The organism is Streptomyces sp. NPDC029159 (assembly GCF_055564055.1).
This window is the reverse complement of record NZ_JBVHWT010000008.1, coordinates 57672-115125: the sequence shown is the minus strand read 5'-3', so window position 1 is coordinate 115125 and position 57454 is coordinate 57672. Positions and strand designations below refer to the sequence as shown.

Here is a 57454-nt window from a genome sequence, read left to right as displayed (position 1 = left end):
CCCTGCTCACGGGAGCGGCCACGGCAGTGGAACGCCAGCTCACAGGCGGCCAGGCACTCGGGGGCGTACGCCGCGTCGACCGCCTCGACGGCGTCGGCCAGCTCCGCCGCGGGGCGGGTCGCCGTCCGGCCGTCGTCGGCGAGGCGCAGGTCGAAGGTGGTCTCCGGGGGCAGCGCGGCGGCGATCTCCTCGACCCGGGTGAGGCGGGCCAGCTGCCGCCGGGTGGTGGCGAGCTGCTTGCGGATGTCGACGGCGGCGGCCGTGGGGAGGTTGGAGAAGTCCTGCGGGCAGACCAGCAGCACCCGCTCGCCGACCCGGGCCGGACGCTCCCCGTGGGCGGTGACCTGCGCGGCGACGGTCTCCAGGGCGTGGACGTAGACCGCCGCCTGCCGGGCCGCCGCGCCCACCTTTGCGGCGTCCGCCGCGCCGTCGATCATCGGGAAGGACTTGATCTCCACGACCGTCCAGACGCCGTCCGGGCGGACCACCACCGCGTCCGGCTCCACATAGGCGGGCGAACCGGCGACCTCGACCGCGAGCAGCGGATGGTCCAGCAGCGTCCAGCCGCCGGCCGCCGTGGCCTCCCGCAGCGCCAGCGCCGTACGGGCCGACCGGCCCTCGGGGCCGGCGGCCGTCAGATCCGGCGCGGCGACCTCGCCCTCCTCGGGCGCGGGGGTGCCGGACGGCAGCCGGGCGTGCAGCAGCCGCAGCAGCTCGGCGCCGCCGTCCGCCTTGACGCGGGCCTCGAAGCTGTTGCCCCGGGCGAGGGCGAACCGGGACTGGCCGTGCCCGGCGGGGGAGCCGAGGGCCTGGGCCAGGGCGGCCTTGTCGACGCCCGCGCCGTCCAGCAGCGCGCGGCGGCGGCAGCCCGGGTTGGCGGCCAGCGCGGCGAGCGCCCGGGCGTCGAGCGCGCGGGGGCGTATGCCCGGCCCGCGCAGCTCAGTGAGGCGCTGCCGCAGGCTCGGGGACGGCGTCGGCCGGGCGCTCGGCGCGGCGTCCGCCGCGGGTGGGCTGTCGCGGAAAACGTTCACCCGGCGAAGTCTCGCATCCGGCACCGACAACGCCCCCGGCCGTCCCGCGCCGCGCGGCGGCGCCACGGCGCTCGCGTACGGCGTCGACGAGCCGGAGCAGCGGGCCGGTGAGCCAGGCGCCCACGCCCATGACGGCCACGCCCGCCACCACGTCCAGCAGGTAGTGGTTGGCGGTGCCCATCACCACCAGGGCGATGGCCACCGGGTAGGCCACGGCGAGCGCCCGCACCACCCGGGAGGAGGCCAGCCGCCACCCGACCACCCCGCACCACAGCGCCCAGCCCACATGGAGGCTCGGCATCGCCGCGTACTGGTTCGTCAGCCCGCCCAGACCGCGCGGCGCGCTCGCCTCGGCGCCCCACCAGCCGTAACCGGCGTAGTGGGCCATACCGTCCACGAAGCCCTGCCCGGCGTCGAGCAGCCGGGGCGGTGCGGTCGGGAAGAGAGTGAAACCGATCAGTCCTATGAGGGTGGCGGTCAGCAGCCGGCTGCGGGCCACCCGGTAGTGCGCGGGCCGCCGTCGCCACAGCCACACCAGGACCGCCGGGGTGACGACGTAGTGCAGCGCCGCATAGGCGTACGCGGCGGGCACGCCGACCACCGGGACCTGGGTGAAGAGCCGGTTCAGCGCCGGTTCCGGGGTGAGATGGAGGGCCCGTTCGACCCGTAGGAGGGCGGTGCCGTGCCCGGCGGCGGTGGTCACGTCGCCCCGGGCCAGCAGGCGGCCCGCGGAGTACGCGGCGTAGACCGCTGCCAGGAGCGGGAGTTCGGTCCACCACCGGGGGCGGCCGGGCCGGGCCGCCGTGCGGGGCGCTGCGCTCACCATCGCGCACCTTCTTCGTCGTGCTTCTCGGGTGCGGTGGCCACCGCACTGCCCCGCCGGTGGATCCGGCGACCGTCCACCATACGCTGTATGGCTTGGGGTTCCGCACCGGTCCCGCCCGGGGTGGCCCGGCCCCCGACGGACCGGTACGCGATGATGGAATGTCCGCGGGGCGCGCGGGCCCGGTGCCGTGCCCGCGCCCGCCCGTACGGCGACGACGCCGCGGCGCACCCCGCACCACCTGCACCACCTGCAACGACAGCCGAGAGATCGGCGAGAGGTACGGCCCCCATGGCAGCGCGCATCCTCCTGGCCCGGCACGGACAGACCGAGTGGTCCCTCTCCGGCAGGCACACCGGCCGCACCGACATCCCGCTCCTGGCGGAGGGGCGCACGGGCGCGAAGCTCCTGGGCGAGCGGCTGCACCGCGCGCCCTGGGACGGGCTGCCCGGCGTCGAGGTGCGCACCAGCCCGCTGCGGCGCGCCAAGGAGACCTGTGAGCTGGCCGGTTTCGGCGACCGCGCCGAGGAGTGGGACGCCCTCATGGAGGTCGACTACGGCGCGTACGAAGGGCTGACGCCCGCGCAGATCCAGGAGCGGCAGCCCGGCTGGCTCCTGTGGCGCGACGGCGTCCCCGAGGGCGAGACGCTCGCCGAGGTCGCCGCGCGGGCCGACCGCGTCATCGAGTGGGTGCGCGCAGCCGACCGCGAGGTGCTGGTCTTCGCGCACGGCCACATCCTGCGCTCCCTGGGCGCCCGCTGGCTCGGTCTGGACGTCGCGTTCGGCGCCCGTATCCGCCTCGACCCGACGTCCCTGTCGGTCCTGGGGTGGGCCTACGGCGAGCCCGCCATCGAGCGCTGGAACGACACCGGGCACCTGGGCTGACGGCGCCCGGACCCGTGGCGGGTCAGCAGATCCGGCGGGGCGCCGGGAGCGCCGCGTGCCGCTCCAGGAAGGCGGCGACCTCCTTGACGGAGCGGTGCGGCCGCAGCGTGCGGGCGGTGGAGTCGAGCATCGCGCGGATCCGCGAGGACTTCACCTGCCCCAGCAGCCGCAGCGCCCGGCTCCCGGTGGCGCCCGCCTCCTCGGGGGACCCGTCGGCCGCCAGATCGGCCGCCAACTCCGTGGTGAACAGCGCGATGTTCCGGGTGAAGTGCGGCTTCTGGAGCGCCACCGCCCGGCGTGCGTGCCTCACCGCGCGCCCCCCGTCGCCCAGTGCCGTCCAGCACTGCGCCTCCAGGCCCTCCAGCTCGGCCTCCCCGTAGAAGCTCATCCACTCCGGGTCGTGGTCGCAGGGCCCGCTCCCGAAGAACCGCCGGGCCCGGGAGAGCGCGCGCTCGCAGCCGGAGCGGTCGGCGAGCAGCGCCAGCCCGCCCGCCTCCCGCAGTGCCAGCAGCGACTGGAGCCGGGGCGAGGCGAGGCGCCGCGCGGCCCGCTGGGCGGCCTGTGCCGCGCGGACCGCCTCGCGCGGGCGCCCGGCGTCCCGGGCGAGGAAGGCGGAGTTGCAGAACGCGTGCGCCTCCAGCGCCGCGTCGCCGCAGACCCGGGCGGTGGCCAGCGCCTCGGCGTAGTGCGAGCGGGCGACCTCGAAGCGGCCCGAGTCGTGCGCCAGCCAGCCGACGGAGAGGGCCAGCTCCCCGCCGCCGCGGTGCAGCCGGTCGGCGACCGTACGCCGCTCCGCGCCCGCGTCCAGCAGCGCGTAGGCGGAGTGCAGCGGCGCCGTCGCGCGGTGGTAGATCTCGTCCGCGCCGTACCGGTCGTCGAGCAGCCGGATCTGCCGGACCGCGTCCTCCAGGGCGGTGGCCTCGGCGGCGCCGGGACGGCCGCCGGGGGCCGGCCGGGGCGCGGGGACGGCGAAGGCGGGTGGGGCGGCGATGCCCAGGGCGGCCGCCGGGCCGCCGGTGATGAACACGCGACGCAGCACGTCGCTCTCCTCGCAGCTCTGGATACAGGTATCGCGGTGGTCGGGTTCGGGTGCCAGGGGCGCGGCGCTCACCGCCGCCGTACGCGCCCCCCGTCCGCGTACCGCCTCGCGCGCCGCGAACCCCATGTCGGACAGCGACAGTCCGGGGAACATGTGCCGGAACACGCGCTCGTACGCGTAGTTCGGGCAGCGGATCTCCCCGGACTCGACGCGGCCCACGTAGCGGGCGTCGCACGAGACCTGCTCGCCGATTTCACGGGCGGACCGTCGGACCGCCGCCGCGAACTCGCCCGGCGACAGCTTGCCGCGCAGCTGCCGGAAGGCGGTGTTCGGACGGGCGGGGACGGTGCGGGACGACGCTGAACGCGCTGCTGGCGACGTCATGGCGGACCTCTCCGTGCCCTCTCCGTGCCCTCTCTGCGGCGAGGCCGCTTCCTGGCGGAGCGGCGGCACGACCGTACCGGCTGTGACGGCGGCGATACGGAGGGTATGGCTACAAAACGGATATCTCGCCCACGATCCGCCATGAACTGCCATCCTTTGCGGCGGTCCGGCGCCGTAGCTGTTGACGGGTCACGCCGTTGGACACGGTGTCGATACCCAGCAGTTCAGAAGGAGGGGTTTTCCGTGCGGAAGTCCGGTGTGGGCGAAGGCGGCACGAGGTGCGCCGAGGCGGGGGAGCCACCTGATCGCGCTCCGTTCTGCGACCTCGTCACGGTGCCCGCCCGGCAGGGGCTCGAAGCCGTCGACATCCTGCGGCTGCGCGACGGCGTCGGCCCGGTCCTGCACGACGGCCCCTGCCAGACCCTCGGCTTCCTGGTGCCCGCCGGGACCGCCGAACGCTGGGACCTGCCCGGCAGCGCCTGCACCCGGACGTTCGGCCGCGGAGCCGACCGGGCCGTCGGCCGCGACGCGCCGGAGCCGCCGGTGACCGGCACCGGCTGGCTGGTGCCGCCCGAGGGCGCGTACGGCGACGCCACCGACCCGGTCGTGCTGCGCGCCGCCCTGGGCGAGGCGGCCCGCACCATCGAGGCCGTCGACCGGTGCCGCTGACACCCGGTCGGGGCAGCGGAAACGCCCCGGCGCCGCCCGGCGTACGGGGGCGGCGCCAGGGCGCGCAGAATCGGTCGTGCGCCGTCAGCCGGCGGGCTGCGCCGCCTCGTCGGCGTACGCCGCACCGCACGGCGTCCGCTCCAGGGGCGGTGCGGCGGGCGCGGTCCGGCCCGGCGCCGGACGCGGGATGGCCAGGCTGCCCGGCCCCCGGCCCAGCCGCCGCCGCACCCCGCGCAGCAGCCGCCCCGCGGTGAACGCCGTGCCGTAGACGGAGCGCATCGCCGGGCCGAACGACGCCGCGGCCAGCGGGCCCGCGAAGAACAGCCCCGGCCAGGACGATTCGAAGAGCCCGCTCAGCTCGGGCGCCCGGCCGGGCCGTACGGTCCGCAGCCCCTCGCGCACCCGCGGATCGAGCAGCCGCAGCCGCCGCAGGTCCGGGACGAACCCGGTCGCCGCGATCACATGCTCGGTCTCCACCACCGTGGACCGGCCGTCGGCGGCGGCCAGTTCGAGGCGGACGGCGCCGTCCCCGGGGACCGCGGCGCGCACCCGGTGGCCGGTCAGCACCGGCACGGCGGTCTCGAACCGGTCCCGCAGCCACCAGGCCCCGGCCGGCCGCGGCGGCTGCGCCGCGCCCCGGCCCCGGGCCCCCGCCGGCAGCCACCGCACCGCCCAGGGCAGTTCGGCCCGCAGCCAGTGCGTCCACCCGGTGCCCAGTCCGCTGTGCGGGGCGCGCAGCGCGGCCGGGAACGGACGGTCCAGGGACGGCGGCGCGTCCTCCCAGTGGATCCGCCCGGCCCGCGCCACGACCCGGGCCCGCGCGCCCAGTTCGGCCAGCAGCACCGCCGTCTCCAGCGCCGACTGACCGCACCCGACGACCGTCACGTCCCGCCCGGCGAACCCGGACAGATCGCGGTGGTCGCTGCTGTGCGAGGCGAGCGCGGCGGGCAGCCCGTACAGCGGCTCCGGGCGGCGCGCGAACGGCACCGCGCCCACCGCCAGCGCGACGGTACGGGCCCGGATCCGCTCCCCGTCCGCGCACTCCACCAGGAAGCCGCCGCCGTCCGGCCGCACCGCGGTGACCGCCCGCTCCTCCACCTCCGACGTCACCGCCCGCTCGCCGAACCACCGGCCGTACGCGGTGAACACGGTGCCCGGCAGCGGCACGCCCTCCCGCACCGGGATGCCCGCCTGCGCGCAGTACGTGGCCAGGGTGTACGTGCCCGCCGGGTCGGACAGGTCCGACGACCAGGGCGCGGAGGTGAGATACATACCGCCGGGCATGTGGTCCCGCCACGCGGCCATCGGCCGGCCCAGGACCCGCGGGCGCAGCCCGGCCGCCGCCGCGTGCGCGGCGATCGAGAGTCCGTAGGGGCCGGCGCCCACCACCACGAGGTCGTCCATGGAAGATCCTGCTCCTTCTCGTCGTGCGGTTCTCGTCGGTGCGGCGCCGTACGGGCCGCGGCGTCGGGGTGGGGTGCCCGGTGCGTCAGCCCGTCAGCGACGGGTCCGACGCGGCCGTCTCCGGGGGCGCGGCGGGCTGCGGCACCCCGGCGCCCGCGGCCGGTGCCCGGTACCCGGCGGCCCGCTCGTGGAGCGCGGCCAGCGCCCGTGCGGCGCGGTCCGCCCCGTAGTGCGCCACCACGGGCGGCGGGGGCAGCCGCCGCGGCGCCACGAGCCGCTCCTCGCGCAACACGGCGGCCAGCTGATGCGACCGGGCGCCGGTGCGCCGGGCCCCGGGCGCCATCTCCCCGGCCGGCCCGTCGAGGGCCGGGCACCCGGTGTGGATCACCGGCAGCCCCGCGGCCAGCGCCTCCACCACGGCCGTGCCGAACGCCTGCGCGGGCGCCGGTGCGACGAGGACGTCGAGCGCCGAGAAGAGCGCGGGCAGCCCCGGGTCGCCGTCCGCACCGCCGCCCCCGTGCCAGGCGCCCGGCAGCAGGACGCGGTTGCCCACGCCGAACTGATCGGCGGCCCGCCGCAGCGCCGCCCGCTCCGGCCCGTCCCCGGCCAGCACCAGCCGGGCGCCGGGCACCTGCGCCACCGCGCGGATCAGCACGTCGAAGCGCTTGCCGGGCACCAGCCGCCCGGCGCCCCCGACCACGAACGCGTCGGCCGCGAGCCCCAGCCGGGCGCGGACCGCCGCGCGGGCGGCCGGGTCGTACCGGAAGGCGTCCGCGTCGACCCCCGGGGCGAGCGTCTCGATGCGCTCCCCGGGGACGCCCAGGCGGCGCAGCCGGTCGGCGACGGGCGCCGAGACCGCCACCGTCGCCGTGCCCAGCCGCTCGGTGCGCCGGTAGCGGGCGCGGGCACGGCGGGTCAGCGGACGGCCGTCCATCTCCGTCGCGCCCAGGGTGTGGGCGGTGGCGACGACGCCCCGGACACCGGCCAGCCGGGCGGCGATCCGGCCCGTGACACAGGCGCGGTAGCGGTGGGTGTGGACCACGTCGTAGCCGCCGCGGCGGATCAGCCGGACGAGCCGGGGCAGGCCGGGCGGCCCGTCCAGGGCGAGGACGGATCCGCCGTCGGCGCGGATGCCGTCCCCGACCGGCCCGTCGCCGCTCAGGCTGACGACGTCGCAGCGGTACGGCAGCCGGGGCAGCATCAGCCGCAGCTGCTGCTCGGCGCCGCCCACCTCCAGTCCGGTGACGAGGTGCAGGACTTTCACCGGTTACCTCCTTACGGGCCCGGGGGCCTCTGGGCGGGTCTCATGGGCGGCGGGCGGTGACCACGGCGCACCGTGCTTTTCCGGTGCGGGCTTCTTCTTTCGTTCCCGTCATTCCCCTCGGACCGTGCGGAGGGGAATCCGGAGCCATTCGGCGGCGAGTGGCGGTGTGTGCCGCCGAATGGCTCCGGCCGTGCGCTTCCCGTGTGGCGGCAGCGGTGGGAAGCGCACCGTTCTCCAGGGAAACGGAAAAGGCGCAGGACGCCGACGTACCGGAGACGCATCCGGCGCCGCGGTGGGTCCGGCGGGCGGAATTCCGGGGAATCGCGGTGCATACGCCGCCGCGCGGTCTCCCCGGAATTCCCGGGCCCCGCGAATCGGACTGCGGGGCATCACGTCCTCCTGACCGGCAGCTGCCGAACAGGAATGCACTCTGGCAGAGAGTGCCCTGCCGCACCGGGCGGCACGCCGGACGACGGGCGCGGATACGGCACCGGGGCGATCCCCGCAACCCCCGGGGCGGGGTGCTGTCTTCCATAAGACTGAACGTTTCTCCCTGACGGTGGAATGCCCGCATCCCCGCGCGATCCCGGTCGTTGGGCGCGTTGTCCCATTCGTCAAAAGGAAAGGAAACGGGCGATGAAGCGGATCGTCACGTCGGCCGTTCTGGCCACCGCCAGCTGCGCATTCGTGATCGGTGGCGCGGGGATTTCCTCCGCCACCGACGGCGGTCACGAAGGCGGCCACGGCGGCGCCACCGCCGTCGGCGTCGCCACGCACTCGCCGGGTGTGCTGAGCGGAGACAACATCGAGGTGCCGATCGACATCCCGGTGAACGTCTGCGGTAACAGCATCGACCTGGTGGGGCTGCTCAACCCGGCTTTCGGGAACACCTGCGCCAGCAAGTGACCCGGCCGCCGGATCCGTCAGGCGTCCGGCCGGGACCGTAGGGGTGAGGGCGGGCCGTCGCGACTCAGGTCGCGGCGGCCCGTTCGCGGTGCGGGGCCCGTCCGCGGGGGCGTGCGCCCGCGGACCACGCGCCGGGCCGCGGCGCCCCTGTGTCCCGTCCGCCCCGCCCTGACCTGCGCGGACGCCGCCGTCCCCGGCCGTCACGCCCCGGTGGACCGGCCGCCATACTGAGGGCATGGCGAAGAGCAGACGCGGGCGCGGTGGCGCGGAATCCGTGGTGGAGACGGTGGACGGCGGCGTCGCCGAGCTGCGGCCCGACCGCGACCGGCCCCGGGCCCGGACCCTGCTGATCGACGGCGCCCCGCAGTCCTTCGTCGACCTCGACGCCCCCGATCACCTCGACTTCTCCTACCAGCGGCGCCTGGGCCACGCCGCCGACCTGGTGGCACCCCCGGGCAAGCCGCTGCACGCCGTCCACCTCGGCGGCGGCGCCCTCACGCTCGCCCGGTACGTCGCGGCGACCCGGCCCCGCTCCACCCAGCAGGTCGTGGAGATCGACGCGCCGCTGGTCCAACTGGTGCGCCGGGAACTGCCGTTGGAGAGCGGCTGGCGCATCCGGGTGCGCGGCGGCGACGCCCGGGAACAACTGGCCAAGGTCCCCGACGGCTGGGCCGACCTGATCATCGCCGACGTCTTCCGCGGCGCCCGTACGCCCGCCCATCTGACCAGCACCGAGTTCGTCACCGAGGTCCGGCGGGCGCTGGCGGACGGCGGCTGGTACGCGGCGAACATCGCCGACGGGCCGCCGCTGCGGTTCCTGCGCGGTCAGATCGCCACCGCGGGCGCCGTCTTCCCCGAGCTGGCGCTCACCGCCGACCCGGCCGTCCTGCGCGGCAAGCGGTTCGGCAACGCCGTGCTGCTCGCCGCCGCCCACCCGCTGCCGGTCGCCGAGCTGACCCGCCGCGCGGCGAGCGACCCGCAGACCGGCCGCGTCGAACACGGCCGCGCACTACGGGACTTCACCGGCGGCGCGGCCCCCGTCACCGACGCCACGGCCGTCGCCTCCCCGCAGCCGCCGCCGGACGTGTTCGCTTGACGGGAACGGGCGGCCCGGCCCCGCGCCGGGCCCGGAGGCCGGGGGGCGTCCTCACTCCACCCGGCTGCTGCTCCGCCGACTGCTCTCGCTGATCTGCACCATCGGCGGATGGCCGTCCCAGGTGCACAGGACCGTGGCGTGGCGGTCGCCGCCGCTGCCGGTGAACTCCACCCGGATCAGGGCGTCCTGCTTCCACACCTGCATCTCCCAGCCCGCCTCCGGCGTCGCCGACACCAGCTGCGCCGAGTCGGGCCGCAGATCCAGCACCACCCGGCCGCCGGACGTCGTGAAGCTCTTGACGGTGCCGCCGCTGTCCACCGGTACGGCGGTCCGCTGCGGGGAGGGCCGGTCGCTGGGCGCCGCGTTCCCGGTGGGGGCGGGCGGCGCGGGCGGCGACGGCGTCGGCGACGGCGAGGCGGTGGTCGCCGTGGGGGAGGGCTTGGGGCGGTGCGTGGAGGACGACTGCGGGGCGGCCGTCTCCGCCGAGGGCGCGGCCGCCGCCGAGAGCGGCACCGCACGCGGCGGGTCGTACGCCGAACCGGACAGCACCGCGTGCACCCCGAACCACGAGAGCGCGACCGCACCGCCGGTCGCCAGCGTCCACGCCCCCGTATGCATCAGCCCGCGCCGCATCCGGCTCATTCCCGCACCACCCGCCACCCCGCGCCCGGTCCCGTCCGCCCGGCCCGCGGCACCACCGGGCAGGCGTCAACTCCGCGCCGGACGATACCCCCGGATGGCGTACGGTGCCGCCCATGGCAAGTGTGCTCGTCGTCGAGGACGACCCGTTCGTCCGCTCGGCCCTCATCCGGCATCTGACCGAGGCGTCCCACACCGTACGGAGCGTGGGCACCGCCCTGGAGGCGCTGCGGGAGGTGGCACACATCGGCTTCGACGTGGTCGTCCTCGATCTCGGACTGCCCGATCTGGACGGCGCCGAGGCCCTGAAGATGCTGCGCGGTGTCACCGACGTCCCCGTGATCATCGCCACCGCCCGGGACGACGAGGCCGAGATCGTCCGGCTGCTGAACGACGGCGCCGACGACTACCTGACGAAACCCTTCTCGGTCGAGCACCTCTCGGCCCGGATGGCGGCCGTGCTGCGCCGCTCGCGCGCGGGCGGCACGGCGGAGGCACCGTCGCGGCAGGTACGGGTCGGCGGCCTCTGCGTCGACCCGCTGCGCCGCGAGGCCACGCTCGACGGCGCCGTACTCGACCTGACCCGCCGCGAGTTCGACCTGCTGGCCTTCCTCGCCGAACGCCCCGGCGTCGTCGTCCCCCGTAAGGAACTCCTCGCCGAGGTCTGGCAGCAGTCCTACGGCGACGACCAGACCATCGACGTCCACCTCTCCTGGCTGCGGCGGAAGCTGGGGGAGACCGCCGCCCGGCCCCGCTATCTGCACACCCTGCGCGGGGTGGGCGTGAAGCTGGAGCCGCCGCGGTGAGATGGGCCTTGGTCAAGGTGGCGCTGGCGGTCACCGCGATGGTGGTGGTCGCCTTCGCCGTCCCGCTGGGCCTGGTCGTCAAGGAGATGGCACGTGACCGGGCGTTCTCCAACGCCGAACGGCAGGCCGCCACCATCGGCCCCGTCCTCGCCATCACCACCGACCGCACCCAGCTCGAACGCGCCCTCGCCAGCGCCGAGACCGGTCCCGGCGGCCGGATCGGCGTCCACGTCCCCGGCGACGGCAAGGGCGCCAAGCCGGTCGGCATCGGCTTCCGCCGCGCCTCGGACCGCGACGTCGCCTCCGTCGTCGCCCTCGGCCGCGCCTCCATCGCCCCCGTCCGCGGCGGCTCCTCGCTGCTCCAGCCGACCGCGGTGGCGACCGGCGTCGCCGTCGTCGAGGTGTACGTCCCGGACGCCGCGCTCGGCAACGGCGTCGCCACGTCCTGGCTGGTCCTCTCCGGCGTCGGCCTGGCACTGATCATCGGCTCGGTCGCGGTCGCCGACCGGCTCGGCACCCGTATGGTGCGCGCCGCGAAACGGCTGGCCGGGGCCGCGCACCGGCTGGGCACCGGCGAACTCGGCGTCCGCGTACCGGAGGAGGGCCCCAAGGAGCTGCGGTCGGCCGCCACCGCCTTCAACTCCATGGCCGACCAGGTCGTCCAGCTCCTCGCCAACGAACGCGAACTCGCCGCCGACCTCTCCCACCGGCTGCGCACCCCGCTCACCGTCCTCCGGCTCAACGCCGCCTCGCTCGGGGACGGTCCGGCCGCCGAGCACACCCGGGCCGCCGTCGAGCAGCTGGAGCGCGAGGTCGACCAGATCATCCGCACCGCCCGGGAGCAGACGTCGCACCATCAGAAGGCGGCGGCCACCGCGGGGTGCGACGCGGCCGAGGTGATCCGGGAGCGGATGGCGTTCTGGTCGGCGCTGGCCGAGGACGAGGGCCGCACCGTCCGGGTGGCGGGCGCCCATCGCCCGCTGCGCGTCCCGGTGGCCCGCCCCGATCTGGCCGCCGCGCTCGACGCGATGCTCGGCAACGTCTTCCGGCACACCCCCGAGGGCACCGCCTTCGCCGTCGACGTGCACCACGCCGGTCCGGCCGGGAACGCCGTCATCGTGCTGGTCTCGGACGCCGGTCCCGGTATCGACGACCCGGACGCCGCACTGCGCCGCGGCCACTCCGGCGGCGGCGACGGCTCCACCGGCCTGGGCCTGGACATCGTCCGCCGGCTCGCCGAGTCGACCGGCGGCGACATCCGCATCGGCCACTCCGTCCTGGGCGGCACCGAGATCCGCGTCTGGCTCGCCCTCGACGGCCACGGCCCGCCCGGCACCCCCCACCACAGCGGTACGCACCGCCTCCGCCGCCGCCTCCCGCTCCGGGGACGCCGTAAGGGGAAGACGGGCTGAGGGACGGCCAGGGGGCGCACCCGCCGTGCGCCGGGGAGCGTCCCGCGCTGCCACCCGCGCCTCCTTCAGCCACCTCTTTCCCCGCCCGCGCACCGGGCATGACCCCTTCAACTCCCGTACCGTTCCCCTCGTTTGCCCGGTCCGCCCCGACGTTCCGCACCCGCGACGACAGGCAGGTGTACGCCATGAGCCCCCCGGCCCCGCGCCGCCGTACGAGCCGCTCGGCCAAGCTGTTCTCGGCCGGTGCGGCCGTGGCGGCCACCGCCGGTGCCGCGTTCGCCGCCGTCGTACCCGCCCCGCCCCACCACGCCCCGCGCCCCGCCGCCTCCAGGCCGACCGAGGAGGCCGCCGCCCCCGGGGCGACCCCCACGCCCGCCGGACCCGCCCGCCGGACCGCCGCCTTCTCCCCGTACCTCGACACCTCGCTCGGCCCCGCCCCCGACCTCCTCGGCGCGGCGCGCCGGACCGGTGTCGACCACTTCACCCTCGCCTTCCTCACCTCCGACGGCGGCTGCAACCCGGCCTGGGGCGGCGACGGCGACCTCGCCGACGACCCCGTCGCGCGGCAGATCGACGGTCTGCGGGCGGCCGGCGGCGACGTCCGGGTCTCCTTCGGCGGCGCCGACGGCTCCGAACTCGCCCTGGCCTGCCCCTCGGCCGACGCCCTCGCCGCCGCCTACGCCAAGGCCGTCGACCACTACCGGCTCACCGCCGTCGACCTCGACATCGAAGGCGGCGCCCTGGCCGACACCGCGGCCAACACCCGCCGCGCCCGCGCCCTCGCCCGGCTCCAGCGTAGCCACCCCGGTCTGGACGTCTCCCTCACCCTGCCGGTCATGCCCGACGGCCTCACCGAGGACGGCGTACGCCTCGTGGCAGGCGCGCGGCGCCACGGCGTCACCGTCTCCACCGTCAACGTCATGGCGATGGACTACGGCGCCTCCTACGACGGCGACATGGGCCGCTACGCGATCCGCGCGGCCACCGCCACCCAGGCCCAGCTGAAAGACGCCCTCGGGCTCGACGACGCGGCCGCCTGGCGGGCCGTCGCCGTCACCCCGATGGTCGGCGTCAACGATGTCCGCACCGAGACCTTCACCCCCGACGACGCCGCCGAACTGGTGGCCTTCGCCCGCCGCAGACACCTCGGCGGCCTGTCCATGTGGTCCGCCGCCCGCGACCGCCCCTGCCCCGGCGGCCCCCGCCGCTCCGCGTCACCCACCTGTAGCTCCGTCGACCAGCGCCCGCTCGACTTCACCAGGGCGTTCGCCCCGTACACCGGCTGACGCACCGGACCGCGGCGCGCCCTACCCGGTGACCGCCGCCCCGCCCCGTACCGCCTCCCGGAACGCGGTCGGGGTGGTACCGGCGTGCCGCTGGAAGAACTTGGTGAAGTTGGCGGCGTCGGCGAAGCCCAACCGGCCGGCGATGGCCGTGGCCGAGCCGTCGCCGTGCGCCAGCAGCCGCTTCGCCTCCAGCACCACCCGCCGGTCGATGAACTCCTTCGCCCCGATCCCGGCCGTCGCCTCCGCCGCGCGCGACAGCGTCCGCGGCGCGTACCCGAGCGCCCGCGCGTAGTCCGCCACCCGGCGGCTGTGCGCGAAATCCCGCTCCACCGCGTCCCGGAACCGCAGGAACGTCGCCCCCGCCGCGCACTCCGCGTCCGCCGCGGGCACCTCCGGATGCGCCACCCGCAGCACCAGTACGGCCAGCAGATGCCGCAGCACGTCCAGATGGGCCGCCCACGGCAGCCCGGCCCGCTCCCCGAACTCCGCGTGCAGCTGGTGCAGCGCCGCCGCCGCCCGCTCCGCCGCCGCGCCCTCGGGGTGCCGGACGGCCGGGCCGTACCAGTCCTCGATCCGGGCCGCGGCCGCCGTCGCCGGATCCAGGAACCCGGGCTCGAACAGCACCAGCAGCCCCTCCGCCCGCGCCAGGTCACCGAAGTGCTGCACCTGCCCGGGCCGCGACCACAGCCAGTCGCCGGGGCCGACGGTGTGCTCCCGGAAGTCGACGGTGTGGTGCAGCCGGCCGCGTTCGACGGTGAGCAGATGGTGGAAGCCGGGCCGGTGCGGGGTGGCCAGCCGGCAGGCGTCGGCCCGCTCGCGCAGCTCGGCGAGGGTCAGCACCTCGACCCCGGACGGCCGCCCGGCCGGCGCGGAGAACGCCACCTCCGGAATCTCCCGCCCGGCTGCGGCTTCCCGATCCTGTCGCATTTTTACCACCACACGTCCCATGTCCACCGCGATCCACACACCTGACGGCCCTAGCGTAGAAGACGTCGGCCCCGCCGATGACGGAAAACGGAAGCCCGCCCCGGATGCGGCAGACCCCAGGAGAGACCATGTCCACGCTCGCGATCTTCGGCGCCAACGGCACCATCGGCAGCCGCATCGTCCAGGAGGCCCTCCGCCGCGGCCACCAGGTCACCGCGGTCGTCCGCGACCCCGCGAAGCTCACCCTCACCGACCCGAACCTCACCGTCACCACCGGCGACGTCCTCGACCCGGCGTCCGTCGCGCAGGCCGCCGCCGGACAGGACGCGGTGATCAGCGCGGTCGGCGGCGGCGACGGCCCCGGCCACATCGCCACCATCAAGCCTGCCGCGGAGGCGCTCGTCGCAGGTCTGCGCACCCTCGGCGACGCGGCCCCCCGGCTGCTGACCGTCGGCGGCGCCGGCTCCCTCCGCAAGCCGGACGGCACCCAGGTCTGGGACGCCGAGGGCCTGCCCGAGTTCCTGCTCCAGATCATGCACGCGCACGGCGACGCGCTGGACTTCTACCGCACCGTCTCCGACGTCCGCTGGACCAACCTCAGCCCCGCCGCGCTCATCGAGCCCGGCGAGCGCACCGGCAGCTACCGCACCGCCACCGACGACCTCGTCGTCGCGGCGGACGGCAGCAGCCGCATCTCCGCCGAGGACTACGCGGTCGCCCTCCTCGACGAGATCGAGCAGCCCCGCCACACCGGCGAGCGCTTCACCGTCGGCTACTGAGCCGCGCGCACACGACGGGAGGGGGAGACCGGTGCCCGGTCTCCCCCTCCCGTTTCCGCAGGTCAGCGCAGGCCCATGGCCTCCCGCAGGGTGCTGAACAGGTCCGTCTGGTTGGTGACGCCCAGAACCCGGTACGCCTTCGGCCCCTGCGCCGCGATCCGCACCTGGGTGCCGGTGTGCTCCTGGGACTCACCCGGCGGGTTGGTCCCGTAGTTGACCTTCAGCTGCTGCCCCTCGTCGGTGACGAGCGTGGAGGTCAGCCCGGGCGGGGCCGCCTCCAGCGGGACGATCTGGCTGGAGTGGCCGTGGTCGGCGGTGGTCACCACGAGCGTGTCGGGGTGCTTGGCCGCGTAGTCACGGGCGACCTTGACGGCGCGGTCGAACGCGGCGGTCTCACCGATCTGCCCGCACGGGTCGGCCGCGTGGTCCTGCTTGTCGATCGAGGCGCCCTCGATCTGCAGGAAGAAGCCCTTATTGGCGTGCTTCTGCTTCGCCTCCAGAAGCTGGATCGCCTTGCTCGCGGAGTCGGCGAGGCTCGGCGTGGCGCCGGGGCGGCCCGGGTTGGAGGTCACACAGCGCTGCGGGTCGGCGCCGCCCTTGGCCGCCGGCTTGCCGGTCCACTCGGTGGGCACATTGCCCGGCGCGAAGAGCCCGAGCACCGGCTTGCCCGGCTTCGCCGCCTTCATCGAGGCGTCGTCCGTGACGACCTGGTAGCCCAGCTGCTGCGCCTGCCCGGTCACCGTCAGCCCCTTGTACCGGCCGTCGGTCACCTTCTGGTCGAACCGCTGCTTACCGCCGCCGAAGAGGACGTCGACCTTGTGGTTCACGGACTGCTCGGCGACCGAACCGGGCCCGCCGCCCGCCACCGCGTCGGTCGGGCACTTGGCCATGTCGGCCGGTCCCTGGCAGGAGCGGTCGGTGACGTGCGAGGCGAGCACCGCGGGCGTGGCGTCGGTGAGTTCGGCAGTGGTGACGGAGCCCGTCGCGTAGCCGCCCTTCTGCGCCAGCTCCAGAATCGTCGGCACCGCCTTGTCGGTGTCCGGCGTCTTGGAGATCCGCCCGTTCACCGTCTTGCGCCCGGTCGCCCACCCCGAACCGCTCGCCGCCGAGTCGGTCACGTAGTCCGGCGTCCCGTCCTTGTGCACGGCGTACGTGGTGTACGCACCGGTGAGCGGGAAGCGGTCCATGTTCAGTCGGCCGTCCGCGCCGACCGTGTAGTCGCGGGCGAGCGTGATCTCCGAGTCGCCCATGCCGTCGCCGATCAGCAGGATGACGTTCTTCGCCTTACCGCCCTTGATGGCCTGCTGGGCCTGCTGCTTGGTGTCGGAGGCACCGGCGGCGGTGGTGACGGCCACGGTGGCGGTGGTCGCGGCCACCAGGGCGGCACCGATCATGAGGTGGCGACGGGCGGGTCTGGGCATGGAACGGCTCCTCGGAAGCTTCATGGGGCGGGTGACGACGAGACGTACACCACCAGCCGTCGGTGAAGCTCCGATGACGCTCCGGCGATCTCGCTGCATCCGGGACATGACACACGAGTGCCGGGCCGGGGGAGCGGTCTGCGAAGAAGCGGCCCGCGCTCGGGAAACCCGCGCTCGGAAAGAAGCGGGAAACGGCGAAGGGCCCGATCCGCTTTCGCAGACCGGGCCCTTCGCCGTACTGGGGTGAGTAACGGGACTCGAACCCGCGACATCCTGGACCACAACCAGGTGCTCTACCAGCTGAGCTATACCCACCATGGCCGGTGCTTGTGTGGTTCCTTTTCCCCACCGGCTGAGAAAAAGTGTACAGGGTCCGAAGGAGTGCTCGCTCCCGGCTTTCGCGGTGCCGGGAGCGAGCTACGTCACTACGGCGTGGCCGGGGCCACGGGCGGCACCACGTGCTTGGCCGCGAGGGCCTTCGCGGTGTCGGAGTCCGGGCCGGGCTGCGGCACGAAGACCGCCTCCCGGTAGTAGCGCAACTCCGCGATGGATTCACGGATGTCGGCCAGCGCCCGGTGGTTGCCGCTCTTGTCCGGACTGTTGAAGTACGCCCGCGGATACCAGCGCCGGGCCAGCTCCTTCACCGACGACACATCGACGATCCGGTAGTGCAGATAGTTCTCCAGCGTCGGCATGTCGCGGTGGAGGAAGCCCCGGTCGGTGCCGACGGAGTTGCCGCACAGCGGCGCCTTGCCGGCCTCCGGCACGTGCTGACGGATGTACGCCAGCACCTGCTCCTGGGCGTCCTCCAGCGTCGTGCCGCCGTCCAGCTCGTCCAGCAGCCCGGAGGCGGTGTGCATCTCGCGCACCACCTCCGGCATGGTGGCCAGCGCCTCGGCGGGCGGCCGGATCACCACATCCACGCCGTCGCCGAGTACGTTCAGCTCCGAGTCGGTGACCAGGGCGGCCACCTCGATGAGCGCGTCGGTCGCCAGCGAGAGACCGGTCATCTCGCAGTCGATCCACACCATGCGATCGTTCATACGACTCACCCTACGGGGCGCTCACGCTGGCTGGGCAGCACGGGGCGTCCGGCACCCCGCCCGACCGGCTGCTCCGGAAGGCGTGCCGCATAGGCGTCCGACTGCGGTTTCCCGGCCTCCGGGTCGGCGGTGGCCAGCGCCGCGGCCGGATTGGCCAGCGCCGCGAACCGGTCGCCCACCGTGGCCGCCGCCCGCTCGCTCCGCTCCGCTCGCAGCCCGCCCTCGGGCGCACCGCCCTGCGGCCGCCGGGCCCGGTACGCCGCGCGGTACGCCGCGGGCGAGGCACCCAGCTGTCGCCGGAAGTGGCCGCGCAGGGCGACCGGCGAACGGAAACCGCAGCGCCCCGCGACCTCGTCGACCGAGTAGTCGGAGGTCTCCAGCAGCCGCTGGGCCTGGAGGACCCGCTGCGTGATCAACCACTGGAGAGGGGCACTCCCGGTCAGGGAGCGGAACCGCCGGTCGAAGGTGCGACGGCTCATATAGGCGCGGGCCGCCAGCGTCTCCACGTCGAACTGCTCGTGGAGATGCTCCAGCGCCCAGGCGACGACCTCGGCGAGCGGGTCCGCACCGATCTCTTCTGGTAAAGACCTGTCCAGGTAGCGCTGGTGCCCGAGGTCGGCCGCGGTGCGGCGGGGCGGGACGACCAGCCGGCGGGCCAGTGCGTTCGCCGCGTCCGCGCCGTGGTCGCTGCGCACGATGTGCAGGCACAGGTCGATACCGGCCGCCGTCCCCGCGGAGGTGAGCACATCGCCGTCGTCGACGAAGAGTTCACGCGGGTCCACATGGACGGACGGGTAACGCTTGGCGAGCGTCGGTGCGTACATCCAGTGGGTGGTGGCCGGGCGGCCGTCGAGCAGTCCGGCCGCGGCGAGGACGAACGCCCCCGTGCACAGCCCGACGATCCGGGCCCCCTCCTCGTGCGCGCGGCGCAGCGCGTCGAGTGCCGCGGGCGGCGGGGCCTGGGTGATGGAGCGCCAGGCCGGTACGACGACCGTCCCGGCCCGGGCGATGGCTTCCAGCCCGTAGGGGGCGGACAGCTCCAGCCCCCCGGTGGTGCGCAAAGGCGCTTCTTCGCCCGCGCACACAAGCAATCGGTATCGGGGAACGCCCGCGTCCTGGCGGTCGATTCCGAAGACCGAGAGCGGTATGGAGCTCTCGAAAATGGGGCCGCCGCTGAAGAGGAGCACCGCGACTATTTCGCGGCGTCGTCGGGCAGCGAGCTTGCGTGCGGGATCTGGTACGGCAGCGGAGTCCTGGCTCATGGCACTTAAGCCCCCCTCGGTCGTCTCGCCCTCTCGGTACTGCACAGCTCCCCCGCCATAACTACCAAGATCGAATCTACTGTGTCCCGTGAGGATGGCGTGCCAAGTTCACCACCCGCTGGTATGTCGATATGGCAACTTGGCGCGAAGCATTCGATCACGAAGCGTTCCACTCCTCGGGCCTGCAGGGAAAGTGCGCGTCTCGGCTCTGCCCGTTCGCAGTAGGGCACAACCATGCCGAGCGGTCCTTTCCGCCCTGCTCACGCCGGGGTTGGGGGGTGGTCGGACCAAGGTGGTGATCCGGACCCCAAGTTGGCTGAAAACGGTTGGGTCGGTGGTTGTGCGCTCCCTCTTCGAGCCCTGCGTACGTGTCGGAACACCCCCCGCTTCCATGCGCCCCCGTCCGCTTACGTCCTGCTCTGTCCTGATGTGCGGCGGCCGTCACGGCAGCCCCAGGGGTTACGGCGGGGATGTGGTCCCGGCGCCCGCCGGGCCGCGCGGACCAGGGGGTCCCGCCGGGCGCCCGGCGATGGCGGAGGGGCCCGCTCCGGGCGGCGGTCCGGGGCCCCGCGGGCGGCGCGGATGGCCGGAGAACGCCACACGCGTCCCAGGGGGTACGTACGGGGGCAGGCCGGGGCATTGCCAACCGGGCCCGGCTCCGGCATGCTCCGGGGGACCGTTCGAGGGGGAACCCCGCCCCGTGCGGGCGCTCTGGTGCCTCCGCGGCCTTCTGGGCAGCGGAGGAGTGGCGCCGTACTCTTGGGGTAAAGCCTTGGGAAGATGATTCCCGGTCGTATCGTTCTTCGTTGAACTAAGACGTCGGCCCCTCGATCGGGTCAGCTCAGTCAACTGCCGGATCAAGTCACACGCCGTCCCCCGTTCGCCCCTCCGCAAGAGGACGTCCTCGCCGAGACATCAATGGCCGGTCACGAATTTCCCGAACCCGCGCACCGCAAGCAGGTGGCCGACCCGCTGGCCGACCTCCGGGCGGCGGAAGAGGCGCACCATCCCTGTGATCCCGCGTTCCGGCACGGCGTCGTCGTCGGCTTCGACGGATCCATGTCGAGCGAACGGGCGTTGGCGTATGCAATCGGTATGGCGCGGCGCCTCGGCTCCGGCCTGATCATCGTGCATGTCGCCAACAGACTGCCGACGACCGTGTGGGCGGGGTGCGAACCGCCCGTCTTCGTGGACGTCCCCGACCACCGCACCGAGGTGCTGGGCCTGGAGCTGGCCTGCGCCGACCATCTCTCCGAAGTGCCCTGGATCCTCGTCGAGCGCGGCGGGGACATCTGCCACGAATTGGAGGAGGTCGGCCGGGAGTACGAGGCCGACGGCATCGTGGTGGGCTCCACCCACGGGATCGTGGGGCGGATCTTCGGCTCCGTCGCCGGCCGCCTGGCGCGCCGCGCACAGCGCCCGGTCATCGTCGTCCCCTGAGCACCGAGGGCCCGCCCGCAGCGGGCCCTTCCGTGCCGCCCCGGCGCGCCCGTACGGCGTTCGCCGTGCCCTGTGTCGCCCGCGCCGCGCCGACGTCCTCGTGTGCCCGCGTACGGCTCCCCGGTACGCGTCCGGATCTCCCCGGAGTATGCACAGTTGCGGGGGAGACATGGGGATTGCGGGCAGTCGTGAGATCAACTGCCGTACCGAGGTGGATTGTGACGGTGTGACGGGTAGATACCGGTCGGGCGCGACGGCCGTCCGGGCAGGTCCCGGGCGTGTCAGGAGCGTGCCGCCGGCCGGGAGATGACGGTTGACCGGTGTGGCGGCATCCGCCGGCGTATGGGCGACGCCGGCAGCAGGGGAGGCGGCGGCTCCGTGCGGCGTGGTGGCACGCACGGAGCCGTCGGCCGCCCCGTCGGACTACTCCACGGTCACGGACTTGGCGAGGTTGCGCGGCTTGTCGATGTCGCGGCCGAGCGCCAGCGCCGTGTGGTGGGCGAGGAGCTGGAGCGGGATGCCCATCAGGATCGGGTCCAGCTCCGGCTCGTTCTTCGGCACCACGATCGTGTGGTCGGCCTTCTCCTGCTCCTGGTGGGCGACGGCGAGGATGCGGCCGCTGCGGGCCTTGATCTCCTCCAGCGCGGCGCGGTTCTTCTCCAGCAGGTCGTCGTCGGGCACGATCGCCACCGTCGGCATCGCCGGCTCGATGAGCGCCAGCGGGCCGTGCTTCAGCTCCGAGGCCGGGTACGCCTCGGCGTGGATGTACGAGACCTCCTTGAGCTTCAGGGACGCCTCGCGGGCCACCGGGTAGCCGCGCACCCGGCCGATGAACATCATCGACCTGGCGTCGGCGTAGAGCGCCGAGAGCCTCTTGATGTCCTCCTCGCCCTTGAGGATCTCGTCGATCTGGCCGGGCAGCTTCCGCAGCCCCTCGATGATCCGCTTGCCGTCCGCGACCGACAGGTCCCGGATCCGGCCCAGGTGCAGGGCGAGGAGGGCGAAGGAGACCACCATGTTGGTGAAGCACTTGGTGGAGACCACGCAGACCTCCGGGCCCGCGTGCACGTAGATGCCGCCGTCGGTCTCCCGGGCGATGGCCGAGCCGACGACGTTGACCAGGCCCAGCACCCGGGCGCCCTTGCGCTTCAGCTCCTGGACGGCGGCGAGCACGTCGTAGGTCTCACCGGACTGGGAGACGGCGACGTAGAGGGTGTCGGGGTCCACGACCGGGTTGCGGTAGCGGAACTCGGAGGCCGGTTCGGCGTCCGAGGGGATGCGGGCCAGCTCCTCGATCATCTGGGCGCCGATCTGACCGGCGTGGTACGAGGTGCCGCAGCCCAGGATCTTCACCCGGCGCACCGCGCGCGCCTCGCGGGCGTCGAGGTTGAGGCCGCCGAGGTGGACGGTGGCGAAGCGGTCGTCGATCCGGCCGCGCAGCGCCCGGTCCACCGCCTCCGCCTGCTCGGAGATCTCCTTGTGCATGTACGTGTCGTGACCGCCCAGGTCGTACGACTCGGCCGCGTACTCGACGGTCTCCGGCGTGGCCGTCGTGCGCGAGCCCTCGGTGGTGTACGTGCGGTAGTCGTCGGCCTTGAGGGTGGCCATCTCGCCGTCGTCGAGGGTGACGACCTGACGGGTGTGCGAGACGAGGGCGGCGACGTCGGAGGAGACGAACATCTCGTGCTCGCCGATGCCGAGGACGACCGGGGAGCCGTTGCGGGCGACGACGATGCGGTCGGGGAAGGCGGCGTGCAGCACCGCGATGCCGTAGGTGCCCTCGATGTGCCGCAGCGCCTCGCGGACCTTCCCCTCCAGCGTCTCGGCGGTGGAGCGGCCGACGAGGTGGGCGAGGACCTCGGTGTCGGTCTCGGAGACGAATTCCACGCCGTCGGCGGTGAGCTTGGCGCGCAGGTCGGAGGCGTTGTCGATGATGCCGTTGTGGACGACGGCGACCTCGCCGGTGGCGTCCGTGTGCGGGTGGGCGTTCTCGTCGGTCGGCGCGCCGTGGGTGGCCCAGCGGGTGTGGGCGATGCCCGTGGTGCCCTGGAAGCGCTTGGGCAGCCGGGACTCCAGCTCCCGCACCCGGCCCTTGGCCTTGGCGGTCTTCAGGCCGCCGGCGGACTTGCCGGACGCCTTGGCGTGGATGGCGATGCCCGCCGAGTCGTAGCCGCGGTACTCCAGTCGCTGCAGCCCTTCCAGCAGCAGCGGCGCGACATCGCGCTTACCGATGTATCCGACGATTCCGCACATGGGGTGAGCCTCCTGGGTGACGTGGGGACGGGCCGCGCGGCGCGCGCCGCGGGCGGTGCCGGTGCGCGACGGCCGCGCGGGTGATGACGTAGGAGCGGACAAACGGAACGGAAAGGTGGTGGGGCATGGGCGGCGGGGTGGCGCCGGTGGCCCGGCGGGTGTCTCCGACGGGTGCGGCGCGGTCAGCCGTAGACCATGCGGCGGAGCTGGCGGGCCGTGAGATCCGGTGGGGTCACGGCGCGGTGCGGCAGCTCCTGCCGGATGTGCTCGAAGATCGCGTCGTTGCGCAGCCCCTGGTGTTGCAGCTCGCGGTGGCGGCGGCGGACGAACGCCTCCGTCGTCTCGTCGAAGTACGCGAGCACGTCCAGCACCACCCGGGTGGCCTCACCGCGCTGCAGCGGTGTGCTGCGCACCAGGTGGTCCACCAGGTCGTCGTGGGGGGCGGGACGGGTGTCCACGCCGCGGGCAGGGGGTTCGAGCACGGGTCGATACTGCGGGGGAGCGGAGAGTTTCGCAAGGAACCTGCCCGATATCGGGCAAGGTCGTGGCGAAAGTGCCGGAGATTGGCCCATACCTTGACCTGGAAGGGGGCTCGCGGTACGCATGGTGACCGTTCGGTCGCTCCATGCCATGTTCGACATGCCATGCACGATGCTCGCCGAAGGGATCGTCGATGAGACGACGCAGACTCCTGAGTTCCCTGCTGCTGGTGACGGCCGCCGGAACGGTCACCGCAGCCGCCCCGCCGCCGGCCGCCCCGGCATCCGCCGCCACCCCGCTCGACCGGGTCGTCCCCGCCCCCGCCGCGGTGCACCCCGGCGGGGACCCGTACACGCTCGGCGACCGGACCACGATCCGGGTGCCGGGCGGGGGCGCCGAGGCCCGGCAGGTCGCCGGGTACCTCGCCGGGCTGCTCCGCCCCGCCACCGGCTTCGCGCTGCCCGTCACCACCCGCTCCGGGGCGGACGGCATCGTCCTGAAGCTCGGCGGGCGGGACACCGGCAAGCTCGGCGCCGAGGGATACCGGCTGGAGTCCGGGCCCCGCTCCGTCACCGTCCGCGCGGCCCGTCCCGCCGGGCTCTTCCACGGCGTCCAGACGCTGCGTCAGCTGCTGCCGCCGTCCGTCGAGCGCCGCACCGAGCAGCCCGGCGCCTGGCGGATCGCCGGCGGCACCGTCACCGACACCCCGCGCTACGGCTACCGCGCCGCCATGCTCGACGTCTCCCGGCACTTCTTCGGCGTCCAGCAGGTCAAGCGGTACATCGACCAGCTCGCCCTCTACAAGCTCAACACCCTCCATCTGCACCTCTCCGACGACCAGGGCTGGCGGATCGCCGTCGACTCCTGGCCCAAGCTCACCTCGCACGGCGGCAGCACCCAGGTCGGCGGCGGGCGCGGCGGCTTCTACACCAAGGCGGACTACCGCGAGATCGTGAAGTACGCCGCGAGCCGCTATCTGACCGTCGTCCCGGAGATCGACATGCCGGGCCACACCAACGCCGCGCTCTCCTCGTACGCCGAGCTGAACTGCGACGGCAAGGCGCCGCCGCTCTACACCGGCACCGACGTCGGCTTCAGCTCGCTGTGTGTGCCGAAGAAGGAGACGTACGACTTCGTCGACGACGTCGTGCGGGAGCTGGCCGCGATGACACCGGGCCGCTACCTCCACATCGGCGGCGACGAGGCGCACTCCACCAGCCATGACGACTACGTCGCCTTCATGGACAAGGTGCAGCCGGTCGTCGCGAAGTACGGCAAGACCGCCATCGGCTGGCACCAGCTGGCCGGAGCGCACCCGGCGAAGGGCGCCGTCGCGCAGTACTGGGGCTACGACGCGACCTCCGCCGGCGAGCGCAAGGAGGTCACCGACGCCGCCGCGCACGGCACCAAGCTGATCATCTCGCCCGCCGACCGCTCGTACCTCGACATGAAGTACGACAAGAACACCCCGCTGGGCCTGGCCTGGGCCGGATACGTCAGCGTGCAGCGCTCCTACGACTGGGACCCGGCCACCTATCTGCCGGGCGTACCCAAGGGCGGGGTGCTGGGGGTGGAGGCGCCGCTGTGGACGGAGACGCTGTCGACGCCCGCGCACCTGGAGTACATGGCCTTCCCCCGGCTGCCCGGCATCGCCGAACTGGGCTGGTCCCCGGCGGCCGGCCACGACTGGGCGCGCTACCGCACCCGGCTCGCCGCCCAGGGCCCGCGCTGGGACGCCATGGGCATCGGCTACTACCGCTCACCGGAGGTGCCCTGGCCGGGGCGGTCGTGAGGTGAGCTGAGGCAGGGGAGCGGGGGGGGGGGGGGGGGGGGGGGACCCCCCCCCCCCCCCCCCCCCCCCCCCCCGCTTCGCGTAGGCCGTCAGCCGACGCCCAGCTCCCGGGCGATCAGCATCCGCTGGACCTCGCTGGTCCCTTCGCCGATCTCCAGGATCTTGGAGTCCCGCCACATCCGCGCGACCGGGTACTCGTTCATGAAGCCGTAGCCGCCGTGGATCTGGGTGGCCTCGCGGGCGTTGGTGACCGCGATCTCCGAGGAGTACAGCTTCGCCAGCGCCGCCTCCTTCTTGAACCGCTCGCCGCGCACCATCCGGGAGGCCGCGTCCCGCCACGCCAGCCGGGCGGTGTACGCCCGCATCTCCATGTCGGCGAGCTTGAACTGGATCGCCTGGTTGCTGCCGATCGGCTTGCCGAACGCATGCCGCTCGCGGGCGTACTTCACCGACTCGTCGACACAGCCCTGCGCCAGGCCGGTGGCGAGCGCGGCGATGGCGATCCGGCCCTCGTCGAGGATGCGCAGGAACTGCGCGTAGCCGCGGCCCTCCTCGCCGACCAGGTTGGCCAGCGGCACCCGGACGTCGGTGAAGGACAGCTCGCGGGTGTCCGAGGCGTTCCAGCCGACCTTGGAGTACGGGGCGGCGACGGTGAAGCCGGGGGTGCCCGACGGGACGATGATCGAGGAGATCTCCGGGCGGCCGTCCGGCTTGCGGCCGGTGACGGCGGTGACGGTGACCAGACCGGTGATGTCCGTACCGGAGTTGGTGATGAAGCACTTGGAGCCGTTGATCACCCAGGAGTCGCCGTCGCGGACCGCGGTGGTGCGGGTGCCGCCCGCGTCGGAGCCGCCGTCCGGCTCGGTCAGCCCGAACGCGCCGAGCATCTCACCGGTGCACAGCTTGGGCAGCCACTGCTGCTTCTGCTCCTCCGTACCGAAGAGGTACAGCGGCATCGCGCCCAGCGACACCCCGGCCTCCAGGGTGATCGCCACCGAGGAGTCGACCCGCGCCAGCTCCTCCAGTGCGATGCCCAGCGCGAGGTAGTCGCCGCCCATCCCGCCGTACTCCTCGGGGAACGGCAGCCCGAACAGCCCCATCCGGCCCATCTCGCGGACTATCGGGTACGGGAAGGCGTGCTGCTCGTAGAACTCGCCGATCTGCGGGGCGACGACGTCGTGTGCGAACGCCTCGACCGTACGCCGGAGTTCTTCCAGCTCGTCGGGGAGACGGTGGTCCAGAGACATGAGGGTCACTCCTTGTGGGAGAGGGCGCGGACGGTGCGGGACGGGCTCGGCCGTCCGAGAGCTTCGGCCATCCACACGCTGGTGGCGGTGAGGGCGGTGAGGTCGACGCCGGTGTCGATGCCGAGGCCGTGCAGCATCCACACGAGGTCCTCGGTGGCGAGGTTGCCGGTGGCGGACTTCGCGTACGGGCAGCCGCCGAGGCCGCCCGCCGAGGCGTCCACGGTGGTGACGCCGTGCTCCAGCGCCGCCAGGGTGTTGGCCAGCGCCTGTCCGTAGGTGTCGTGGAAGTGCACACCGATCCGGTCGGTCGCCACGTCCGCGTCGTTCAGGGCGGTCAGCAGCGCCCGGACGTGGCCGGGGGTGGCGACGCCGATGGTGTCGCCCAGGCTGAGTTCGTCGCACCCCATGTCGAGCAGCGCCCGGCAGACCCGCACCACCTGCGGAAGCGGCACCGGGCCCTCCCACGGGTCCCCGAAGCACATCGACAGATAGCCGCGGACCCGCGCCCCGGCCTCCTTCGACCGCGCCACGACCGGCGCGAACATCGCCAGCGCTCCGTCGACGGTGCGGTTGAGATTGGCCTTGGCGAACGACTCGGTGGCGCTGGCGAAGACCGCGACCGACCGGGCCCCGAGCGCCAGCGCCCGGTCGAGCCCGCGGTCGTTGGGGACCAGCACCGGCAGCATCGCCGCGTCCAGGTCGCCGAGCCTGCCGAACAGCTCCTCGGCGTCGGCGAGCTGCGGCACCCAGCGCGGGTGGACGAAGCTGGTCGCCTCGACGACGGGCAGTCCGGCGTCGGCCAGGCGGTGCACGAACTCCGCCTTGACCTCGGTCGGTACCACCGTCTTCTCGTTCTGCAGGCCGTCGCGGGCGCCGACCTCGTGGATGCGTACGCGCGCGGGCAGCCCCTGCGCGGGCACGGTCATGGGCAGTCCGGGTGCGGTCATGACGCCTGCTCCTCCTCGCTGCCGGCCGGGGTCTCGTGCGGGTCGACCACGGCCAGCACCTGGTCCATGGCGACGGTCGCGCCGGGCGCGGCGTCCAGCGCGGTGACGGTCCCGGCGTGCGGGGCGGCGATGACGTGCTCCATCTTCATCGCCTCCACCACCAGCAGCCCCTGGCCCGCCTGCACCTCCTCGCCGACGGCGACCTTGACGACGGTGACGGTGCCGGGCATCGGGGCGGTCAGCGCATCGGCGCCGTGCCCGCCGGCCGCGCCGAGCAGCGCCGCCGCCACCGGGTCGTGGTCGGTGACGTGCCAGGAGTCGCCGTCGCGGCCCAGCCAGTCGCCCGCGCGGTGGAAGGTGTGCACCACACCGTCGACGGTGACCCGCACGGTGTCCGCCGTCACCTCGGCGCCGCCCGTGCCGGGCGCCACGTCCCGGGCGACCGGCTCAAGACCGGGCAGCTTGAGCCAGTGCCGCACCGGCGCCGCCTCGCCGCCCAGCCGGAAGCCGCTCGGTACGCCGAACGGGTCGCACCAGCCGCCGTCCGCCGCCGGCTCCAGCGCCGCCTGCCGGACCGCCGCGGCCGCCGCGTACACCTCGTCCGGCACCCCGTCCGGCAGCAGCGCGGCGGCCTCCCGCTCGACCAGCCCGGTGTCCAGCTCGCCGGACACCACGTCCGGGTGGGCCAGCAGCCGCCGCAGGAACCCGGCGTTGGTGGTCACGCCCAGGGTGACGGTCTCCGCGAGCGCGGCCCGCAGGGTGCGCAGCGCCGCCGCCCGGTCCGGGCCGTACGCGATGACCTTGGAGAGCATCGGGTCGTACCGGCTGCCGACCTCCGCGTCCTGGAGGAGGCCGGAGTCGGTGCGGACCGCGCCGCCCTGGGGTTCGCGCAGCAGGTGGACGGTGCCGCCGGTGGGCAGGAAGTCGCGGGCCGGGTCCTCGGCGCAGATCCGGGCCTCGACGGCGTGCCCGGTGAAGCCGATGTCGTCCTGGGTGAAGGGGAATTCCTCGCCCGCGGCGATGCGCAGCTGCCAGGCGACGAGGTCGAGGCCGCGCTCTCCGCGGATGCTCACGGTCAGCTCGGTGACCGGGTGCTCGACCTGGAGGCGGGTGTTCATCTCCATGAAGTAGTGGGCCGAGGGGTCCTTGCCGGGGACGATGAACTCGACGGTCCCGGCGCCGCGGTAGCCGCAGGAGCGGGCCGCGCGGACCGCCGCCTCGCCCATCGCGGCGCGGGTCGCCTCGTCCAGCAGCACCGACGGCGCCTCCTCGATCACCTTCTGGTGGCGCCGCTGGAGGGAGCACTCGCGCTCGCCGAGGTGGACGACGTTGCCGTGGCCGTCGGCGAGGATCTGGATCTCGATGTGCCGGGGCCGGTCGATCCACCGCTCGACGAGGAGCGTGTCGTCCCCGAAGGAGCTGCGGGCCTCGCGGCGGGCGGCGGCGATCTCCTCGTCGAGCAGCGCGGCGTCCCGCACCAGCCGCATGCCCTTGCCGCCGCCGCCCGCCGACGGCTTGAGCAGGACGGGCATGCCGATCTCGCGGGCGGCGGCGGCCAGTTCGGTGTCGGTCAGACCGCTGCCGGAGGAGCCGGGGACGACCGGCACCCCGGCCGCGCGGACCGTCTCCTTGGCGCGGATCTTGTCGCCCATCAGCTCGATGGCGGCGGCGGACGGGCCGAGGAAGACCAGCCCGGCGTCCGCGCAGGCGGCGGCGAACGCGGCGTTCTCGGCGAGGAAGCCGTAGCCGGGGTGGACGGCCTGCGCGCCGGTGCGGGCCGCCGCGTCCAGCAGCCGCTTGGCCGACAGGTAGCTCTCGGCGGCGGGCGCGGGCCCGATCCGTACGGCGGTGTCGGCCTCCCGCACGTGCCGGGCGCCGGCGTCCGCGTCGCTGAAGACGGCGACGGAGCGGATGCCGAGGGCGCGCAGGGTGCGGATGACGCGGACCGCGATCTCGCCGCGGTTGGCGACCAGCACGGTGTCGAACATGGTGGTGGGCATGGCCTTCGAAGTCCCTCTCGTGTGCGGCACGTCGCTCACATCCGGAAGACGCCGTAGCCGGGCGCCGCGGCGTCCCGGGCGGGCAGCGGGGCGTTGGCGCAGGCGGTCAGCGCCAGGCCCAGCACCTGGCGGGTCTCCAGCGGGTCGATGACGCCGTCGTCCCACAGCCGGGCGCTCGCGTAGTAGGCGTTGCCCTGGGTCTCGTACTGCGCGCGGATCGGGTCCTTGAAGGCGTCCTCGGCCTCGGCGCTCCACTCCTCGCCGCGCGCCTCCAGCTGATCGCGCTTGACGGTCGCGAGGACGGAGGCGGCCTGCTCGCCGCCCATCACCGAGATCTTGGCGTTCGGCCACATCCACAGGAAGCGCGGCGAGTACGCCCGCCCGCACATCGAGTAGTTCCCGGCGCCGTACGAGCCGCCGATGACGACGGTCAGCTTGGGCACCCGGGTGCAGGCGACGGCGGTGACCATCTTGGCGCCGTGCTTGGCGATGCCCCCGGCCTCGTACTGCCGCCCGACCATGAAGCCGGAGATGTTCTGGAGGAAGACCAGCGGGATGCCGCGCTGGTCGCACAGCTCGATGAAGTGGGCGCCCTTCTGGGCGGACTCGGAGAACAGGATGCCGTTGTTGGCGACGATCCCGACCGGGTGCCCGTGCAGCCGCGCGAAGCCGGTGACCAGCGTCTGGCCGTACTCCGCCTTGAACTCCGCGAACCGCGAACCGTCGACGAGCCGGGCGATGACCTCGCGCACGTCGTAGGGCGTCCGGGAGTCGGTGGGCACCATGCCGTACAGCCCGGCCGGGTCGGCCTTCGGCTCCTCGACCGGCCGTACCTGCCAGGGCAGCGGCGGGCGCTCGCCGAGCGTGCCGACGAGGGTGCGGACGATCCGCAGCGCGTGCGCGTCGTCCTCGGCGAGATGGTCGGTGACGCCGGAGGTCTTGGCGTGCACCTCGCCGCCGCCCAGCTCCTCGGCGGTGACCACCTCACCGGTGGCGGCCTTCACCAGCGGCGGGCCGCCGAGGAAGATCGTGCCCTGGTTCCGCACGATCACCGCCTCGTCGCTCATCGCCGGGACGTAGGCGCCGCCGGCGGTGCAGGAGCCGAGGACCGCGGCGATCTGCGGGATCCCGGCGCCGGACATCCGCGCCTGGTTGTAGAAGATCCGCCCGAAGTGCTCGCGGTCGGGGAAGACCTCGTCCTGCATCGGCAGGAACGCGCCGCCGGAGTCGACGAGGTACAGGCACGGCAGCCGGTTCTCCAGCGCGATCTCCTGCGCCCGCAGATGCTTCTTGACCGTCATCGGGTAGTACGTGCCGCCCTTGACGGTGGCGTCGTTGGCGACGATCAGTGTCTCGCGGCCGGAGACCCGGCCGATCCCGGCGATCACCCCGGCGGCCGGTGCGGCGCCGTCGTACATCCCGTCGGCGGCCAGCGGTGCGATCTCCAGGAACGGCGAGCCCGCATCCAGCAGGGCGTCGACCCGCTCCCGGGGCAGCAGCTTGCCGCGGGCGGTGTGCCGGGCCCGGGCGCGCTCGCCGCCGCCCAGCCGGGCCGCCGCCAGCTTCTCCCGCAGCTCGGCGGTGAGGGCGCGGTGCGCGGCCTCGTTGGCCCGCCAGGAGTCGGACGCCGGGTCGGCGGCGCTCCCCAGCACCGGTGCCTGCTCCATCAGTACGCGCTCCCTTGCTCGGTCGCCGCGGACCGTCCGCCGGGGCGGAGGCGCGGTTAATAGCCGTTAACGTCGCTCCGTTCAGGTTAACGACCACTAACCCTCACTGTCTACAATTGCGTCCATGAGCAACGCGCCCGCCCCCGCCCCGACCAGCCGCCGCGAGCAGATCCTCAAGGAGGCGGCCCGGCTCTTCGCCGAGCGCGGCTTCCACGGCGTCGGCGTCGACGAGATAGGGGCCGCGGTCGGCATCTCCGGTCCCGGGCTCTACCGCCACTTCGCGGGCAAGGACGCGATGCTCGCCGAACTGCTGGTCGGCATCAGCGAGCGGCTGCTCGACGGCGGCCGGATGCGGATCGCCGAGGGCGGCGAGAGCCCCGAGGCGGTGCTGGACGCGCTGATCGACGGCCATATCGACTTCGCGCTGGACGACCGCCCGCTGATCACCGTCCACGACCGGGAGCTGGACCGGCTGCGCGAGGCCGACCGCAAGCGGGTGCGGCGCCTCCAGCGCGAGTACGTCGAACTGTGGGTGACGGTCGTCCGCGAGGTGCACCCGGAGCCGTCCGAGGCGGAGGCGCGCGCCGCCGTGCACGCGGTCTTCGGCCTCCTCAACTCCACCCCGCACCTGGGCCGCCCCGGCGCGCTGCCGGGCCGCACCGAGATGGCCGGATTGCTGCGGCGGCTGGCGCTCGGGGCGTTCGGCGCGATGGCGGACGGCGCCCGCCCCGCCGGGGCCCCGTCCGCCGGGTGAGCGGTCCCTGGACAGGGTGTGGACCGGCCGGTAGCTTTCGCTGAGCAAGCGCTTAGGTAGCGATCCGGAGGAGGCGGCCGTGCGTCGCACAGTGTTCAACGAGGACCACGAGGCGTTCCGCGAGACCATCCGCGCCTTCATCGAGGCCGAGGTCGTACCGGTCTACGACGAGTGGATCGAGGCCGGAGCCGCCCCCCGCGACTTCTACCGCAAGCTGGGTGAGCTGGGCGTCTTCGGGATCGAGGTGCCCGAGGAGTACGGCGGCGCCGGGGAGACCAGCTTCAAGTTCCACGCCGTGATCACCGAGGAGTGCGCCCGCGCCGGCGTCAGCTTCGGCGGCTCCAGCGTTCACACCGCGCTCTGCCTGCCCTACCTCCTCGCGTACGCCACCGAGGAGCAGAAGCAGCGCTGGCTGCCGCCGTTCGTCTCCGGCGACATGATGACGGCCATCGCCATGACCGAGCCCGGCACCGGCTCCGATCTCGCCGGGATGAAGACCACCGCCAAGCTCTCCGCCGACGGCAGCCACTACGTCCTCAACGGCGCCAAGACCTTCATCACCGGCGGCGTCCTCGCCGACCGCGTCATCGTCTGCGCCCGCACCGCGCCCCCGTCGCCCGAGGACCGCCGCGCCGGGATCACCCTCCTCGTCGTCGACACCACCTCCGAGGGCTACGCCGTCGGCCGCAAGCTCGACAAGCTCGGCCTGAAGACCTCCGACACCGCCGAACTCTCCTTCACCGACGTCAAGGTGCCCGTCACCGACCGCCTCGGCGAGGAGGGCAAAGCCTTCTCCTACCTCGGCCAGAACCTCCCGCAGGAGCGCCTGGGCATCGCCGTCGGCGCCTACGCCCAGGCCGCGGCGGCGGTGCGGTTCGCCAAGGAGTACGTGCAGCAGCGCGAGGTCTTCGGCAAGTCCGTCGCCTCCTTCCAGAACACCAAGTTCGTCCTCGCCGACTGCAAGTCCGAGGTCGACGCGATGGAGGCGGTCGTCGACCGCGCCCTCGACGCGCACGACGCCGGGGAGCTGACCGCCGCCGACGCCGCCTCCGCCAAGCTCTTCACCACCGAGCGCGCCGCCGTCGTCATCGACAAGTGCCTCCAGCTGCACGGCGGTTACGGCTACATGCAGGAGTACCCGATCTCCCGCCTCTACGCCGACACCCGCGTCAGCCGCATCTACGGCGGCACCAGCGAGGTCATGCGCTCCATCATCGCCAAGTCGATGGGCCTGTGACCGCGGCACCTCCTCCGCACCGCTGAGACGGCGTACGGACCCGGCGCCCGGCCCCCCGGGTACCGGGTCCGTACGCCGTACCGCACCCGACCGAAAGCGCCGTATGCCGTGACCGACGCCCTCAAGGATCTGCTCGTCCTGCTCGACCTGGAGCGGATCGAGCAGGACATCTTCCGTGGCGCCAGCCGGGATTCGCTGGTCCCCCGCGTCTTCGGCGGGCAGGTCGCCGCCCAGGCGCTGGTCGCGGCGGGCCGCACCGTCCCCGCCGACCGGCCTCCGCACTCCCTGCACGCCTACTTCCTGCGGCCCGGCGACCCCGGCGCACCGATCGTCTACACCGTCGACCGGATCCGCGACGGCCGCTCCTTCACCACCCGCCGGGTCGTCGCCGTCCAGCACGGCCGGCCGATCTTCCACCTCACGGCCTCCTTCCAGGCGTACGAGGAGGGCCTGGAGCACCAGGAGCCGATGCCGAAGGCGCCCGACCCGCTGTCGCTGCCGACCGCTGCCGAGACGCTGCCCCGCCACGCCGGGCACTTCGCCGACCCGGACGTCACCCGGCGGCTGCTGCGCGCCCGCGCCGCCATCGACCTGCGCTACGTCGACGCGCCCCCGTACGCGACACCGGGGGAGCCGCGCGAACCCCGCTCCCAGGTGTGGTTCCGCACCAACGGATCGCTGGACCAGCTGCCGGTCGCCACCGGCTCCGCCGCCCCCGCCGACGACGCCCCGACGGCCCGCCCGCTGCTCGACATCTGCCTGGTCACCTATGTCTCCGACATGACCCTGCTGGACTCGGTGCTGCTCGCGCACGGCCGGGGCGGCTGGGCGGTCGGCGACGTGGTCGGCGCCAGCCTGGACCACGCCATGTGGTTCCACCGCCCGCCACGCGCCGACGACTGGCTCCTCTACGACCAGGAGTCGCCCACCGCCCAGGGCGGCCGCGGCCTGGGCCGGGGCCGGATCTTCACCGCCGACGGACAGCTGGTGGTCTCCGTCGTCCAGGAGGGCGTGATCCGGGCACCCCGCGGATGACGGTTGCCCGGGCCGGTGTCGCCGCCCGCCCCGGCGCTGCTCAGAGCAGTCCGGCGGCCTTGAGGAGGTAGGCGGTCAGCGGGTCGTAATGGCGCGGGCTGCGCACATGGTCGTCCAGCGGGACGGTGACCCGCAGCGTGCCCTCGGCCTCGGCGAGGAAGAGCGCCGGATCGTTGCAGTCGGCGAAGCCCACCGCGTCGATCCCGCGCTGCGCGGCGCATCCGGCCCAGCCGTGGTCGGCCATCACCAGATCGGGCAGCGGGCGGCCGGCCCGCTCCAGCCCGTCCAGGACCGCGGCCATCGGCGCGGGGGAGTGGGTGTGCCAGAGCGTCGCCCCGCGCTCCAACATCGCCACCTCGCCGAACTGGAACACCATGCCGTCGTCGGCCTGGAGCCCGTCCGGCACCACGACGATCTCGCAGCCCTTGGCCCGCAGCGCCTCCGCGGTGGCCCGGTGCACGTCCAGCAGCCCGCCCGGGTGCCCGGTGGCGAACAGCACCCGCTGCCGGCCCGCGGCCGCCTTGTGCAGCAGCGCCGCCGCACGGTCCAGCGCGTCCACCGTCAGCTCGGGGTCGATGGTGTCCTGCCCGCTGCGGTGGTGCGGATCGTCGCTCACCCCGCACCGCTCCGCCATCACGGCGAGTACGTCCTGCTCATCCGTCCACCGGTCGCCCAGCTCCAGGCCGAACCAGTAGTGGCGGTCTCCGTTGGCGAGGCGGCGGTAGTGGGAGAGGTTGTTCTCCCGGGGCGTGGCGACGTCACCGGCGATCCGGGTCCGTACGAGATGGTCGACGAGCTCGGCACGGGTGAGGACGGCGTCCACGGTGGGTATCGGCATGGCGCCATTGTGCCCGCCGCGGCCGGCCCGGGCGGGGAGTCCGGGGTTCCGGGGCCCGCGGGGGCGCGTCAGGCGGTGTGCTCCGTGACGAAGCCGGCGATGGCGTCCTGCATCTGCGTCAGGCCCGGCTCTTCGAGCGGGTAGTGACCGGCCCCGTCGAGCAGGACGGTGTCGACCGGGACCCGTGTGATGCGGGACAGCAGCGGCGTGCTCAGGTGGAGCGGGCTCCAGCGGTCCTCGGCGGGCTGGGTCAGCAGCACCGGGCAGGCGTCGAACCGCTCCGGCTCGACGGCGGGGGCGTGGTGCAGATAGCGGTCGAGGAAGCGGACGCTGACCCGGTTCGCGGCCGAGGTGCGGTCCTTCATGAAGACCTTCATCGCCGCCGGATCGTTGGCCAGCGCCGACATCTTCCCGGCCAGGCTCATCGGGTACCGCACCGCGGCGGCCGGGGTCCTCGCGAGCAGGCCCATGAGCGGACCGCCCATCCGCGCGGTCAGCGGATCGTGCGCGGTCTCGTCGCGTACCCGCTGGTCACGCTGGTCGAGGAAGGTCATCCCGACGATGCCGCGCAGCGTGCCGCGGGGCGCCTTCGCGGCGACGTGGTAGGTGAGCATGCCGCCCGCGCTCAGCCCGTAGAGCACGATCGGACGGTCGTCCCGGGACTGCTCGAAGGCGAGGAAGTCCACGACGAGATCGACCCAGTCGTCGTACGACGGCGTGGACCTGGGCCGCACCCGGGTGAGGCCGTATCCGAGGTTGTCCAGGGCGACGGTCTCGAAGCCACGGGCGGCGAGCGGGGCGCCGAGGATCAGCGACATCTGGCGGCCGTTGGTGCCCACCCCGTGGTGCAGCACGACCTTGGCCTTCGCGGCGGGGTTGCGGTAGCGGTCGAGGTGGACGCGGTGCCCGTGCCAGTCCCAGAACTCCTCCTCGGGCGCGGTCGCATCGGTCAGCCGCAGCCGCTCGGGCAGGAACTGCTGGAGGTCGCGCCAGGCCCGCTGGTCGCGGTAGGTGGCGGGGAGGGGGTGGCTCATGCGGGTGCCTTTCGCGGGTGGCCTGGCGGTGCTCAGGCCGGGGAGGGGGAGGGGGCACCGAGCGCCCCGCGGGTGATCAGCCGTACGCCGGTGTGCAGTTCACGGCGGACGGCGTCGGGGTCGCGCAGGTCGTCCTCCAGCCCCCGGGTGAAGGTGAGCAGCACGGTGGCCGCCTGTTCCAGCGCGCCCCGGACGACCTTGACGGTCGCCTCCTCCTTGCTCCCGACGTACTTGTAGACCGTCGGGCGCGACATCTGCGCCTCTCCGACGATGTCGGAGACCGAGGTGCGCCGGTATCCGTTGCGGCAGAAGCAGCGGTAGGCGGCGTCCAGGACGAGCTGGGAGGAGGGAACCTTTGGCATGGCTACGCATTTAACAGCGGGGTGGAAACGTGTAAAGCGGTGTGGGCAGGAGCGTGGTGGCGTGCGTGGGGGCGTGTTCGGCGCGGCTGCCTTGTGCGGCGTGTGGCTCGGTCCGGTTTGCCTCGTGCGGCGCGTGGCTCGGTCCGCTGTCCTGGTGGGGTACGTGGCCCGGTCCGGCCGTCCGGTGCGGGTTTCCCGGGTGCCCCGGCGCTCGCGGTCCGGCCCGCTGTCAGGCGGCCGGCGGTCGGCGGCTGGCGGCTGGCCGTTCCGTCGAACGCTCTCCGGCCGACTCACGCAAATGTCCATCCCCAGGGGCTGCGGCGCTCCCTACCCTCACCCTCATGACCACCGCATCCGCCGCCCCGTCCGGCCCCGTCGGCCCCACCGACTCCTCCCGCGTCCCGCGCTACGCCGGGCCCGCGACCTTCGCCCGTCTGCCCCGCCTCGACCAGGTCTCCGCCGCCGATGTCGCGGTGGTCGGGGTGCCCTTCGACACCGGCGTCTCGTACCGGCCCGGCGCCCGCTTCGGCGGCAACGCGATCCGGGAGGCGTCGCGGCTGCTGCGCCCGTACAACCCGGCGCAGGACGCCTCCCCCTTCGCGCTGGCGCAGGTCGCGGACGCCGGTGACATCGCCGCCAACCCGTTCCACATCAACGAGGCGGTCGAGACGATCGAGGCGGGCGCCGACGATCTGCTCTCCACCGGAGCCCGTCTGATGACGCTCGGCGGCGACCACACCATCGCCCTGCCGCTGCTCCGCTCCGTCGCGAAGAAGCACGGCCCGGTCGCGCTGCTCCACTTCGACGCGCACCTCGACACCTGGGACACCTACTTCGGCGCCGAGTACACCCACGGCACGCCGTTCCGCCGTGCCGTCGAGGAGGGCATCCTCGACACCTCCGCCCTCTCCCACGTCGGCACCCGCGGCCCGCTCTACGGCAAGCAGGACCTCACCGACGACGAGAAGATGGGCTTCGGCATCGTCACCTCCGCCGACGTGATGCGGCGCGGCGTCGACGAGATCGCCGACCAGCTCCGCCAGCGCATCGGCGACCGCCCGCTCTACATCTCCATCGACATCGACGTCCTGGACCCGGCGCACGCCCCGGGCACCGGCACCCCCGAGGCCGGCGGCCTCACCAGCCGCGAACTCCTGGAGATCCTGCGCGGCCTGGCCTCCTGCCATCTCGTCTCCGCCGACCTGGTCGAGGTCGCCCCGGCCTACGACCACGCGGAGATCACGTCGGTGGCCGCCTCCCACACGGCGTACGAACTCACCACGATCATGGCCCGGCAGATCGCGGCGTCCCGCGGCTGACACGGCGGCGACAGAGCCGGCGGGCGGCGACCTTCGGGGGTCGCCGCCCGCTTCCGTGTGTCCGCGGCGGCGCGCCCCGTGCCTGGTGGGCCCGTGCGTGGTGGGCCCCGGCCCGTGCGGCGGCCGCCTGCGGCTCGGCTTTCGGCGCTCTCGAACCGGCGGTTCCGCAGACCGCGTTCGGCCGCCGCGGGGCTGCCCCCCCGGGCCTTACGCCGAGGTGGGGCGCCCGGTGGTACGCGGTGACCGCGACCGGCGGGCCGGGCGGGATATCCGGGGCGCGGGGGCCGGGGGAGCCGGGGCCGGTGCCGGGGCGGCCGTGCCGCCGATGCGGCCCTGGAGCAGCCGGGACAGCGAGGCATGGACGTCGTCGACCGTGCGGTGGGGCTGGAAGGACTGCCAGTCGAGGGCGGCCACCAGGACCATGCCGATCAGGGCGGACGAGGTGAGCGGGACGTCGATCTCCTCGCTCAGCTCACCGGCGTCGACCGCCTCCCGCAGGACGGATTCGACGACGGCCATCGCCCGGCCGCGCACCGACCGCAGGGTGGCGCGCCAGCTGCGATTGGTGCGCCACAGCTCGGCGACGTACAGCTGGGTGAGCGAGGGGGCGCCGGCGATGAACTCCAGCCCGGCGCGGATCATCGCGTCCACGGCGTCGATATGGGTGCCGCCGCGCGCCGTCACCTCGTCGGCGGCCCGGCGAAGGGAGACGGCGAGCAGCTCGATGCCGTCCCGCAGCAACTCCTCGAAGAGGACGTTCTTGCTGGTGAAGTTGTAATAGACGGTGCCCTTCGCGACACCGGCGCGCTCGGCGATCTCGTCCACCGTGGTGGCGGAGAAACCCTGCTCGGCGATGAGCGTGACGGCGGCTTCGAAGAGCTTGCGGCGGGTGCTCTCCCGCCGGGCGGCCCGGGAACCCGCCGCGGGGGCGGTGCCGTCGACGGCACCGCCCCTACGGCCTGTGGAGGGGATGGTCACAGGCTGAGTTCCGGATGGAGGTCCTTCATCCGGACGACCTGCCGGCCCCGCGCGGTCAGCGCGGTCAGCGCCAGCGAGGCGACGGTGAAGACCGCCAGCACGATGCTGCCCTGCGTGACGATCGAGAGGTCGCCGCCGGTGATCAGACGACGCAGACCGTCGACGACGTAGCTCATCGGCAGGAACGGGTGGATCGCCGCGAAGAAACCGGGGCTGGTCTGCACCGGGTAGGTGCCGCCCGCCGAGGTCAGCTGGAGCATCAGGATGACCAGGGTGAGCACCCGTCCCGCCGGTCCGAAGACCGCGCTCAGCAGCTGGATCAGGGCGGTGAAGCACGCCGTCGCCAGCAGCAGATAACCGATCGTGGCGGTCGCCCGGGCCATCTCCAGGCCGAGGCCCCAGTGGAGCACGGCCATCAGCGCCAGCACCTGGACCACGCCGATGGCGAAGGCCGGGAGCCAGGCGCCGAGGGCTATCCGCCAGCCCGGCGCACCGGCGGCGAGCGCCCGCTTGCCCAGCGGCTGGAGCAGCATGAAGGCGACCATCGCGCCGACCCACAGGGACAGCGGGATGAAGTACGGGGCGAGGCCCGTGCCGTAGTTGGGCGCCTTGTGCATCGACTTGGCGGCCAGCTCGACCGGGTCGGCCATGACCTCGGTCCGCGTGTCGCGCTCGTTCTTGTCGTAGTCCGGGATCTTGGCGACGCCGCTGTTCAGGCCGCTGGCCAGCTGGTTGGAGCCGTCCTTCAGCTTGTAGAGGCCGCCGTTGAGCGAGATCGCGCCGTCCTTGAGCTTGCCCAGGCCGCCCGCCAGCTGGTCGGTGCCGTTCTTGGCGTCACCGATGCCGTTGTGGACCTGGCCCGCGCCGTCGGCGAGGTCGCCCGCGCCGTTGGCCAGCTTGCCGCTGCCGTCGGCGATCTTGGCGCTGCCGTCGGAGAGCGCGCCCAGTCCGGTGGCGAACCGGTCGGCACCGTCGGCCACCTTGTGCGCACCGGCGTTCAGCTTGTTGATCTGCGCGAGCTGGCCGTCGGCGTTCTTCGCGATCTCCGGCACCTGCTCGGCGACCATCACCGCGCCCTGGTGGATCTCACGCAGCTTGGCGCGCTGGGCACCGAGGTCGAGGCTGGAGAGGCCCCCGTTGACCTTCTCTGCCGAGTCCGCCGTGGCGGCGGTCTTGGAAGCGACATCCTTGAGGTCTGCGCACGCCGCGCCGGAGGTCCCGGAGGTGCACTGCTCGCGGTAGACCGAGTCCGCCTTGTCGGCCGACTCCCGCGCCTCGGTCACGTTGGTCTCGGCCGCCCCCAGGACGCGGTCGAGCTTCTCGGTGAGGTCGGCGACGAACTGCGCCCCCCTGGCGATCTCCTCGCTGTGCTTCTTGAGGTAGGGGAGGTCCTTCTTGGCGAGCCCGTTGAACTTCGTGGCGAGCTGCTCGGTGCCGTCGGCGACCTGACCGGCGCCCTTGCTCAGCTCCTGGGCCTTGGTCTGCGCCTGGCCGATGCCGGAGTGCAGGTCCGAGGCGCCCTTGCCGAGCTGCCCGGCCTTGTCGTGCAGGGTGTCCGCGCCGTCGCTGACCTTGCCCGCGCCCTCGTTGAGCTGGCCGAGGCCGCCCGACAGCTTGCCGGTGTTCTCCTCGGCGCTGCCGAGCCCGTCGGCAAGCTTGCCCGCGCCCTCCTTGGCGTCGTGCAGACCGTCGTCCAGCTTCCCGGCGCCGTCGGCGGCCTTCTGCGTCTGGTCGTGGAGGTCGGAGAAGGAGACGAAGATCTTGTCGAGGAACTGCCGCGACGACTTCGCCGACGTCTTCGCCCGGATCTCCGAGAACACCGTCTTGGAGATCGAGCCGACGATGTAGTTGTTGGCGTCGTTCGTACGGACCTGGAGCGCGCCGGTCTGCGGGGAGTCGCCGCCGCTGGACGCGATCCGCTCGCTGAAGTTCGAGGGGATGGTCAGCGACAGGTAGTACCTGCCGTCCTCCAGACCCTTCGCCGCCTCACCGGAGCCGACTTCCTGCCAGTCGAACGTGTCGCTGTCGCGGACGCTCTTGACGAGCTGGGAGCCGGCGTCGAGGTGCTTGCCGTCGGCCGTGGCGCCCTTGTCGTCGTTGACGAGAGCGACCGGGATCTTGTCCAGCCGGCTGTAGGGGTCCCAGAAGGAACAGAGGTAGAGCGCTCCGTAGAGCAGGGGGATCAGCGTGAGGGCGATGATGCCGAGCCGGGGGAGCTTGCCCCGGCCGAAGCGCCTCAGCTCAAGCGCGGCCAGTTTCGGCGAACGCATGCGCTGTTTCCTCCTCGTGGGTGTCGGCCGGGCCCTGCGGGCCGGCGGTGGTCGTGGCATCGGTGGTGCGCGGCGCGGCCGCGGCACCGGAGTCCGTACGGACTATCAGCGCGTCCTCGGGGGCGTCGCCGGCGACCGCCACGACGGTGGTGCCCGCCGCCGACAGCTCGCGCAACAGCCCCCAGATCTGTTCCCGTTCCTCCGCGGAGAGCTTGAGGTCGACGTCGTCGACGGCGAGCAGATGCGGGGCGTGCAGCATGCCGAGCGCCAGGGACAGCCGCAGCGCCTCCAGGCGTTCGAGGTCGCGGACGGCGGTGTTCAGTCCCTTCGGCAGGGTCTCGGGGTCCAGGCCCACGGCCGCCAGCGCGGCCTCGATCCGGGCCCGGCGCTCTTCCCGGTGACGGCGGCCCCAGGAGAGCCCGCCGAGCGGGGAGCCCTTCAGGCGGCGGATCAACAGGGCCTGTTCCTTGAGGTGTTCGCCGACGGTGAGGGCCGGCTCCAGGTCGGCGATGCCCGGTACGTGGGCGACCGCCGTCCGGCCGCGCACCGCGCCCATCCGCTTCGGCAGCGGGAAGCCCGCGACCGTGGCCTGGCCCTCGGTGAGCCGCATCCGGCCGGTGAGGGCGAGCAGGAGGCAGGTACGGCCGGAGCCCGAGGGGCCCTGCAGCGCGATCAGTGCGCCCGGCTCCGCGGAGATGTCGACACCTCTGAAGGCCCATCCGCGCGGTCCTTTGACGCCGATCCCCTTGGCGATGACCGCCGCCCCTTGACGGGTGGTGTCCACTGCCCCTCCTTTGATCTGACTGGTCAGTCTAAAAGTTTGCCGCATCGATCGCCGCTTGACCAATCGGCGCACTGCCAAATGCCCGATTTCGGTGCGCTCGGCGGCGCTACGTGCTTAAGGTCACCCCTGACGTCGCAAGGACGCCGCGATTTCCCCCAGGAAGCGGCCCGCGCCGGGCAGTTGCGGATCCGGGCCGCACACGGACGACGGAGAGCGATGAATCAGACGGCACGGCATCCGGCGTATCCACCATCTCCCGAGCGCCACCGGACGGCCCGCCCGGCCGCCCGCCCCCGCAGGCTGCTCGCACCGCTCGTCGCGGCGGCCCTCCTCGCGGGCTCGGCCCCCGCCTCGGCCGCGGCCCAGCCCCTCGCCGCCGCCCCCTCGGCCCCCGCCCCCGACCGGGGCGGCCCGTGCGGCAACGGCTCCGGCTGGACGGCGACTTCGACCCGTATCGACCCCGAGGACAGCCACCACGCCTACGTCGGCAACGGCTACCTCGGCCAGCGCATCCCGCCCCACGGCACCGGATATGCCGCCCCCGGCGGCACCACCGGCTGGCCGCTGAAGACCCCGGCCTACGACGGCTCGTTCGTCTCCGGGCTCTACGCCAAGGGTCCCGCGAACGTCGAGGGACGCCAGGCCATCGCGGCGATCCCGACCTGGACGACGCTCGACGTGACCGCCGGCCAACCGGGCGCCGAGACCTACTCCTCCGCCACCCCAGCCGCCCGTATCTCCCACTACCGCCAGACCCTCGACCTGCGCTGCGGCTTCGTCCGCACCTCCTTGACCTGGACCGCCGCCGACGGCCGCGCCACCGACCTCGTCTACGACGTCCTCGCCGACCGGACCGACGCCCACATCGGCGCCGTACGCCTGCGGATGACGCCGCACTGGAGCGGCGCGGCGACCGTCACCGATGTGCTCGACGGGCGTGGCGCCCGCCGGATGAAGGCCACCGGGGGCGCCTCCGCCGACGGCACCATGGACGTCGCCTTCCGCACCGACGGCACGGACACCGACGGCGCCGTCGCCTCGACGCTGCGCCCCGGACCGGGGATCCACGGTCGGCCGGAACGGCGCCCCGCCCGCGCCTCCGGGCTGACCAACCGGCAGCACGTCACCTTCCCCGTCCGCAGCGGCCACGGCTACGAGCTGACCAAATATCTCGGCGTCGACACCGCCCTGACCTCCCGTTCGCCCCGCGCCGCCGCCCGCGCCGCCTCGCTGCGGGCCGCCGGGCGCGGCTGGCCGTCGCTCTTCGCCCGGCACACCGCCGCCTGGCGCTCCCTGTGGCGCAGCGACATCGAGGTGGCCGGGCGGCCCGAGCTGCAGTCCTGGATCCGCTCGGCGCAGTACGGACTGCTCTCCGCCACTCGCGCCGGGAACCGCAACAGCATCGGCCCCACCGGCCTGACCAGCGACAACTACGCGGGCGAGGTCTTCTGGGACGCCGAGACCTGGATGTACCCGGGCCTGCTGGCGAGCCACCCCGCGCTCGCCAGATCGATCGTCGACTACCGCTACCGGACCCGTGCGGGAGCCCGCGCCAACGCCCGCAAGCTCGGCTACGACGGGCTGTTCTACTCCTGGACCAGCGGCAGCAAGGGCGACCTGTGGACCGAATGCCACAGCTGGGACCCGCCGCACTGCCGCACCCAGAACCACCTCATGGGCGACATCTCCCTCGCCACCTGGCAGTACTACCTCGCCACCAAGGACACCGCCTGGCTGCGCTCGCGCGGCTGGCCCGTGCTCAAGGGCATCGCGGAGTTCTGGGCCTCCCGCGCCACCCGCAACGCCGACGGCCGCTACTCCGTCAAGAACGTCGCCGGGCCCGACGAGTACAGCAACGGCGTCGACGACGGCGTCTTCACCAACGCGGGCGCCGCCACCGCACTGCGGCACGCCCTGCGCGTCGCCGCCGTCCTCGGCGAACCGGCCCCCGCCGCCTGGCGGACCGTCGCCGACAAGCTGCGCATCCCCTACGACACGGAGAACAAGGTCTTCGCGCAGTACGCCGGATACCGGGGCACCACCATCAAGCAGGCCGACACGGTGCTGCTGATGTACCCCCTGGAATGGCCGATGACGACGGAACAGGCGGCGGACACGCTCGACTACTACGCGGCCCGCACCGACCCGGACGGCCCGGCGATGACCGACTCCGTCCACGCCATCGACGCCGCCGCCCTCGGCGAACCCGGCTGCGCCGCCTACACCTACCTCCTGCGCTCCATCAAACCGTTCGTCCGCGGGCCGTTCGCGCAGTTCTCCGAGGCACGCGGCGACAAGGCGGGGGCCGAGGACCCGCTCGCCGGACAGCCCGCCCAGGACTTCCTCACCGGCAAGGGCGGCTTCCTGCAGACCTTCACCCACGGCCTGACCGGCCTGCGGCTGCGGGAGAACGCCGTGCACCTCGACCCGACGCTGCCGCCGCAGCTCTCCCGCGGCGTCACCCTGCGCGGTCTGCGCTGGCAGGGCCGGACGTACGACGTGGAGATCGGCGCGCACCGCACCCGCGTCCGGCTGACCGCGGGTACGCCCCTGCCGGTCGAGACCCCGCAGGGCGTCGAGACGGCCCGCACGGGCCGGCCCGTCGTCCTCACCACCCGGCGCCCCGACCTCACCCCCACGGACAACGCCGCGCGCTGCACCCCCGCGAAGGCGACGTCCGAGGAGCCCGGGATGTACGCGGGAGCCGCCGTGGACGGCAACGCCACCACCGCGTGGGTGCCCGACGCCGCCGACGGCACGCTCACCGTCGACCTCGGCCGCACCGTGACCGTCGGGCAGATCACCCCGCACTGGAACGCGACGAAGCCGGTCTCCTACGTCGTGCAGGTCTCGCGGGACGGCCGCCACTGGACCGGCACCGGATACGCGGGCCGCACCCCGGCGCGGTACGTCCGCGTCACGGTCCACGGAGATCCGCGGCCCAACCCCGACGGCACGCCGAAGAAGCGCCCGGGGATCGCCGAACTGACGGTGGACGGAGCCACCGGCACGGGCGGCGCCGGGAACTGATCCGCACCGCCACCGATGCACCCTGCGGCGGCCGGGCCGCACCCCTGCGCCCGGCCGCCGCCGCACGCCGTCCCTGACACGGTCGGCCGGATATCGTGCCCTCCGCGCGGCCGGCCGTGCCCCCGCCGCGCCCGTGCACACAGCGGAAGACGCCGAGGAGAAGTCCGAAGGGCGTGATGCCGCACCGCACCGGCGGAGCGGACGAGGGGCTGGAAGGGCCGAGTACGCGAATCTGTGTTCTCATGTCACTCAGCGTGACGGACGCCCGGCTCGGGCACCATCGGGGATCTCCCGGAGATCGTCCCTGACGCCCCGATCCCCTTTCTCCGGGAAAACCCGGATTTCCGGCCGGTCGCCCGCGCGGAGTGTGACGGCGGGATGAAATCCGACGGTGGGGATGTTGGCAATTTCCGTCAAGGACGAGGCGCGGGAGGCACCGGGTGGCGGGGACGGACACGGCAGGACAGAGCTGGGCGCGGAGGCTGGTCCGCGACTGCTGGCAGTACCGGACGGATGTACTGCTCTCGCTCGGCTCCTCGCTGGGCGGTATGGCGGTCATGGCGCTGGTGCCGCTCATCCCGAAGCTGATCATCGACGACGTGATCGTCCGCCACGACCGCACGCTCGCCCCCTGGGCCTCTCTCATGATCGTCGCCGCGGTCGTCGTCTACGCCCTCACCTATGCCCGCCGCTACTACGGCGGACGGCTCGCCCTCGACGTCCAGCACAGCCTCCGCACCCGTATGTACGGCTCGATCGCCCGGCTCGACGGCCGGCGTCAGGACGAGCTGAGCACCGGGCAGGTCGTCGGCCGCGCCACCAGCGACCTCCAGCTCATCCAGAGCCTCCTGTTCATGACGCCCATGATGATCGGGAACGTCCTGCTCTTCCTGGTCTCGCTGGTCGTGATGCTGACGCTCTCCCCGCTGCTCACGGTCATCGCGCTGGCCGTCGCCCCGGCCCTGTGGTTCGTCGCCAAACGCAGCCGCACACGCCTCTACCCCGCCACCTGGTACGCCCAGAGCCAGGCCGCAGCGGTCGCGGGCGTCGTGGACGGCGCGGTGTCCGGAGTCCGGGTCGTCAAGGGCTTCGGGCAGGAGCAGCAGGAGACCGGCAAGCTCCGGGAGGTGGGCCGCAAGCTGTTCGCCGGACGGCTGCGCACGGTGCGCCTCAACGCCGTCTACAACCCCGCCCTTCAGGCCGTCCCGGCCCTCGGCCAGGTCGCGATGCTGGCCCTCGGCGGCTGGATGGCCACCCGCGGCGAGGTCACCCTCGGCACCTTCGTCGCCTTCTCCACCTATCTCGCCCAGCTCGTCGGCCCGGTCCGGATGCTGGCCGTGGTGCTGACCGTCGGCCAGCAGGCACGGGCCGGCGTCGAGCGGGTCTACGAACTGATCGACACCGACCCGGTCGTCGAGGAGCGCCCCGACGCCCACGCACTCCCCGCCGACGCCCCCGCCACCGTCGAGTTCGACGCCGTCACCTTCGCCTACGGCGAGGCCGCTGCCGGACCCGACCGTGACGCGGAGACCGCCGAGGCCGCGGCCACCGGCGCCGCCGGGAAGCCCGCCCCGGCCGGCGCCCCCGCACCCCGCCCCGTACTGGACGGCTTCTCGCTGCGCATCGCCCCGGGCGAGACCGTCGCCGTCGTCGGCCGGTCCGGCAGCGGCAAGTCCACCGTCTCGCTGCTGCTGCCCCGCTTCTACGACGCCACCGCCGGCCGCGTCCTGATCGGCGGCCACGACGTCCGCGACCTCACCCTGGAGTCGCTGCGCTCCGTCATCGGCCTGGTGCCCGAGAGCAGCTTCCTCTTCTCCGACTCGGTGCGCGACAACATCGCCTACGGCCACCCGGAGGCCACCGACGAGCAGATCCGCACGGCCGCCCGCATCGCGCAGGCCGACGGCTTCATCGGCGAGCTGCCCGAGGGGTACGACACCGAGGTCGGCGAGCAGGGCCTGACGCTCTCCGGAGGCCAGCGGCAGCGCATAGCTCTGGCCCGCGCCATCCTCACCGACCCCCGGCTGCTGGTGCTGGACGATGCGACGTCCGCCGTCGACGCCCGGGTCGAGCACGAGATACACGAGGCGCTGCGCGGGGTGATGGCCGGCCGCACGACGCTGCTCATCGCCCACCGCGCCTCCACCCTGGCCCTCGCCGACCGCATCGCCGTGCTCGACGGCGGCCGCCTCGTCGACATCGGCACCCAGGACGAACTCACCGCCCGCTGTCCCCTCTACCGCAGCCTGCTGACCGACCCGGACGAGCTGGGCGGCGTCCCGCACGATCCGGCCGGTGCGGTGGCGGGCGCCTTCGACGGCGAATCCGCCGCGACCGGCCTGCTGGAACCGCTCCCCGTGGCCCACCCCGACGGCGCGCACCCGAACGGCGCACGCCCCGGCGCCACCGACTCCGCCGCCTCGGACGGCGCCCCCGGCCCGCACGGCATCACCCCCGAGCTGTGGGTCCGCCGCGACACCGACGGTGCCCCGGAAGGGCCGACCGGACCGGCCGCCACCCCCGAACTCCTCGAACAGGTCGCCGCGCTCCCGCCGGCCATCGACACCCCGGACATCGACGAGGAGCGGGCCGCCGCGGCCGAGGGCTCGTACGGTCTGCGGCAGCTGCTGCGCGGCTTCCGCGGGCCGCTGCTGATCGCCCTCGCTCTGGTGGCCGTGGACGCCCTCGGCGGTCTCGTCGTCCCGATCCTCATCCGGCAGGGCATCGACGAAGGCGTCCGCCGCGGGGTGCTCGCCGGGGTGTGGACGGCCGCACTCCTCGCCCTGGTGACGGTGCTCGTCCAGTGGGCCGCGCAGATCGGCGGCAACAGGATGACCGGCCGCACGGGCGAGCGGGTCCTGTACTCCCTCCGCGTCAAGATCTTCGCCCAGCTCCAGCGCCTCGGCCTCGACTACTACGAGCGCGAACTCACCGGCAAGATCATGACGCGGATGACCACGGACGTCGACGCGCTGTCGACGTTCCTGCAGACCGGCCTGGTCACCGCCGTCGTCTCGGTGCTGACCTTCGGCGGCATCCTCGTGGCGCTGCTCGTCATCGACGTCCAGCTGGCCCTGGTCGTCTTCGCCACCCTCCCGCCGCTGATCCTCGGCACGTACTTCTTCCGCAAGCAGAGCGTCAAGGCGTACGAGCTGGCCCGGGAGCGGATCAGCGTCGTCAACGGCGACCTCCAGGAGAGCGTCGCCGGGCTGCGGATAGTCCAGGCGTTCCGGCGCGAGGGCATGGGCGCCGCGCGGTTCGCCGATCGCAGCCACGCCTACCGCCAGGCCCGGATCCGCGGCCAGTTCCTGATATCCGTGTACTTCCCGTTCGTCCAGCTGCTGTCGTCGGTCGCCGCCGCCCTGGTGCTGATCGTCGGCGCCGGACGGGTCGGCGCGGGCACCCTGACGGCCGGTGCGCTCGTCGCCTACCTCCTCTACATCGACCTGTTCTTCGCCCCCGTCCAGCAGCTCTCCCAGGTCTTCGACGGCTACCAGCAGGCGTCCGTCTCGCTCGGCCGCATCCAGGAGCTGCTGCGCGAGCCGACCACCACCCCCGCCGCCGCGGACCCCCGCCCGGTGCCGCAGCTGCGCGGCGAGATCACCTTCGACGGGGTGGACTTCCACTACGGCGCGGAGTCCGACGGAGCCGAACAGGCGCTGTCCGGCATCGATCTGACGATCCCCGCCGGGCAGACCGTCGCGTTCGTCGGCGAGACCGGCGCCGGAAAGTCCACCCTCGTCAAGCTGGTCGCCCGCTTCTACGACCCGACCGGCGGGGCGGTCCGCGCCGACGGCACCGACCTGCGGGAGCTGGACCTCACCGGCTACCGCCACCGCCTCGGCATCGTCCCCCAGGAGTCGTACCTCTTCGCCGGTACGGTCCGCGACGCCATCGCCTACGGGCGGCCGGACGCCACCGACGCCGAGGTGGAGGCCGCGGCCCGTGCGGTCGGCGCCCACGCGATGATCGCCACCCTCGACGGCGGCTACCTCCACGAGGTCGCCGAGCGCGGCCGCAACCTCTCCGCAGGTCAGCGCCAGTTGCTGGCCCTGGCCCGCGCCGAGCTGGTCGACCCCGACATCCTGCTGCTCGACGAGGCCACCGCCGCCCTCGACCTCGCCTCCGAAGCCGTCGTCAACCAGGCCACCGACCGGCTCTCCGGACGCCGCACCACCCTCGTCGTCGCCCACCGCCTGACGACCGCGGCGCGTGCCGACCGGGTCGTGGTGATGGACCGCGGCCGGGTCGCCGAGGACGGCACCCACGCCGAACTCCTCGCCCGCAACGGCCGGTACGCCGCCCTGTGGCGCGCCTTCGCCGGAGAGGAGACGACGGCGCGGGTCTGACCGCACACCGGCCGGGGCCGCCACCCCCGGCCGGCCAGGCGTTACGCATCGGTGCTGGTGGGCCCCTGTTCCCCCGGGTAGGTTCGGCGCGAATTCCGCGACCCCTGGGGAGAGATCATGCGAAGAACGTTCAGCTGGCTGGTGCCGGTCGCCGTCCTGATCGGCACGGCGGGCGCCACCACCGCCCCGGCCACGGCGGCCACCACCGCGCCGCAGCCGCAGGACATCAAGGAGCGCCTGCTCGCGATACCCGGCATGCACCTGGTGGAGGAGAAGCCGGTCGACGGCTACCGCTACTTCGTGCTCACGTACACCCAGCCGGTCGACCACCGCCACCCCGACCGGGGCACGTTCGAGCAGCGGCTGACCGTGCTGCACAAGTCGGTCGACCGCCCGACCGTCTTCTACACCTCGGGCTACAACGTCAGCACCACCCCGTCCCGCAGCGAGCCCACGCAGATCATCGACGGCAACCAGGTCTCCCTGGAATACCGCTACTTCACGCCCTCCCGGCCGCAGCCCGCCGACTGGAAGAAGCTGGACATCCGGCAGGCCGCCGACGACCAGCACCGCATCTACCAGGCGCTGCACCGCGTCTACGGGAAGAACTGGATCGCCACCGGCGGCAGCAAGGGCGGTATGACGGCGACGTACTACCGCCGCTTCCACCCCGACGACATGAACGGCACCGTCGCCTACGTCGCGCCCAACGACGTCGACAACGACGAGGACTCCGCCTACGACCGGTTCTTCCGCACCGTCGGCACCCCGGAGTGCCGCACGGCGCTGCACAAGATCACCCGCGAGGCGCTCAACCGCCGCGACGAGATGGATGAGCGGTTCGCCCGGTGGGCCGAGAAGGAGAAGAAGACCTTCCGCCTCTTCGGTTCCGTCGACCGCGCCTACGAAGTGCTCGTCACGGACCTGGAGTTCGGCTTCTGGCAGTACCAGCCCGCCGCCACCGCCTGCAAGGACGTGCCCTCCCCGGAGGTGTCCACCGATGCGCTGTGGACGTGGATGGACGAGGTCGGCGGCTTCGAGAGCTACACCGACCAGGGCGTGGAGTCGTACACGCCGTACTACTACCAGGCCGGCACCCAGCTCGGTGAGCCCGGATACGGCTACCCGCACCTCAAGGGCCTGCTGAAGTACCCCGGCATCAACAACTCCCGCACCTTCGTGCCGCGGGAGATCCCCATGAAGTTCGACAAGCGCGCCATGCCGGACGTGGACCGCTGGGTACGCCACCACGCGCAGCGGATGATGTTCGTCAACGGCCAGTGGGACCCGTGGAGTTCGGAACACTTCGAGCTGGGCAAGGGCGCCCGGGACTCCGCCGTCTACACCGTGCCCGGCGGCAACCACGGCTCCAACATCGCCAAGCTCAAGGACGCCGACCGCACCAAGGCCACCGCCTCCCTCCTGAAGTGGGCGGGCGTCGACGCCCACGGCAAGGCCACCGCGCAGGCCCCCTACGACCGGAAGCTGGACCGCCAGGAGCTGCACCGCACCGCGCCGCTCCGCCCCTGATCCCGGCCCCGGCCCGGTCACGGCTGACGGAACGTTACGGCGGGCCCCTCCACCCGGGAGGGGCGCGCCCCGTGCCGCCGCGTCAGTACGTCAGCCCGTGGCCGACCGGGTACAGCTCCTCCTCCGGCGCGTCGGCCCGCATCACCGGCACCGGCAGCCGCCCCCGCGGCGCCCGCCGCCCGGCGATCACCCGCGCCGCCGCCCGCACCTCGACATCGGTCCACCCGTAACTCGCCAGCGCCGCCCGCACCCCGCCGAGCTGCGCGATGTCGTACGGATTGCGGACCGCGAGCTGCACCACGGGCTTCCCGGTGGCGAGCAGCGCCTCGACGAGCGCGCACTGCGGCGATCCTGGCGTGATGTCGTACGTCACGACGACCGCCGCGTCCTGGTCGCCGAGCGCCGCCACCGCGTTGCCGATCACCGTCCGGTCCGGTTTCAGGCCCGTGGACAGCGCGGTCGCGGCGAAGCCGAGCCCGGTCAGCTCCCGGGCCAGCACCCCGGTGGGCGGCCCGCCCGTCCCGGACGGCGCGGCCGTGTCCACCCCCGCCACCAGCAGCCGGTGCTCCCGGCGGCGGGAGAGCGGCAGCACCCCGCCGGTGTTGCGCAGCAGCGTCGTCGTCCGGTCGGCGAGCGCGTCCGCCGTCTCCAGATGGCGGCGGACGCCCACCACCCGGTCGACCTCGGCCCGTGAGGTGTACGGGTCGGCGAACAGACCGCGGCGCTCCTTGAGCAGCAGGATGCGCAGCAGCTTGGCGTCGATCTCGGCCTCGGACAGCTCGCCCTCCTTCAGGGCGCGGACGACGGCGGTGTGTGCGACGGCGAGGTCCGGAGGGTTGAGCAGCTGGTCGGCGCCGGCCTTGAGCGCCAGCACCGGCACCCGGTCGTCGCCGTACTTCTCGCGGACGCCCTGCATGCCCAGCGAGTCGGTGATCACCACACCGTCGTAGCCGAGCCGTTCGCGCAGCAGCCCGGTGAGGATCGGGTGCGAGAGGGTCGCCGGGTCCCCGCTGGGATCGAAGGCGGGGACGATGATGTGCGCCGACATGATCACGTCGATCCCGGCGGCCACCGCGGCCCGGAACGGCGGCTCGTCCAGCCGCTCCCACTCCTCGGCGGTGTGGTGGATGGTCGGCAGCCCGACGTGGCTGTCGACGTCGGTGTCACCGTGCCCGGGGAAGTGCTTGGCGCAGGCGGCCACCCCCGCACCCTGATAGCCGCGCACCTGGGCGGTGACCATCCGCGCCACGGCCCGTGGATCGGAGCCGAAGGAACGGACGCCGATGATCGGGTTGGCGGGGTTGACGTTGACGTCGGCGTCCGGGGCGAAGTCCTGCCGGACGCCCATCGCGTACAGCTCGGCGCCGCTGATCCGGGCCGCGGTCGTGGCGTCGGCGCGCGAGCCCCCGGCGCCGAGCGCCATCGCGCCGGGCAGCAGCGTGGCGGGCGCGCCGATCCGCGTGACGATGCCGTGCTCCTGGTCGGTGGAGATCAGCAGCGGGACGGGCAGCCGCTGTGCGGCGCCCGCCTTCTGGATGCCGTTGGACAGCTCCGCGATCTGGTGCGGATCGCGGGTGTTGTGCGCCCAGCTGAAGTAGATGATGCCGCCGACGTGGTACTTCGCGATGAGTTCGGCCGCGTTCGCGACGCCGATCTCCTTGCGGTTGGCGTCCACGTCGGCCTGGTCGGGGTCGGTGGCGGAGTGCCCGTAGACCCGCATGACGAAGAGCTGACCGGCCTTCTCCTCCGGTGTCATACGGGCGATCAGGCGCCGCATCCGCTCCCGCGCGGCGGCGGTGGGACGGGCGGCGGCAGGGCCCGCGGCGGCCGCGGGAACGGTGCCCGCGGCGCAAGCGGCGGCAGCCGCGGCGGCGGTGGTCAGGACGGCACGTCTGGAGTGCATGTGCGCTCCTTCCGGCGGGCTTCCCCGGCGAAATGAGGGACAGTCGGAGGATCACGGATAGCCCGAAAGCATCGCCCGGTCAATGACCGGTTGACCGGCGCCGCCCGGCGGTTGCGTCCCGGACGGAGCCGTGCAGAGGGACGACGCCCTCCTCCTGGTGGCCCGTCAGGACCCCGGCGACGCCGCGCCCGGACCGCGTTGTCAGACCCCGGCGGTACCGTTCGGAGCATGGGCAACGCGGTCAACGCCTCGGTGGTCGAAGGGGTCCTGGAGCGGATCACCTACGCCGACGAGGAGAGTGGTTACACCGTCGCGCGCGTCGACACCGGCCGTGGCGCGGGCGATCTGCTGACGGTCGTCGGTGCGCTCCTGGGCGCGCAGCCCGGCGAATCCCTGCGGATGGAGGGCCGCTGGGGCTCCCACCCGCAGTACGGCAAACAGTTCACCGTGGAGAACTACACCACCGTCCTGCCCGCCACGGTCCAGGGCATCCGCCGCTATCTCGGCTCCGGCCTGATCAAGGGCGTCGGCCCGCGCATCGCCGACCGCATCACCGAGCACTTCGGCGTGGCCACGCTCGACGTCATCGAGGAGGAGCCGGCGCGGCTGATCGAGGTGCCGGGGCTCGGCCCGAAGCGGATGAAGAAGATCGCCGTGGCCTGGGAGGAGCAGAAGGCGATCAAGGAGGTGATGATCTTCCTCCAAGGTGTCGGCGTCTCCACCTCCCTCGCCGTGCGCATCTACAAGAAGTACGCGGACGAGGCCATCGCCGTGGTGCGCGAGCAGCCCTACCGCCTGGCGGCCGACGTCTGGGGCATCGGCTTCCTGACCGCCGACCGCATCGCGCAGGCGGTCGGCATCCCGCACGACAGCCCGGAGCGGGTCCGGGCCGGAATCCAGCACGCCCTGTCGCAATCGGCCGACCAGGGGCACTGTTTCCTGCCCGAGGAGCAGCTGATGGCCGACGCCGTGAAGTTGCTCCAGGTCGACACCGGCCTGGTCATCGACTGCCTGGCCGAGCTGGCGGCGGACCCGGAGGGCGTGGTCCGCGAGAAGATCCCGCAGGGCGGCGGCGAGGCCCCCGTCACCGCCGTCTACCTGGTGCCCTTCCACCGCGCCGAGCTGTCCCTGACCGGCCGGCTGACGCGGCTGCTGCGCACCCCCGAGGACCGGCTGGCCGCCTTCGGGGACGTCGACTGGGAGCGCGCGCTGGCCTGGCTGGCGCGGCGTACGGGCGCCGAGCTGGCGCCGGAGCAGCGGGACGCGGTGCGCCTCGCGTTGACGCGCAAGGTGGCGGTGCTCACCGGCGGCCCGGGCTGCGGCAAGTCCTTCACGGTCCGGTCGGTGGTCGAGCTGGCCCGCGCCAAGAAGGCCCGGGTGGTGCTGGCCGCGCCGACGGGCCGGGCCGCCAAGCGGCTGGCGGAGCTGACGGGCGCGGAGGCGTCGACCGTCCACCGGCTGCTGGAGCTGAAGCCCGGCGGAGACGCCGCCTACGACGCCGACCGGCCGCTGGAGGCCGATCTGGTGGTGGTCGACGAGGCGTCCATGCTCGATCTGCTGCTCGCCAACAAGCTGGTCAAGGCGGTCCCGCCGGGCGCCCATCTGCTGCTGGTGGGCGATGTCGACCAGCTGCCGTCGGTCGGCGCGGGGGAGGTGCTGCGGGATCTGCTGGCCGACGGCGGCCCGGTGCCGTGCGTCCGGCTGACCAGGATCTTCCGCCAGGCCCAGCAGTCCGGCGTGGTGACCAACGCGCACCGTGTCAACGCCGGGAAGCCGCCGCTGACCCAGGGCCTGCCGGACTTCTTCCTCTTCGCCGAGGAGGACACCGAGGAGGCCGGCCGGCTGACCGTGGACGTGGCGGCCCGCCGTATCCCCGCGACGTTCGGGCTGGACGCCCGGCGGGACGTCCAGGTGCTCGCCCCGATGCACCGCGGACCGGCCGGGGCGGGCGCGCTCAACGCCTTGCTCCAGCAGGCGGTCACCCCGGCGCGCCCGGACGTGCCGGAGCGCCGCTTCGGCGGCCGGGTCTTCCGGGTGGGCGACAAGGTCACCCAGATCCGCAACAACTACGAGAAGGGCCGCAACGGCGTCTTCAACGGCACGGTCGGCGTGGTCACGGATATGAACACCGACGAGCAGCGGCTCCTGGTGCGCACCGACGAGGACGAGGAGGTTCCGTACGACTTCGACGAGCTGGACGAGCTGGCGCACGCCTATGCGGTGACGATCCACCGTTCCCAGGGGAGCGAGTACCCGGCGGTGGTGATTCCGGTCACCACGGGCGCCTGGATGATGTTGCAGCGAAATCTGCTCTATACGGCGATAACCCGGGCAAAACGTTTGGTGGTGCTGGTGGGGTCCCGGAGGGCTCTGGGGCAGGCCGTACGCACGGTGTCCGCCGGTCGGCGGTATACGGCGCTCGATCGCCGACTCGCCGGAGTGGTGGGCGTCGCTCAACTTCCCTAATCGGGTCGAAGGGGCGCAGGATGGTCAGGTAAACGGCACTCAGTGCCGCCCGAAGGCCGAATTGCCGACCCCGAGTGCACATCCCAGGTCCAAATGGGGGAAGGTAGAGGCAGTCAGGGCACCTCGAAGAAGAGGCACAACGTCGGTGAGGGATGACGTGAGCGACAACTCTGTAGTACTGCGTTACGGGGACGGCGAATACAGCTACCCGGTCGTCGGCAGCAGCGTCGGCGATAAGGGCTTCGACATCTCGAAGCTGCGCGCCCAGACCGGTCTGGTGACCCTGGACTCCGGTTACGGCAACACCGCCGCGTATAAATCCGCGATCACCTATCTGGACGGTGAGCAGGGGATTCTGCGCTACCGCGGCTACCCGATCGAGCAGCTCGCGGAGCGCAGCACGTTCGTCGAGACCGCGTACCTGCTGATCAACGGTGAGCTGCCGACCGTCGACCAGCTGTCCAACTTCAAGCAGGACATCACCTACCACACCCTGCTGCACGAGGATGTCAAGCGCTTCTACGACGGCTTCCCCCGGGACGCCCACCCGATGGCGATGCTGTCGTCGGTCGTCAGCGCCCTGTCGACCTTCTACCAGGACAGCCACAACCCGTTCGACGAGCAGCAGCGGCACATCTCCACGATCCGCCTGCTGGCCAAGCTGCCGACGATCGCGGCGTACGCCTACAAGAAGTCGGTCGGCCACCCGGTCGTCTACCCGCGTAACGACCTCGGCTACGTCGAGAACTTCCTGCGCATGACGTTCTCGGTGCCGGCCGCCGAGTACGACCTGGACCCGGTCGTGGTCAGCGCCCTCGACAAGCTGCTGATCCTGCACGCGGACCACGAGCAGAACTGCTCGACCTCCACCGTGCGCCTGGTCGGCTCCTCGCAGGCGAACCTCTTCGCCTCGATCTCCGCCGGTATCAACGCGCTCTGGGGCCCCCTGCACGGCGGTGCCAACCAGTCCGTGCTGGAGATGCTGGAAGGCATCCAGCGCGACGGCGGCGACGTCGACTCCTTCATCCGCAAGGTGAAGAACAAGGAAGACGGCGTGAAGCTCATGGGCTTCGGGCACCGCGTCTACAAGAACTTCGACCCCCGGGCGAAGATCATCAAGGCGGCGGCGCACGACGTCCTCTCGGCGCTCGGCAAGTCCGACGAGCTGCTGGACATCGCCCTGAAGCTGGAGGAGCACGCGCTCTCCGACGACTACTTCGTCGAGCGCAAGCTCTACCCGAACGTCGACTTCTACACCGGCCTGATCTACCGGGCCATGGGCTTCCCGACCGAGATGTTCACGGTCCTCTTCGCCCTCGGCCGCCTCCCGGGCTGGATCGCCCAGTGGCACGAGATGATCAAGGAGCCCGGTTCCCGGATCGGCCGCCCGCGGCAGATCTACACCGGCATCGTCGAGCGCGACTTCGTGCCCGTCGAGCAGCGCTGACCCGTCCGGGCGTCCGCGCCCGGTACGGAGACGGCCCCCGCCCGTCCAGGGTGGGGGCTCGTTCGCTTTCCGTGCGGGGAAGGCGAACGGAGCAGAAGAACGGAAACGAAAAGCGCCCCGCCTCCAGATCCCCCCACGGGTCCAGAGCGCGGGGCGCTTCCCTTGTCCCGGGTCGGATTCCCCCCACGGGATCCGTCCGGGCGTTCAGGGTGCACCGCGATCTGCCGGGACGCGCACGTTCGGGAGGGCCGCTCAAAGCTCCCCGGGCACGTCGCCCCGGCCACGCGTAGCCGGTCCGATCCCCCAAGACCGGCACGGCTGTTGCCGAACAGGCCCCGCCGGGGTGCCTGCTCACCTGGTTAGACTCTCGACCCCCCACGATGGTTACGTTCGGATCTCTGTGATCTGGGTCTCTTGCCATATGAGGGCGAATACGGTCAAGGGCCGCGATCTGAATTTCGCGGCCCTGACGTATGGGTGTTGTGCCCATTGTGGGAATTTTGTGAACGTGTGGGCTGTGTGGGCCGCGGAGCGGCCCCTGTGGCGAAAAGCCCTCCGGCTCACACGGGAAGGCTAGGCCCGGCCCACCAGCTCGTAGCCGGCCTCGTCCACCGCCTCGCGCACCGCGGTCTCGTCGAGGGCGGTCTGCGAGACGACGGTCACCAGACCGGTCGCGGCCTCCGCGCGTACCGAGACGACGCCGTCCAGCTCCGAGATCTCGGAGTTGACCGCACCTTCGCAGTGCCCGCAGGTCATGCCGGTCACCTTGTAGATCGTGGTGATCTCGCCCGCCTGCGCCGCGCCCTCGCCGGAGTGGCAGGAGCCTTCGGGTGTGCAGCAGGAGCCGTTCGTCGATGCGGCGGTCATGGGAATCTCCTCGTGGTGCCGGTGGTCCGTGGATGTCGAAGCGCCGTACGGTGCCGGGCTCGCCCGGGCGTGTGCCGTCAGGGACGCGGCGGGGTGACCGGAGTCGCCACCGTCCGACGAGCGCAACTTTATACCCCTAGGGGGTATCAATCCAGCGGTGCCGCGCCACTCCTTCCGGTACGCATTGCCGCCCCGCGTGCCGCGCGTCAGCCTGGGAGGTACCGGTGCGGAGTGCTTCGCGCCGGGGTGATCGGAGGAGGCGCGCCGGATGGATGTGCTGGCCCTCTACGGGCTGCTGGTGCTCACCACCCTGCCACCGCTGGTGCCCAACTCCGCGCTGCTGGTCTCC

General features: G+C 73.2%; 44 protein-coding genes and 1 tRNA gene (2 of these 45 only partly in view). 20 read left to right on the top strand and 25 right to left on the bottom strand.

Features of this window, described 5'->3' with window-relative positions; all coding sequences use genetic code 11:
* Positions 1 to 1031: the 5' portion of a hypothetical protein gene (locus tag ACZ4U4_RS17775; protein ID WP_467874802.1), read on the bottom strand. It extends 298 nt beyond the left edge of the window; the window shows 1031 of its 1329 coding nt (coding positions 1-1031); its start codon is at positions 1029 to 1031; the stop codon falls past the left edge of the window.
* Positions 940 to 1857, bottom strand: coding sequence for a phosphatase PAP2 family protein (locus tag ACZ4U4_RS17770; RefSeq protein WP_467874799.1), 918 nt, complete (start codon positions 1855 to 1857; stop codon positions 940 to 942). The genes ACZ4U4_RS17775 and ACZ4U4_RS17770 overlap by 92 nt, the downstream gene beginning before the upstream one ends.
* 288 nt (positions 1858 to 2145) lie before the next feature.
* On the opposite strand from ACZ4U4_RS17770, the gene ACZ4U4_RS17765 reads away from it, so the two are divergent.
* Entirely contained in the window at positions 2146 to 2739 is a 594-nt protein-coding gene (locus ACZ4U4_RS17765; RefSeq protein ID WP_467874797.1) for a histidine phosphatase family protein, read from the top strand.
* Between the two features lie 22 nt (positions 2740 to 2761).
* Here ACZ4U4_RS17765 and ACZ4U4_RS17760 read toward each other — a convergent pair whose 3' ends face one another.
* Positions 2762 to 4162 (bottom strand): tetratricopeptide repeat protein, encoded by a 1401-nt coding sequence (locus ACZ4U4_RS17760; protein WP_467874794.1) that lies wholly within the window; start codon positions 4160 to 4162, stop codon positions 2762 to 2764.
* Between the two features lie 243 nt (positions 4163 to 4405).
* Here ACZ4U4_RS17760 and ACZ4U4_RS17755 point away from each other — a divergent pair, with 243 nt between their 5' ends.
* On the top strand, positions 4406 to 4831 hold the full coding sequence (locus ACZ4U4_RS17755; RefSeq protein WP_467874792.1) for a hypothetical protein: 426 nt from the start codon (positions 4406 to 4408) through the stop codon (positions 4829 to 4831).
* An 84-nt stretch (positions 4832 to 4915) separates the two neighbouring features.
* Here ACZ4U4_RS17755 and ACZ4U4_RS17750 read toward each other — a convergent pair whose 3' ends face one another.
* Positions 4916 to 6235, bottom strand: coding sequence for an NAD(P)-binding domain-containing protein (locus tag ACZ4U4_RS17750; RefSeq protein WP_467874790.1), 1320 nt, complete (start codon positions 6233 to 6235; stop codon positions 4916 to 4918).
* Positions 6236 to 6320: 85 nt separating this feature from the next.
* On the bottom strand, positions 6321 to 7499 hold the full coding sequence (locus tag ACZ4U4_RS17745; RefSeq protein WP_467874787.1) for a glycosyltransferase: 1179 nt from the start codon (positions 7497 to 7499) through the stop codon (positions 6321 to 6323).
* 636 nt (positions 7500 to 8135) lie between these two features.
* Between ACZ4U4_RS17745 and ACZ4U4_RS17740 the strand changes: the two genes are divergently transcribed.
* A complete protein-coding gene (locus tag ACZ4U4_RS17740) occupies positions 8136 to 8405 on the top strand; it encodes a chaplin (RefSeq protein ID WP_467874785.1) in 270 nt (89 codons plus the stop codon).
* A gap of 235 nt (positions 8406 to 8640) precedes the next feature.
* Positions 8641 to 9501: a spermidine synthase gene (locus ACZ4U4_RS17735; protein WP_467874782.1), complete on the top strand. Its 861-nt coding sequence runs from the start codon at positions 8641 to 8643 to the stop codon at positions 9499 to 9501.
* Between the two features lie 51 nt (positions 9502 to 9552).
* Here the strand turns inward: ACZ4U4_RS17735 and ACZ4U4_RS17730 are convergent, their stop codons facing one another.
* Positions 9553 to 10134: a hypothetical protein gene (locus ACZ4U4_RS17730; protein ID WP_467875206.1), complete on the bottom strand. Its 582-nt coding sequence runs from the start codon at positions 10132 to 10134 to the stop codon at positions 9553 to 9555.
* A gap of 122 nt (positions 10135 to 10256) precedes the next feature.
* Between ACZ4U4_RS17730 and ACZ4U4_RS17725 the strand changes: the two genes are divergently transcribed.
* The 3 genes from ACZ4U4_RS17725 to ACZ4U4_RS17715 all read left to right on the top strand — a co-directional run bounded on the left by ACZ4U4_RS17725 (position 10257) and on the right by ACZ4U4_RS17715 (position 13644).
* The gene (locus tag ACZ4U4_RS17725) at positions 10257 to 10946 is read left to right on the top strand and encodes a response regulator transcription factor (protein WP_467874779.1); all 690 of its coding nucleotides are present in this window, start codon (positions 10257 to 10259) and stop codon (positions 10944 to 10946) included.
* The gene (locus ACZ4U4_RS17720) at positions 10943 to 12358 is read left to right on the top strand and encodes a HAMP domain-containing sensor histidine kinase (protein WP_467874777.1); all 1416 of its coding nucleotides are present in this window, start codon (positions 10943 to 10945) and stop codon (positions 12356 to 12358) included. The genes ACZ4U4_RS17725 and ACZ4U4_RS17720 overlap by 4 nt, the downstream gene beginning before the upstream one ends.
* A gap of 185 nt (positions 12359 to 12543) precedes the next feature.
* Complete coding sequence (locus ACZ4U4_RS17715; protein ID WP_467874774.1) at positions 12544 to 13644, top strand: chitinase; 1101 nt, start codon at positions 12544 to 12546, stop codon at positions 13642 to 13644.
* 21 nt (positions 13645 to 13665) lie between these two features.
* Here the strand turns inward: ACZ4U4_RS17715 and ACZ4U4_RS17710 are convergent, their stop codons facing one another.
* Positions 13666 to 14571 carry a helix-turn-helix domain-containing protein gene (locus ACZ4U4_RS17710; protein WP_467874772.1) on the bottom strand — a complete coding sequence of 302 codons (906 nt, stop codon included), beginning with the start codon at positions 14569 to 14571 and terminating at the stop codon, positions 13666 to 13668.
* A 128-nt stretch (positions 14572 to 14699) separates the two neighbouring features.
* On the opposite strand from ACZ4U4_RS17710, the gene ACZ4U4_RS17705 reads away from it, so the two are divergent.
* Positions 14700 to 15350 carry an NAD(P)-dependent oxidoreductase gene (locus tag ACZ4U4_RS17705; RefSeq protein ID WP_467874770.1) on the top strand — a complete coding sequence of 217 codons (651 nt, stop codon included), beginning with the start codon at positions 14700 to 14702 and terminating at the stop codon, positions 15348 to 15350.
* 62 nt (positions 15351 to 15412) lie between these two features.
* Here ACZ4U4_RS17705 and ACZ4U4_RS17700 read toward each other — a convergent pair whose 3' ends face one another.
* From ACZ4U4_RS17700 to ACZ4U4_RS17685, 4 genes are all read right to left on the bottom strand, one after another.
* Entirely contained in the window at positions 15413 to 16771 is a 1359-nt protein-coding gene (locus ACZ4U4_RS17700) for an alkaline phosphatase (RefSeq protein WP_467874767.1), read from the bottom strand.
* Positions 16772 to 17010: 239 nt separating this feature from the next.
* Positions 17011 to 17086 (bottom strand) — tRNA-His (locus ACZ4U4_RS17695).
* A 110-nt stretch (positions 17087 to 17196) separates the two neighbouring features.
* Positions 17197 to 17814: an oligoribonuclease gene (orn, locus tag ACZ4U4_RS17690; protein WP_345084491.1), complete on the bottom strand. Its 618-nt coding sequence runs from the start codon at positions 17812 to 17814 to the stop codon at positions 17197 to 17199.
* Between the two features lie 5 nt (positions 17815 to 17819).
* Entirely contained in the window at positions 17820 to 19076 is a 1257-nt protein-coding gene (locus ACZ4U4_RS17685) for a GlxA family transcriptional regulator (protein WP_467874763.1), read from the bottom strand.
* A gap of 918 nt (positions 19077 to 19994) precedes the next feature.
* Here ACZ4U4_RS17685 and ACZ4U4_RS17680 point away from each other — a divergent pair.
* Entirely contained in the window at positions 19995 to 20516 is a 522-nt protein-coding gene (locus tag ACZ4U4_RS17680; protein WP_030283209.1) for a universal stress protein, read from the top strand.
* Between the two features lie 423 nt (positions 20517 to 20939).
* Here the strand turns inward: ACZ4U4_RS17680 and glmS are convergent, their stop codons facing one another.
* Together glmS and ACZ4U4_RS17670 are read right to left on the bottom strand one after the other, a co-directional pair.
* Positions 20940 to 22769 (bottom strand): glutamine--fructose-6-phosphate transaminase (isomerizing), encoded by a 1830-nt coding sequence (gene glmS / locus ACZ4U4_RS17675; RefSeq protein WP_467874759.1) that lies wholly within the window; start codon positions 22767 to 22769, stop codon positions 20940 to 20942.
* A gap of 182 nt (positions 22770 to 22951) precedes the next feature.
* Positions 22952 to 23251 carry a hypothetical protein gene (locus ACZ4U4_RS17670; RefSeq protein WP_467874756.1) on the bottom strand — a complete coding sequence of 100 codons (300 nt, stop codon included), beginning with the start codon at positions 23249 to 23251 and terminating at the stop codon, positions 22952 to 22954.
* A gap of 191 nt (positions 23252 to 23442) precedes the next feature.
* Here ACZ4U4_RS17670 and ACZ4U4_RS17665 point away from each other — a divergent pair, with 191 nt between their 5' ends.
* A complete protein-coding gene (locus ACZ4U4_RS17665; RefSeq protein WP_467874753.1) occupies positions 23443 to 25041 on the top strand; it encodes a beta-N-acetylhexosaminidase in 1599 nt (532 codons plus the stop codon).
* A gap of 89 nt (positions 25042 to 25130) precedes the next feature.
* Here ACZ4U4_RS17665 and ACZ4U4_RS17660 read toward each other — a convergent pair whose 3' ends face one another.
* The 4 genes from ACZ4U4_RS17660 to ACZ4U4_RS17645 are packed head-to-tail and all read right to left on the bottom strand — an operon-like array spanning position 25131 to position 30902.
* Entirely contained in the window at positions 25131 to 26288 is a 1158-nt protein-coding gene (locus ACZ4U4_RS17660; RefSeq protein ID WP_467874751.1) for an acyl-CoA dehydrogenase family protein, read from the bottom strand.
* 5 nt (positions 26289 to 26293) lie between these two features.
* Entirely contained in the window at positions 26294 to 27235 is a 942-nt protein-coding gene (locus tag ACZ4U4_RS17655; protein WP_467874749.1) for a hydroxymethylglutaryl-CoA lyase, read from the bottom strand.
* Positions 27232 to 29235, bottom strand: a complete 2004-nt coding sequence (locus tag ACZ4U4_RS17650; RefSeq protein WP_467874747.1) for an acetyl/propionyl/methylcrotonyl-CoA carboxylase subunit alpha — start codon at positions 29233 to 29235, stop codon at positions 27232 to 27234. Before ACZ4U4_RS17650 ends, ACZ4U4_RS17655 begins: the two co-directional genes overlap by 4 nt.
* 35 nt (positions 29236 to 29270) lie before the next feature.
* The gene (locus ACZ4U4_RS17645) at positions 29271 to 30902 is read right to left on the bottom strand and encodes a carboxyl transferase domain-containing protein (protein ID WP_467874744.1); all 1632 of its coding nucleotides are present in this window, start codon (positions 30900 to 30902) and stop codon (positions 29271 to 29273) included.
* A 124-nt stretch (positions 30903 to 31026) separates the two neighbouring features.
* On the opposite strand from ACZ4U4_RS17645, the gene ACZ4U4_RS17640 reads away from it, so the two are divergent.
* From ACZ4U4_RS17640 to ACZ4U4_RS17630, 3 genes are all read left to right on the top strand, one after another.
* A complete protein-coding gene (locus ACZ4U4_RS17640; RefSeq protein ID WP_467874741.1) occupies positions 31027 to 31656 on the top strand; it encodes an SACE_7040 family transcriptional regulator in 630 nt (209 codons plus the stop codon).
* Positions 31657 to 31735: 79 nt separating this feature from the next.
* Positions 31736 to 32893 carry an acyl-CoA dehydrogenase family protein gene (locus tag ACZ4U4_RS17635; protein WP_467874738.1) on the top strand — a complete coding sequence of 386 codons (1158 nt, stop codon included), beginning with the start codon at positions 31736 to 31738 and terminating at the stop codon, positions 32891 to 32893.
* A 108-nt stretch (positions 32894 to 33001) separates the two neighbouring features.
* Positions 33002 to 33928, top strand: a complete 927-nt coding sequence (locus ACZ4U4_RS17630) for an acyl-CoA thioesterase (RefSeq protein ID WP_467874736.1) — start codon at positions 33002 to 33004, stop codon at positions 33926 to 33928.
* Positions 33929 to 33968: 40 nt separating this feature from the next.
* Here the strand turns inward: ACZ4U4_RS17630 and ACZ4U4_RS17625 are convergent, their stop codons facing one another.
* From ACZ4U4_RS17625 to ACZ4U4_RS17615, 3 genes are all read right to left on the bottom strand, one after another.
* Positions 33969 to 34766 (bottom strand): phosphatase, encoded by a 798-nt coding sequence (locus ACZ4U4_RS17625; protein WP_467874733.1) that lies wholly within the window; start codon positions 34764 to 34766, stop codon positions 33969 to 33971.
* A 68-nt stretch (positions 34767 to 34834) separates the two neighbouring features.
* Entirely contained in the window at positions 34835 to 35800 is a 966-nt protein-coding gene (locus ACZ4U4_RS17620) for an alpha/beta hydrolase (RefSeq protein WP_467874731.1), read from the bottom strand.
* Between the two features lie 32 nt (positions 35801 to 35832).
* Positions 35833 to 36162: a TetR/AcrR family transcriptional regulator gene (locus ACZ4U4_RS17615; protein ID WP_467874729.1), complete on the bottom strand. Its 330-nt coding sequence runs from the start codon at positions 36160 to 36162 to the stop codon at positions 35833 to 35835.
* A gap of 341 nt (positions 36163 to 36503) precedes the next feature.
* Between ACZ4U4_RS17615 and speB the strand changes: the two genes are divergently transcribed.
* Entirely contained in the window at positions 36504 to 37481 is a 978-nt protein-coding gene (speB, locus tag ACZ4U4_RS17610; protein WP_467874726.1) for an agmatinase, read from the top strand.
* A 207-nt stretch (positions 37482 to 37688) separates the two neighbouring features.
* Here the strand turns inward: speB and ACZ4U4_RS17605 are convergent, their stop codons facing one another.
* Genes ACZ4U4_RS17605 through ACZ4U4_RS17595 form a run of 3 tightly spaced genes read right to left on the bottom strand, consistent with a single transcriptional unit; the run spans position 37689 to position 41513 of the window.
* Positions 37689 to 38453 carry a TetR/AcrR family transcriptional regulator gene (locus ACZ4U4_RS17605; protein ID WP_467875203.1) on the bottom strand — a complete coding sequence of 255 codons (765 nt, stop codon included), beginning with the start codon at positions 38451 to 38453 and terminating at the stop codon, positions 37689 to 37691.
* Positions 38454 to 38455: 2 nt separating this feature from the next.
* Complete coding sequence (locus tag ACZ4U4_RS17600) at positions 38456 to 40729, bottom strand: YhgE/Pip family protein (RefSeq protein ID WP_467874724.1); 2274 nt, start codon at positions 40727 to 40729, stop codon at positions 38456 to 38458.
* Positions 40701 to 41513 carry an ATP-binding cassette domain-containing protein gene (locus tag ACZ4U4_RS17595; protein ID WP_467874721.1) on the bottom strand — a complete coding sequence of 271 codons (813 nt, stop codon included), beginning with the start codon at positions 41511 to 41513 and terminating at the stop codon, positions 40701 to 40703. Before ACZ4U4_RS17595 ends, ACZ4U4_RS17600 begins: the two co-directional genes overlap by 29 nt.
* Positions 41514 to 41729: 216 nt before the next feature.
* Between ACZ4U4_RS17595 and ACZ4U4_RS17590 the strand changes: the two genes are divergently transcribed.
* The 3 genes from ACZ4U4_RS17590 (at position 41730) to ACZ4U4_RS17580 (ending at position 50422) form a co-directional block, all read left to right on the top strand.
* Positions 41730 to 44543, top strand: a complete 2814-nt coding sequence (locus ACZ4U4_RS17590; protein WP_467874718.1) for a discoidin domain-containing protein — start codon at positions 41730 to 41732, stop codon at positions 44541 to 44543.
* A 440-nt stretch (positions 44544 to 44983) separates the two neighbouring features.
* A complete protein-coding gene (locus tag ACZ4U4_RS17585; RefSeq protein ID WP_467874716.1) occupies positions 44984 to 48892 on the top strand; it encodes an ABC transporter ATP-binding protein in 3909 nt (1302 codons plus the stop codon).
* Positions 48893 to 49009: 117 nt separating this feature from the next.
* Positions 49010 to 50422 carry a S28 family serine protease gene (locus tag ACZ4U4_RS17580; protein WP_467874714.1) on the top strand — a complete coding sequence of 471 codons (1413 nt, stop codon included), beginning with the start codon at positions 49010 to 49012 and terminating at the stop codon, positions 50420 to 50422.
* An 82-nt stretch (positions 50423 to 50504) separates the two neighbouring features.
* On the opposite strand, the gene ACZ4U4_RS17575 is transcribed toward ACZ4U4_RS17580, so the two are convergent.
* Entirely contained in the window at positions 50505 to 52325 is a 1821-nt protein-coding gene (locus ACZ4U4_RS17575; protein WP_467874711.1) for a glycoside hydrolase family 3 protein, read from the bottom strand.
* 228 nt (positions 52326 to 52553) lie between these two features.
* Here ACZ4U4_RS17575 and recD2 point away from each other — a divergent pair, with 228 nt between their 5' ends.
* Together recD2 and ACZ4U4_RS17565 are read left to right on the top strand one after the other, a co-directional pair.
* Positions 52554 to 54791 (top strand): SF1B family DNA helicase RecD2, encoded by a 2238-nt coding sequence (gene recD2 / locus ACZ4U4_RS17570; RefSeq protein ID WP_467874709.1) that lies wholly within the window; start codon positions 52554 to 52556, stop codon positions 54789 to 54791.
* A 157-nt stretch (positions 54792 to 54948) separates the two neighbouring features.
* Positions 54949 to 56238: a citrate synthase gene (locus ACZ4U4_RS17565; RefSeq protein ID WP_030283168.1), complete on the top strand. Its 1290-nt coding sequence runs from the start codon at positions 54949 to 54951 to the stop codon at positions 56236 to 56238.
* Positions 56239 to 56811: 573 nt separating this feature from the next.
* Here the strand turns inward: ACZ4U4_RS17565 and ACZ4U4_RS17560 are convergent.
* Positions 56812 to 57105 (bottom strand): heavy-metal-associated domain-containing protein, encoded by a 294-nt coding sequence (locus tag ACZ4U4_RS17560; protein WP_467874707.1) that lies wholly within the window; start codon positions 57103 to 57105, stop codon positions 56812 to 56814.
* Between the two features lie 268 nt (positions 57106 to 57373).
* Between ACZ4U4_RS17560 and ACZ4U4_RS17555 the strand changes: the two genes are divergently transcribed.
* Positions 57374 to 57454, top strand: partial view of a DedA family protein gene (locus ACZ4U4_RS17555; RefSeq protein WP_467874705.1) — the beginning only. It continues 543 nt past the right edge of the window; only the first 81 of its 624 coding nucleotides appear in the window; the start codon lies at positions 57374 to 57376; its stop codon lies beyond the right edge, outside the window.

Excerpts from the sequence above, each read along its gene's own strand:
- ACZ4U4_RS17660 (WP_467874751.1), bottom strand. The coding sequence starts at position 26,288 with ATGTCTCTGGACCACCGTCTCCCCGACGAGCTGGAAGAACTCCGGCGT.
- ACZ4U4_RS17730 (WP_467875206.1), bottom strand. The coding sequence starts at position 10,134 with ATGCGGCGCGGGCTGATGCATACGGGGGCGTGGACGCTGGCGACCGGC.
- ACZ4U4_RS17735 (WP_467874782.1), top strand. The coding sequence starts at position 8,641 with ATGGCGAAGAGCAGACGCGGGCGCGGTGGCGCGGAATCCGTGGTGGAG.
- ACZ4U4_RS17710 (WP_467874772.1), bottom strand. The coding sequence starts at position 14,571 with ATGCGACAGGATCGGGAAGCCGCAGCCGGGCGGGAGATTCCGGAGGTG.
- ACZ4U4_RS17615 (WP_467874729.1), bottom strand. The coding sequence starts at position 36,162 with ATGCCAAAGGTTCCCTCCTCCCAGCTCGTCCTGGACGCCGCCTACCGC.
- orn (WP_345084491.1), bottom strand. The coding sequence starts at position 17,814 with ATGAACGATCGCATGGTGTGGATCGACTGCGAGATGACCGGTCTCTCG.
- ACZ4U4_RS17560 (WP_467874707.1), bottom strand. The coding sequence starts at position 57,105 with ATGACCGCCGCATCGACGAACGGCTCCTGCTGCACACCCGAAGGCTCC.
- ACZ4U4_RS17590 (WP_467874718.1), top strand. The coding sequence starts at position 41,730 with ATGAATCAGACGGCACGGCATCCGGCGTATCCACCATCTCCCGAGCGC.
- ACZ4U4_RS17740 (WP_467874785.1), top strand. The coding sequence starts at position 8,136 with ATGAAGCGGATCGTCACGTCGGCCGTTCTGGCCACCGCCAGCTGCGCA.
- ACZ4U4_RS17620 (WP_467874731.1), bottom strand. The coding sequence starts at position 35,800 with ATGAGCCACCCCCTCCCCGCCACCTACCGCGACCAGCGGGCCTGGCGC.
- ACZ4U4_RS17600 (WP_467874724.1), bottom strand. The coding sequence starts at position 40,729 with ATGCGTTCGCCGAAACTGGCCGCGCTTGAGCTGAGGCGCTTCGGCCGG.
- ACZ4U4_RS17640 (WP_467874741.1), top strand. The coding sequence starts at position 31,027 with ATGAGCAACGCGCCCGCCCCCGCCCCGACCAGCCGCCGCGAGCAGATC.
- speB (WP_467874726.1), top strand. The coding sequence starts at position 36,504 with ATGACCACCGCATCCGCCGCCCCGTCCGGCCCCGTCGGCCCCACCGAC.
- ACZ4U4_RS17685 (WP_467874763.1), bottom strand. The coding sequence starts at position 19,076 with ATGAGCCAGGACTCCGCTGCCGTACCAGATCCCGCACGCAAGCTCGCT.
- ACZ4U4_RS17715 (WP_467874774.1), top strand. The coding sequence starts at position 12,544 with ATGAGCCCCCCGGCCCCGCGCCGCCGTACGAGCCGCTCGGCCAAGCTG.
- ACZ4U4_RS17700 (WP_467874767.1), bottom strand. The coding sequence starts at position 16,771 with ATGCCCAGACCCGCCCGTCGCCACCTCATGATCGGTGCCGCCCTGGTG.
- ACZ4U4_RS17650 (WP_467874747.1), bottom strand. The coding sequence starts at position 29,235 with ATGCCCACCACCATGTTCGACACCGTGCTGGTCGCCAACCGCGGCGAG.
- ACZ4U4_RS17705 (WP_467874770.1), top strand. The coding sequence starts at position 14,700 with ATGTCCACGCTCGCGATCTTCGGCGCCAACGGCACCATCGGCAGCCGC.
- ACZ4U4_RS17750 (WP_467874790.1), bottom strand. The coding sequence starts at position 6,235 with ATGGACGACCTCGTGGTGGTGGGCGCCGGCCCCTACGGACTCTCGATC.
- ACZ4U4_RS17645 (WP_467874744.1), bottom strand. The coding sequence starts at position 30,902 with ATGGAGCAGGCACCGGTGCTGGGGAGCGCCGCCGACCCGGCGTCCGAC.
- ACZ4U4_RS17760 (WP_467874794.1), bottom strand. The coding sequence starts at position 4,162 with ATGACGTCGCCAGCAGCGCGTTCAGCGTCGTCCCGCACCGTCCCCGCC.
- ACZ4U4_RS17625 (WP_467874733.1), bottom strand. The coding sequence starts at position 34,766 with ATGCCGATACCCACCGTGGACGCCGTCCTCACCCGTGCCGAGCTCGTC.
- recD2 (WP_467874709.1), top strand. The coding sequence starts at position 52,554 with ATGGGCAACGCGGTCAACGCCTCGGTGGTCGAAGGGGTCCTGGAGCGG.
- ACZ4U4_RS17725 (WP_467874779.1), top strand. The coding sequence starts at position 10,257 with ATGGCAAGTGTGCTCGTCGTCGAGGACGACCCGTTCGTCCGCTCGGCC.
- ACZ4U4_RS17665 (WP_467874753.1), top strand. The coding sequence starts at position 23,443 with ATGAGACGACGCAGACTCCTGAGTTCCCTGCTGCTGGTGACGGCCGCC.
- ACZ4U4_RS17655 (WP_467874749.1), bottom strand. The coding sequence starts at position 27,235 with ATGACCGCACCCGGACTGCCCATGACCGTGCCCGCGCAGGGGCTGCCC.
- ACZ4U4_RS17580 (WP_467874714.1), top strand. The coding sequence starts at position 49,010 with ATGCGAAGAACGTTCAGCTGGCTGGTGCCGGTCGCCGTCCTGATCGGC.
- ACZ4U4_RS17575 (WP_467874711.1), bottom strand. The coding sequence starts at position 52,325 with ATGCACTCCAGACGTGCCGTCCTGACCACCGCCGCCGCGGCTGCCGCC.
- ACZ4U4_RS17680 (WP_030283209.1), top strand. The coding sequence starts at position 19,995 with ATGGCCGGTCACGAATTTCCCGAACCCGCGCACCGCAAGCAGGTGGCC.
- ACZ4U4_RS17765 (WP_467874797.1), top strand. The coding sequence starts at position 2,146 with ATGGCAGCGCGCATCCTCCTGGCCCGGCACGGACAGACCGAGTGGTCC.
- glmS (WP_467874759.1), bottom strand. The coding sequence starts at position 22,769 with ATGTGCGGAATCGTCGGATACATCGGTAAGCGCGATGTCGCGCCGCTG.
- ACZ4U4_RS17770 (WP_467874799.1), bottom strand. The coding sequence starts at position 1,857 with ATGGTGAGCGCAGCGCCCCGCACGGCGGCCCGGCCCGGCCGCCCCCGG.